The organism is Helicobacter suis (assembly GCF_902196125.1).
In the GTDB taxonomy this organism is placed as follows: domain Bacteria; phylum Campylobacterota; class Campylobacteria; order Campylobacterales; family Helicobacteraceae; genus Helicobacter; species Helicobacter suis_B.
Genome location: NZ_CABIKG010000004.1, coordinates 57,672 through 101,421 on the forward strand (window position 1 = coordinate 57,672; position 43,750 = coordinate 101,421).

At 39.3% G+C, this 43,750-nt stretch carries 39 protein-coding genes (1 of these 39 running past the window's edge); 16 read left to right on the forward strand and 23 right to left on the reverse strand.

Features of this window, described 5'->3' with window-relative positions; all coding sequences use genetic code 11:
* The 3 genes in view from dnaK to G6Q00_RS02225 are tightly spaced (at most 22 nt apart) and all read right to left on the reverse strand, a layout consistent with a single transcriptional unit that may run on beyond the window.
* Positions 1–1,158: the 5' portion of a molecular chaperone DnaK gene (gene dnaK, locus G6Q00_RS02215; protein WP_163531817.1), read on the reverse strand. It extends 708 nt beyond the left edge of the window; only the first 1,158 of its 1,866 coding nucleotides appear in the window; its start codon is at positions 1,156–1,158; its stop codon lies off the left edge, out of view.
* A 22-nt stretch (positions 1,159–1,180) separates the two neighbouring features.
* Entirely contained in the window at positions 1,181–1,711 is a 531-nt protein-coding gene (gene grpE / locus G6Q00_RS02220; RefSeq protein WP_163498956.1) for a nucleotide exchange factor GrpE, read from the reverse strand.
* A complete protein-coding gene (locus G6Q00_RS02225; protein WP_163531818.1) occupies positions 1,708–2,493 on the reverse strand; it encodes an HrcA family transcriptional regulator in 786 nt (261 codons plus the stop codon). The genes grpE and G6Q00_RS02225 overlap by 4 nt, the downstream gene beginning before the upstream one ends.
* A 293-nt stretch (positions 2,494–2,786) precedes the next feature.
* Between G6Q00_RS02225 and G6Q00_RS02230 the strand changes: the two genes are divergently transcribed.
* The gene (locus G6Q00_RS02230) at positions 2,787–3,053 is read left to right on the forward strand and encodes a TrbC/VirB2 family protein (RefSeq protein ID WP_163498958.1); all 267 of its coding nucleotides are present in this window, start codon (positions 2,787–2,789) and stop codon (positions 3,051–3,053) included.
* Complete coding sequence (locus G6Q00_RS02235; RefSeq protein ID WP_163498959.1) at positions 3,053–3,322, forward strand: competence protein ComB; 270 nt, start codon at positions 3,053–3,055, stop codon at positions 3,320–3,322. The genes G6Q00_RS02230 and G6Q00_RS02235 overlap by 1 nt, the downstream gene beginning before the upstream one ends.
* Here the strand turns inward: G6Q00_RS02235 and murG are convergent.
* Both murG and fliW read right to left on the reverse strand, forming a co-directional pair.
* Positions 3,305–4,387, reverse strand: a complete 1,083-nt coding sequence (gene murG / locus G6Q00_RS02240; RefSeq protein ID WP_163531819.1) for an undecaprenyldiphospho-muramoylpentapeptide beta-N-acetylglucosaminyltransferase — start codon at positions 4,385–4,387, stop codon at positions 3,305–3,307. The two genes, G6Q00_RS02235 and murG, sit on opposite strands and share 18 nt — an antisense overlap.
* Position 4,388: 1 nt before the next feature.
* Complete coding sequence (fliW, locus tag G6Q00_RS02245) at positions 4,389–4,796, reverse strand: flagellar assembly protein FliW (protein WP_163531820.1); 408 nt, start codon at positions 4,794–4,796, stop codon at positions 4,389–4,391.
* Positions 4,797–4,925: 129 nt separating this feature from the next.
* Between fliW and G6Q00_RS02250 the strand changes: the two genes are divergently transcribed.
* Positions 4,926–7,244: a TonB-dependent receptor family protein gene (locus G6Q00_RS02250; RefSeq protein ID WP_163531821.1), complete on the forward strand. Its 2,319-nt coding sequence runs from the start codon at positions 4,926–4,928 to the stop codon at positions 7,242–7,244.
* Positions 7,245–7,387: 143 nt separating this feature from the next.
* Here G6Q00_RS02250 and G6Q00_RS02255 read toward each other — a convergent pair whose 3' ends face one another.
* Both G6Q00_RS02255 and pgi read right to left on the reverse strand, forming a co-directional pair.
* Positions 7,388–8,440: an SEL1-like repeat protein gene (locus tag G6Q00_RS02255; protein WP_163531822.1), complete on the reverse strand. Its 1,053-nt coding sequence runs from the start codon at positions 8,438–8,440 to the stop codon at positions 7,388–7,390.
* A gap of 39 nt (positions 8,441–8,479) precedes the next feature.
* Positions 8,480–10,132, reverse strand: coding sequence for a glucose-6-phosphate isomerase (gene pgi / locus G6Q00_RS02260; protein WP_163531823.1), 1,653 nt, complete (start codon positions 10,130–10,132; stop codon positions 8,480–8,482).
* A 117-nt stretch (positions 10,133–10,249) separates the two neighbouring features.
* Between pgi and G6Q00_RS02265 the strand changes: the two genes are divergently transcribed.
* Together G6Q00_RS02265 and G6Q00_RS02270 are read left to right on the forward strand one after the other, a co-directional pair.
* Complete coding sequence (locus tag G6Q00_RS02265) at positions 10,250–14,080, forward strand: Eco57I restriction-modification methylase domain-containing protein (protein ID WP_205426458.1); 3,831 nt, start codon at positions 10,250–10,252, stop codon at positions 14,078–14,080.
* Between the two features lie 320 nt (positions 14,081–14,400).
* On the forward strand, positions 14,401–15,522 hold the full coding sequence (locus tag G6Q00_RS02270) for a glycosyltransferase family 10 domain-containing protein (RefSeq protein ID WP_163531824.1): 1,122 nt from the start codon (positions 14,401–14,403) through the stop codon (positions 15,520–15,522).
* Between the two features lie 136 nt (positions 15,523–15,658).
* Here G6Q00_RS02270 and G6Q00_RS02275 read toward each other — a convergent pair whose 3' ends face one another.
* The 5 genes from G6Q00_RS02275 to G6Q00_RS02290 all read right to left on the reverse strand — a co-directional run bounded on the left by G6Q00_RS02275 (position 15,659) and on the right by G6Q00_RS02290 (position 19,131).
* On the reverse strand, positions 15,659–16,798 hold the full coding sequence (locus tag G6Q00_RS02275; protein ID WP_163531825.1) for a potassium channel family protein: 1,140 nt from the start codon (positions 16,796–16,798) through the stop codon (positions 15,659–15,661).
* A 14-nt stretch (positions 16,799–16,812) separates the two neighbouring features.
* Positions 16,813–17,001: a 50S ribosomal protein L28 gene (gene rpmB, locus G6Q00_RS02280; RefSeq protein ID WP_163531826.1), complete on the reverse strand. Its 189-nt coding sequence runs from the start codon at positions 16,999–17,001 to the stop codon at positions 16,813–16,815.
* A gap of 51 nt (positions 17,002–17,052) precedes the next feature.
* A complete protein-coding gene (locus tag G6Q00_RS02285; protein WP_163531827.1) occupies positions 17,053–18,168 on the reverse strand; it encodes a cytochrome-c peroxidase in 1,116 nt (371 codons plus the stop codon).
* Positions 18,169–18,393: 225 nt separating this feature from the next.
* Entirely contained in the window at positions 18,394–18,516 is a 123-nt protein-coding gene (locus G6Q00_RS08710) for a hypothetical protein (protein WP_275896759.1), read from the reverse strand.
* Between the two features lie 69 nt (positions 18,517–18,585).
* Entirely contained in the window at positions 18,586–19,131 is a 546-nt protein-coding gene (locus G6Q00_RS02290; RefSeq protein WP_163531828.1) for a 5'-methylthioadenosine/S-adenosylhomocysteine nucleosidase, read from the reverse strand.
* 83 nt (positions 19,132–19,214) lie between these two features.
* Here G6Q00_RS02290 and rsmA point away from each other — a divergent pair, with 83 nt between their 5' ends.
* Genes rsmA through G6Q00_RS02325 form a run of 7 tightly spaced genes read left to right on the forward strand, consistent with a single transcriptional unit; the run spans position 19,215 to position 26,994 of the window.
* On the forward strand, positions 19,215–20,093 hold the full coding sequence (gene rsmA / locus G6Q00_RS02295; protein WP_163531829.1) for a 16S rRNA (adenine(1518)-N(6)/adenine(1519)-N(6))-dimethyltransferase RsmA: 879 nt from the start codon (positions 19,215–19,217) through the stop codon (positions 20,091–20,093).
* 8 nt (positions 20,094–20,101) lie between these two features.
* A complete protein-coding gene (locus G6Q00_RS02300) occupies positions 20,102–22,069 on the forward strand; it encodes a ribonuclease J (protein ID WP_240330934.1) in 1,968 nt (655 codons plus the stop codon).
* Positions 22,069–23,100: a peptide-methionine (R)-S-oxide reductase MsrB gene (msrB, locus tag G6Q00_RS02305; protein WP_205426459.1), complete on the forward strand. Its 1,032-nt coding sequence runs from the start codon at positions 22,069–22,071 to the stop codon at positions 23,098–23,100. The genes G6Q00_RS02300 and msrB overlap by 1 nt, the downstream gene beginning before the upstream one ends.
* Positions 23,097–24,056 carry a KpsF/GutQ family sugar-phosphate isomerase gene (locus tag G6Q00_RS02310; RefSeq protein WP_163531830.1) on the forward strand — a complete coding sequence of 320 codons (960 nt, stop codon included), beginning with the start codon at positions 23,097–23,099 and terminating at the stop codon, positions 24,054–24,056. Before msrB ends, G6Q00_RS02310 begins: the two co-directional genes overlap by 4 nt.
* A gap of 19 nt (positions 24,057–24,075) precedes the next feature.
* Positions 24,076–24,315, forward strand: a complete 240-nt coding sequence (locus G6Q00_RS02315) for a DUF2443 family protein (RefSeq protein WP_034375922.1) — start codon at positions 24,076–24,078, stop codon at positions 24,313–24,315.
* Positions 24,316–24,326: 11 nt separating this feature from the next.
* Positions 24,327–26,135 carry a glutamine--fructose-6-phosphate transaminase (isomerizing) gene (gene glmS / locus G6Q00_RS02320; RefSeq protein ID WP_163531831.1) on the forward strand — a complete coding sequence of 603 codons (1,809 nt, stop codon included), beginning with the start codon at positions 24,327–24,329 and terminating at the stop codon, positions 26,133–26,135.
* Positions 26,128–26,994: a glycosyltransferase family 25 protein gene (locus tag G6Q00_RS02325; RefSeq protein WP_163531832.1), complete on the forward strand. Its 867-nt coding sequence runs from the start codon at positions 26,128–26,130 to the stop codon at positions 26,992–26,994. Before glmS ends, G6Q00_RS02325 begins: the two co-directional genes overlap by 8 nt.
* A 202-nt stretch (positions 26,995–27,196) precedes the next feature.
* Here G6Q00_RS02325 and G6Q00_RS02330 read toward each other — a convergent pair whose 3' ends face one another.
* The 3 genes from G6Q00_RS02330 to G6Q00_RS02340 all read right to left on the reverse strand — a co-directional run bounded on the left by G6Q00_RS02330 (position 27,197) and on the right by G6Q00_RS02340 (position 29,439).
* Positions 27,197–28,186, reverse strand: coding sequence for an aldo/keto reductase (locus G6Q00_RS02330; RefSeq protein WP_163498972.1), 990 nt, complete (start codon positions 28,184–28,186; stop codon positions 27,197–27,199).
* A 70-nt stretch (positions 28,187–28,256) separates the two neighbouring features.
* Positions 28,257–28,820 carry a sugar O-acetyltransferase gene (locus G6Q00_RS02335; RefSeq protein WP_163498974.1) on the reverse strand — a complete coding sequence of 188 codons (564 nt, stop codon included), beginning with the start codon at positions 28,818–28,820 and terminating at the stop codon, positions 28,257–28,259.
* Between the two features lie 55 nt (positions 28,821–28,875).
* Positions 28,876–29,439, reverse strand: coding sequence for a DapH/DapD/GlmU-related protein (locus G6Q00_RS02340; RefSeq protein WP_163531833.1), 564 nt, complete (start codon positions 29,437–29,439; stop codon positions 28,876–28,878).
* Positions 29,440–29,655: 216 nt separating this feature from the next.
* Between G6Q00_RS02340 and G6Q00_RS02345 the strand changes: the two genes are divergently transcribed.
* From G6Q00_RS02345 to prpD, 4 genes are read left to right on the forward strand one after another with little or no spacing between them, the layout of a single operon-like run.
* The gene (locus tag G6Q00_RS02345; RefSeq protein WP_163531834.1) at positions 29,656–31,563 is read left to right on the forward strand and encodes a propionyl-CoA synthetase; all 1,908 of its coding nucleotides are present in this window, start codon (positions 29,656–29,658) and stop codon (positions 31,561–31,563) included.
* The gene (gene prpB / locus G6Q00_RS02350) at positions 31,563–32,441 is read left to right on the forward strand and encodes a methylisocitrate lyase (protein WP_163531835.1); all 879 of its coding nucleotides are present in this window, start codon (positions 31,563–31,565) and stop codon (positions 32,439–32,441) included. The genes G6Q00_RS02345 and prpB overlap by 1 nt, the downstream gene beginning before the upstream one ends.
* The gene (locus G6Q00_RS02355) at positions 32,434–33,558 is read left to right on the forward strand and encodes a citrate/2-methylcitrate synthase (RefSeq protein WP_163531836.1); all 1,125 of its coding nucleotides are present in this window, start codon (positions 32,434–32,436) and stop codon (positions 33,556–33,558) included. Before prpB ends, G6Q00_RS02355 begins: the two co-directional genes overlap by 8 nt.
* Positions 33,555–35,009 carry a 2-methylcitrate dehydratase gene (prpD, locus tag G6Q00_RS02360; RefSeq protein WP_205426460.1) on the forward strand — a complete coding sequence of 485 codons (1,455 nt, stop codon included), beginning with the start codon at positions 33,555–33,557 and terminating at the stop codon, positions 35,007–35,009. The genes G6Q00_RS02355 and prpD overlap by 4 nt, the downstream gene beginning before the upstream one ends.
* A 56-nt stretch (positions 35,010–35,065) precedes the next feature.
* Here the strand turns inward: prpD and G6Q00_RS02365 are convergent, their stop codons facing one another.
* The 8 genes from G6Q00_RS02365 to G6Q00_RS02400 form a co-directional block, all read right to left on the reverse strand.
* Positions 35,066–36,016 (reverse strand): outer membrane beta-barrel protein, encoded by a 951-nt coding sequence (locus G6Q00_RS02365; protein ID WP_240330935.1) that lies wholly within the window; start codon positions 36,014–36,016, stop codon positions 35,066–35,068.
* A 10-nt stretch (positions 36,017–36,026) separates the two neighbouring features.
* Complete coding sequence (locus G6Q00_RS02370) at positions 36,027–36,881, reverse strand: hypothetical protein (protein ID WP_163531837.1); 855 nt, start codon at positions 36,879–36,881, stop codon at positions 36,027–36,029.
* Positions 36,882–36,988: 107 nt separating this feature from the next.
* Positions 36,989–37,552 carry a DapH/DapD/GlmU-related protein gene (locus tag G6Q00_RS02375; protein ID WP_163531838.1) on the reverse strand — a complete coding sequence of 188 codons (564 nt, stop codon included), beginning with the start codon at positions 37,550–37,552 and terminating at the stop codon, positions 36,989–36,991.
* A 67-nt stretch (positions 37,553–37,619) separates the two neighbouring features.
* Complete coding sequence (locus tag G6Q00_RS02380; protein ID WP_163531839.1) at positions 37,620–38,186, reverse strand: sugar O-acetyltransferase; 567 nt, start codon at positions 38,184–38,186, stop codon at positions 37,620–37,622.
* Positions 38,186–39,244 carry an alpha/beta hydrolase gene (locus G6Q00_RS02385; protein WP_163531840.1) on the reverse strand — a complete coding sequence of 353 codons (1,059 nt, stop codon included), beginning with the start codon at positions 39,242–39,244 and terminating at the stop codon, positions 38,186–38,188. The genes G6Q00_RS02380 and G6Q00_RS02385 overlap by 1 nt, the downstream gene beginning before the upstream one ends.
* A 140-nt stretch (positions 39,245–39,384) precedes the next feature.
* Positions 39,385–39,522 (reverse strand): hypothetical protein, encoded by a 138-nt coding sequence (locus G6Q00_RS02390; RefSeq protein WP_163531841.1) that lies wholly within the window; start codon positions 39,520–39,522, stop codon positions 39,385–39,387.
* A 456-nt stretch (positions 39,523–39,978) separates the two neighbouring features.
* Complete coding sequence (locus G6Q00_RS08520) at positions 39,979–41,634, reverse strand: VWA domain-containing protein (RefSeq protein ID WP_240330936.1); 1,656 nt, start codon at positions 41,632–41,634, stop codon at positions 39,979–39,981.
* A gap of 3 nt (positions 41,635–41,637) precedes the next feature.
* Positions 41,638–43,509, reverse strand: coding sequence for an AAA family ATPase (locus G6Q00_RS02400; RefSeq protein ID WP_163531842.1), 1,872 nt, complete (start codon positions 43,507–43,509; stop codon positions 41,638–41,640).
* Between the last annotated feature and the right edge of the window lie 241 nt (positions 43,510–43,750).

The window sequence follows — 43,750 nt, forward strand, 5'->3', positions numbered from 1 at the left end:
AAGTAAAAGCACATCTTTAACATCGCCTTTAAGTACGCCAGCTTGGATACTTGCCCCCACAGCCACGACCTCATCAGGGTTAACTGATTTATTAAGATCCTTATGGATAAATTCTTTTACCCGTTCTTGCACTTTAGGAATACGCGTTGATCCACCCACCATCACCACCTCAGCAATATCCCCTCTACTTAGCCCGGCATCTTTGATCACCCCATCAATTTTAGAAATGGTTTCCTCAATAAGATCTTCAATGAGATTTTCAAACTTAGCCCGGCTAATTTTTTTAACCAAGTGTTTAGGTCCACTTGCATCAGCTGTAATAAAGGGCAAATTAATCTCACTCTCTTGGGCTGAGCTTAATTCTTTTTTGGCATTTTCAGCTGCTTCTTTAAGCCGTTGTAAGGCCATGATGTCTTTTTTAATATCAATGCCATTTTCGCCTTGAAACTCTTTAGCGATAAAATCAATGATGCGGTTATCAAAGTCATCACCGCCTAAAAACGCATCGCCACCTGTGGCTAGCACTTCTACGACATTATCCCCAGTTTCTAGCACGGTTACATCAAAAGTTCCCCCGCCAAGGTCATAAACCATGATTTTTTCAGACTCTTTTTTATCCAAACCATAGGCCAAAGCCGCAGAGGTAGGCTCGTTAATAATGCGCAAAACATTTAAACCAGCAATGGTGCCGGCCTCTTTAGTGGCCTTGCGTTGGCTATCATTAAAGTAAGCAGGCACGGTGATCACTGCTTCATTTACAGCTTCGCCTAAATAGCTCTCCGCGTCCTCTTTGAGTTTGAGTAAAATTTTGGCTGAAATTTCTTGGGGTGTATAAACTTTGCCCGCAATTTCTACCGCACATGCGCCGTTTCGATCCACGATTTTATAAGGCAAACGCTTTTTAGCCTCTTGTGCCTTATCCTCATTACTCATCAAGCCCATGATGCGCTTAACTGAATAAATGGTTTTTTCCGGGTTAGTTACAGCTTGTCGTTTAGCACTCTCACCTACTAAAATCTCACCTTTATCGGTAAATGCCACTACAGAGGGGGTAGTATTTTTGCCCTCTTTATTAGCGATGATTTTTGCCTCATTGCCTTCATATACAGCCATTGCTGAATTTGTAGTTCCTAAGTCAATACCAATTACTTTTGCCATTTTTCTATCCTTTATGTTGAATTTAACTATTTTTTGCGATGCTCACCATCGCAGGGCGCAACAAGCGCTCTTTATATTTATAGCCTTTCTGGAAGACCTCCACAATCTGCCCCTCCTCTTTGTGCTCAGCTTGGACATGCATAATGGCATTGTGCAGATGTGGATCAAAATCCGCGCCACACTCTATACATTCAATGCCATGCTTACTCAGCACTTCATGCATTTTTTGCAAAGTGAGCTCTAGCCCGTCAGAAATGGCCTTGTTTTCCTCCTTTCTAGCACTCTCTAGGGCTGCATGCAAAGTGTCTATTACGGGGAGTAGATCGCTAGCGATCTTTTCATAGGCGTACTCTAGTGCTACAGCCTTATCCTTCTCCAAGCGCTTTTTGACATTCTCAAAATCTGCATGCGTGCGCAAATAGAGGTCTTGTACCTCTTTAAATTTAGCCTGATAATCTATCTGGGGCTCTTGCTCTTGTGCCTCTTGTACTTGTTCTTCAGGCATAATCTCAGCGCTTATCTGATCTTGTAACTCTGCTTGCTCTTCATTCATGACACTCTCCTAATGGATCCATAAAATCCTTCAAAATCTTGCTCAATTTCCCCCACACAGAACATGTTAATGTCCTCCCCTTGAGCTTTAGCAGGGCTAAGCACCCCTAAAAAACCCAAGGGCAAGACCTTTTCAAAATGCAATCCATGCTCTAAATGCCGCAATAACTCCCCCTTAAAAATTTGTAAAAATAACGACTGGCGCAAAGATTTAGCTAACACGCATAGCCCAAAGTAAAGCCGTTTTTGAAAATAAATTTCTATTTGTTTAGCTAAGCTAGCCATGCACACCGAAGAGGCAATTTTATGAATATCTTGGCATTCTAAACCCACCAAACCTTTTAAAAATCTCTCTAATTTTTTGTTATAGCTTAATAAAACCTGATCGTCTCCAAAATCTAAGATTAAAAAGCGCTGGCTATGATCATACACCGCTAATAAAACCGCCCTTTGATAGCGCTCAACCATGCTAAAAATCTGGTAATGCTCGCTAGCATTTTGCAACTTTTCTAAATCCACTTCAAAGGGCACATGGGGGTTAAGCTTAGCACGCCAGTAAGCTTTAAGCGCCTCTAGTGTTGGGATACGCCCGCTACTGCTATGACTCTGGCTAAGCGCCCCCTCATCTGTTAAACGCTTAAAGTAGTTGCGGATAGTAGCAGAGGAAATCTGCACGGCTTGATCTTGAAGCACCAAACGCAAACTTTCAGAGCCCACAGGTACATGGCTATGTAAATAGGTTTTAATGAAGGTTTGTAAAAGCCACTCTTTTTTTGAACCCATGGGTCTCCTTACTTTGAAATTTTTAAAGCTGTGTGCAGTATAGCATAAATTTTAGAAAAATTAGCATTCTTTTTTAAATATTGCTAAAATTTATCTCTTTTTACCCCTATTCAAGCGTAAACTTTATACGGCTTGTATCAATTTATATTACTTACTTTATTAATAATTCTTTCTATAAGTAGCAAGTATTAAATAACACATGCCACACTCTTTTAGCATGCATAAAATCCTTAGCTTGTGTTAAATGAAAATCAGTTAAAATCAAACTTTTAGCCTAATTATTTGGGGGTCTTGTGCGGATTTTATGGATTTTTTGCGCTGTTTTTGCGCTTTTACGGGCTGAGGGGAGTGATAGTTTTTTCCAAGCCATTGAAGAACAACTCCAAAGCAATACGGCTAAGGGTATTTTAATGGTGATTTTTATTGGCATTGCCTTTTATGTGTGGCGCAATTTAGATCGCTGGCGAGATATTTTATTCACGGTCTTAGGCGTGGTGCTAGGTATTATGCTTTTTTTTAAAGCCCCTGCTTTAGCCTCGTGGTTTATGGGACTTTTTTAATGAACTATCCCTTATTAGTGGTTTCTGTCCCTAATCTTAAAGAGATTTCTACTAAAGAAAAGTTTCTCTGGCTAAATGCTAAATCTTGGATCGTCTCTATTTTTATCCCCTTTATCTGTTGGCCATGGCTTGGCACTTTGGCAACGCTATTTTTTTATGCGGGTTTTTTATTACTCTTTAGTGTACTAGAATTTTTTGATGAAGACATCGCTGATATTTTAATTGCCCGCTCTAGGCTTAAAACAAAAGCTTTAAGCTTTTACGCCTGAGGTTTTTAATTGATCTAAAATTTGATCCACAATCAGAGCCGTTCCGTTATTAGCCACCTTTTTAAATAATTTCCTACTCACTTCAGAAATATAAAGCCCCTCTTTTGCAGGGGCTTTTAAAAAACGCATAAATTCAAATAAATGGCTAGGATGGAGATCTTTTTGCGCGACAATCTTAGCTAATCCTTCTTGTTCAAATTCTAAAGCATTGTAATACTGGTGATTCTTGGCTGCAAAAGGATAGGGGACAAAAAGGGTGGGCAAATTATTCGCACAAAGTTCCCATACACTGCTAGCCCCCGCACGGCTCACACAAATATCTGCTTGTTGCATTTTTTTAACTAACTCAATATCAAAGGCAAACAAATCAATTGCATCTAAAATCCCCAAACCCCTATAAAGCGTGGCCATGCGCTCATATTCTGATGTCCCACATTGGTGGATAATCTTCATTCCCTTTTTAAGTAGTTTGCGCGCACATAAAAGCGCAAATTCATTAATGGCTTTAGCGCCTTGAGAGCCTCCTAAAAATAATATCGTTTGGATATTAGTACGGATACGGGCATGCTCAAAAAAAACCTGTTGGATAGGATAGGGGGTATAAATGTATTTAGAATTTTGATTAGAATGTTTAAAACTACTAAAAACACACCTAGCATAGGGGGCGATGATCTTATTAAGCGTGCCTTGAATGGCATTTTGCTCGTGGATATAAAGAGGAATTTTAGATAAGATACTTGCAAAGCTTGCAGGACCAGCACTAAATCCACCCACACTAATGAGTGCTTGAATCTGGTGTTCTTGTAAAATCTTTTTGGCCATTCTTGTGCCACAAAACTGTTTATATAGAGCCTGTATTTTTTTAAAAGCTTTTTTATCAACCACCCCCATCGTGTCTAAAAAAAAGCATTGCTTAAACAAATCACTAGAATCAAACCATGCTTTATCTTGCCCAGAAAGGCTACCAATATAAATTAAATCCTCCCCTCTGCTTTGTAATTCCTGAGCTAATGAGCGAGCAATGCATAAATGCCCACCCGTTCCTCCTCCTGTAATGGCTAGCATATTAAGAGCTTAAACGCGATTGGTTCTGAGTTTGTACAAAAGATTTAAGCGTATCTCTAAAACCAAAATCTGGATAGTCCATAATAGAAAGAGCAATTTGAGCGCCATAGCCATTTTCAGGATTAAAGATTAAGGGAGCTAAAAAATTAACCATAGAGTCTTCTAAATTCTTTTGAATCACCACCACACAATACACCTCTACTTGTGATTGCGCGTTGAGTTCTAAAAGTAATTCAATGTATTTAGGGATACTAAAGCTATACTCGCGCAGTTTATAAGGATTGACTAAAACCATGCTAATAGTGCTATCTAAACTACTCACACGGCTAAAGAGATCATCAATTTTTGTAAGTTTTACCTCCGTGATCCTTTCAAATCCTAAAATGGGCGCTTTTAGTGTGTAGAGCATAGACTTCCTTTACAAAATATGAGACTTTTAAAGCAAAACTCATTCCATTTTAGCCCCTAGATTTTTAATATAATTCTTATAATTGTTTTTATATAATCCGCCCTTGTATTTCAATGAAGGATTATAAGAATGAAAAAGAGTATCGTTTTTTTTGCGGGGGGTTGCTTGGCTATGAGTAGTTTACAGGCTATTAAAACCCACAGCTTGCAAAAAGTACAAACCACAGGGGCGGCTGTGAATGAAGAAGCCCCTAAAAGCTGGCGTAGCGAGGAAGTGAAAAACTATTTAGGTAGCCAAACGGTGATCTCACACAAACAACTCACCCAGCAAGCTAACCAAAGTTTTGAGGAGGCTTTACAAAATGTACCCGGGGTGCATATTAGAAACACCACAGGTATTGGGGCCATACCTAGGTTTTCTGTTAGAGGTTTTGGAGCTGGAGGGAGTGGAACAAGCAATACTGGACTTGTTTTGGTTAATGGCATTCCGGTTTATGCTGCGCCCTATGCAAGTATTGCTATGGAGATTTTCCCCGTTTCCTTCCAAGCAATTGATCGTGTCAGTGTTACCAAAGGAGGGGAGAGCGTGCAATATGGCCCCAATCCTGTTGGGGGCGTGATTAACATCATCACCAAACCCATTCCCTACAAATGGGAAAATCAGGCGGCTGAAAGAATGACTATCTGGGGCCGTCCTAAGAATGGAGGAATTGCAGGACCTACGAATAAAAATACGCCTTTGGATAAGACACTTGGCAATAATCTCTTGTATGACACCTATGTTAGAAGTGGGGGCATGATTAATAAATACATTGGCGTGCAAGCTCAGGCTAACTGGACCAATGGACAAGGCTTTAGATACAATACCCCCACTAAAATCCAAAACTATTTGCTAGATTTGCTCTACCAAATCAATGACAACAATAAAATCACAGCCTACTACCAATACTATAAGTTTTTCATAACCCAACCGGGCTCTTTAAGCGAGCAAGCTTACAATCAAAACCGCTTCCAAAATGATCGCCCCAATACCAATAGAGGTGGTAGAGTTATGCGCTGGGGTGCAGTCTATCAAACATTTTTTGGCGACACTTCCAAAGTAGGCGGGGATTTTACACTCACCTACTACGGGCAAGATCTTAGCCGGGATATGCAGATAGATTCTAACTATCTGAGTGTCAACGAACCTAGTATCAATCCTAATCTACCGGTTTATACTGATCAAAACTACAATGGGTTTTTCATTGCTAATCACATTAGGCGTTATGTGATCAATGGCATCGAGCCTAATGTCAATGTGGTGGTTAACACAGGACATGTCAAACAAACTTTTAAAGTGGGTATGCGCTTTATGACTAGCAATATGTGGTTTAAGGCCATGCAGTCTAATTGTGAGTGGCAGAATAATACATGTAGCATGTCGCCCTTTGCTTTGGTAACCAAGCCAAGCCAAAACCTGCAAATGGATAACAACTACACGGCTGGTTATCTTAGCGATAAAATGGAATTTTTTAAGGGCAAGTTGATTTTCACACCCGGGTTGCGTTACACCTTTTTAAATTACAAAAGAATGAGACCTGAAAGTGGAGATTTTGCTGTATGGAACACCACTAAGCAATATCAAAATGAATGGAGTCCGGCCTTGAATGTGGGGTATAAACCCCTTAATGGTTGGTTATTATATTTTAACTACCGCAGAAGTTTTATCCCGCCACAATTCAACACAATAGGGCTTTTTTCTATTAATTACAACCAAATTTTTAACGAGGTTGAGGTGGGTTCGCGCTATGCTTACAAGGATCTACTTAGCTTTAATGCCGACTATTTTGTTACTTTTGCGCAACGCTACTATGCAGGCGGGTATAGCAATGATGCAGTCAATGCTAGAAGTCAGGGCGTGGAGTTAGAGTTGTATTATGCCCCTATTAGAGGGTTGCAATTCCATGTTGCCTACACCTACATTGATGCGGTGATCACCTCTAGCGTAGGTGATGTGTTAGCTGACTTTAAAGGCATTGTTAATCAATCCTTTAACATCAAAGGCAAAAGACTCCCCTATGTAAGCCCTAATCAATTTATTTTTGGCGCGACATACACCTACAAAAAGACCACCATTGGGATTAGCAGTTACTTTTATAGCCGGGCATACTCCTCGGTACTCAATCAGGCTAGATCAGAAACCGTCTGTTTTCAGTTTGACAACCCTGCTAAAAGTGGTGGTCTGAAGTATGGCTGTAACAGTGTGGGCTTATTGCCTTGGTATTGGGTATGGAATATCCAAGTGAGCCAAACGCTTTGGCAAAGCGGGCGGCATCAAATTGTGGGTAGTTTACAGGTCAACAATATCTTTAACATGAAATATTATTTTAGGGGTCTTGGCACAGGCCCTGCAGGTAGAGAACCTGGTCCTGGGCGCTCAGTTACGGTATATCTGAGTTATCAATTTTAAAATTAAAATAGTGAGGGGATAAAAAAGGCGCTATTGCCACTAAAAAATCATTAAAGCAATTAAATTAAATTTTTTAGAGCAAAGTAGCCGGAGGGGTGGCTTTTATTTAGCCAAACAAATTTTAAATCACAACTTAGCATGCCCTATTTTGTTTTATTGCATGCATCTTTAAATCCTAGCTTACAGGCTTTCTTATAATATTCTAAAGCTTTCTGTAAATCTTTTGGCACGCCCTCACCATTCTTATACAAGTTTCCTAAATTATTATAGCTGGCCGCATCTCCCATGCTTGCTGCTTTCTTGAAACACTCTAGGGCTTTGTAATAGTCCTTTGCTACACCCCAACCAATAAAATACATGCTCCCTAAGTTATTATAGCCCCGCGCATCTCCCATACTTGCTGCTTTTTTGTAATATTCTACGGCTTTGTGGTAATTTCTTGCTACACCCTTTCCATTCTCATACAAGTTTCCTAAGTTATTATAAGCATCCGCATCTCCCATGTCTGCTGCTTTCCTGAAATATTCTAAAGCTTTCTGATAATCTTTTGCTACACCTTCTCCATTATCATACATAACCCCCAAGTTAAAATAGGCCTTCGTATCTCCCGTGCTTGCTGCTTTCTTGAAATATCCTAGAGCTTTCCGGTAATCTCTTGCTACGCCTTCTCCATCATTATACATAACCCCCAAGTTGAAATAAGCTTTTACATCTCCCATACTTGCTGCCTTTTTATAATACTCTATGGCTTTGTGATAGTCTTTTACTACACCCTCCCCATTAGCATACATAACCCCTAAGCTGTTATAAGCATTTACATCTCCCATGTCTGCTGCCTTTTTGTAATATTCTAAAGCTTTCTGATAATCTTTTGCTACACCATCCCCATCATTGTACACAACCCCCAAGTTGAAATAAGCCTCCGCACTTCCCATGCTTGCTGCCTTTTTATAATATTCTAGAGCCTTCTGTGGATTTTTTGCTACACCTTCCCCATTAGCATACATAACCCCTAAACTGTTATAAGCATTTACATCTCCTGCGCTTGCTGCTTTTGTAAAATACTCTAGGGCTTTCTTATAACCTTTACTTTGATAAGCTTTTTCAGCAATTGAAAAATACGCATCGCCCTCTTTTTCAGCCTGCACACTGCAAAGTACACCCACCAATGCCACACACCAAATACTTTTTAGCATTTTTTCTCCTTTGTAGAATTTGGTAGAAACTAAGCATTTTTACTTTTTATCTTGATTAAACTTAACATATAAACTAATAAGATGTTCTGTAGAACTATCTTGTTGCTTTTGAGAGGGTTCATGGCGCAATCTTGCTAAAATATCCTTTGTGAGTTCTTTACCTAGTTCTACACCCCATTGATCAAAACTATTAATATTCCAAATCACCCCCTGTATAAAGATTTTATGTTCATAAAGCGCAATTAAAGCCCCCACACTCTTAGGACAAATGGTTTCTAATAAAATCACATTACTAGGGCGATTCCCCGAAAAAATGCGGTGGTGGGCAAGTTTGCTAGCCCTTTCTTTAGAATAACCCATTTGTAAAAGTTCTTCAAAGGCTTGTTTATACTCCTTACCCTCCATGAAAGCCTGCGCTTGGGCAAACATATTACTCACTAAAATATCATGGTGTTCTGGTAAATGCCCCTCTTTGCTTAAAGAAACAATAAAATCAATCGGGCTAATATGCGTGCCTTGATGGAGTAATTGGAAAAATGCGTGCTGGGCATTAGTACCCACATCGCCCCAGATAATAGGCCCGGTATCATAATCTACCATTTGCCCCTCTAAAGTGGTGCTTTTGCCATTACTTTCCATATCTAGTTGCTGGATAAAACGGGGGAAATAGCGCAAATACTGATCATAAGGGGCTATTAAATGGCTACCCGCATCAAAAAGATTAATATACCAAATGCCTAGCAGGGCTAAAATAACCGGCATATTCTGCTCAAAGGGGGCGTTTTTAAAATGCTCATCCATTTCATAAGCCCCTTGTAATAAACTCTTAAAATTTTGCTTACCTAGATAAATCATAATAGAAAGCCCAACCGCTGACCATAAACTATAACGGCCCCCTACCCAGTTCCAAAAAGAAAACATGTTTTCTGTATCAATCCCAAAGTCTTGTACCGCCTCTTTATTGGTAGAAACAGCCACAAAATGCTTAGCAATATGGCATTCATCTAAGGCATGATCTAAAAACCATTGGCGCGCGCTTAGCGCATTAGTTAAAGTTTCTTGGGTAGAAAAAGTCTTAGAGGCAATGATAAAAAGCGTGGTTTCTGGATAAATCTTATCTAACACCCCTTGTATTTGCGTACCATCTACATTAGAAACAAAATGCACATTTAAACGAGGACTACCGTAGTGTTTAAGCGCCTTACACACCATTAAAGCCCCCAAATCCGATCCACCTATGCCAATATTAACTATATCCGTGATCACTTGATTAGTATAGCCAAGCCACTCCCCACAACGCAGCGCATCGCTAAAGGCTTCCATGCGCTTAAGTACGGCGCGTACTTGTGGGAGAACATTTTGCCCCTCCTCCATAATGGGTTCTTTTCCTTGATAACGCAAAGCCGTATGCAAAACAGCGCGCTCCTCTGTGGTGTTGATTTTTGCACCCGAAAACATCGCCTCTATTTTAGCTTGTAATCCACATTCTTGGGCTAAAGCTCTTAAAAGTTTTAAAGTGGTGTTATTGATACGATTTTTAGAATAGTCTAAATAAATAGAGCCAGTTTTAAGAAAATAGCGTGTGGCACGGCTTGGATCTGCTTTAAACATGTCTTTCATATGGATAGTTTTAATGCTGTTAAAATGCTCTAATAAATCCTTAAAGCTCTGTAATTGTGTTAAAGTTTTCATACACTCCTCTAAAACTTTTAAAACAAAAATTCCCCCATTATAACCACAAAGTTAAACCTCTCAACCCACATTAACCCCTCTTTTGTTACAATGCCTTTATTTTTAAGAAAGACCCCCATGCGTTTTATTACAAATAATCTTTTCACTCCCTACACTTTAAATAAAGAATTTCCTGATCTTTATCATTTTGATCAAAGCCGAGCACAGGCTAAACAAGCTTTAGATCGTATAAGCGCGCTTAATGTAAATACACAAAGCAACGAACACCAGTTTGAAGATGCCTTTATTGCTCCCGTACTTGAAATTTTAGGTTGGCAATTTTTACGCCAAGAGGAAAAGATCATTCAGGGCAAATTAGAAAAACCGGACTTTTTACTTTTTGCTACTAAAGAGTGTTTATCCAAGTACACAGCATTAGAAAAAGATTTAAGACGGGCGAGTAATGAATATTTTGCTGTGATTTTAGAGAGTAAGGCCTGCTCTGTGATCTTAGATAATGGCAAGGTAGAAAACAACCCCCACTACCAGATTTTACACTACTGCAACGCCTTAAGGCATGATTATGGCTTTTTAACTAATGGGCGTTTCTGGCGCTTTTATAACACCAGTACCCTTTCTACTCATAAAGTCTTTTTTGAGGTGCATTTAGAGGGGATTTTACAAAATCAGGATTTAGATAGCTTTTTGTACTTTTATCATCTTTTTAGCGCACAAAACTTTGCCCCCAAAGATAGCCCTATAGAAAAGACTTTAGAGTGCAATGCAAAAAATATTGTACAAATTGAGCAGGATTTATCTAGTTTAATTTATGGGACAAATGGGCAGGATTCTCTTTTTGAGGACATCGGCGCAGCGCTTTATGCTGTTTATGCCAAGCAAACTAAAGAGGAAGAAGTAGAGATTCTTTTAAAAAACATCTATGAAAACACCCTGTATTTTTTATTCCGCTTACTTTTTATTGCCTACTTTGAAGATCGATTTTTAGACAGCCTTAAAGATCACCCCGCCCTATCCCATTATCTGAGTCTATACACTTTGTTAGAAGATGAAAAATGGGGGGAAAATAGCGCTAGTTTTGTAGGAATGGCGCGTTTAGAGGAAATTTTTAGGGTTTATAACGCGGGCAATGCTAATTATTCCATGCCGCTTTTTAATGGCGGGCTTTTTGAAGAATCAAAAAACACACTTTTTACAAGAGGTCAAATCATTAATGACACCCTACTAAAGCGCATTCTAACTAAACTTTTTTATTATGATCGCTATAAGCGGGGTTATTCTATGCTTAGTATTTCACATCTAGGTAGCATGTATGAGGGGCTACTTTCTTACCAATTTGCCCTAGCTAGTGAGGAGCTTTATTATTGCGTGTATACTAGTAATGAGGGCTATTTTGATAGCTACGATCTTAAAGATATTAAAGAAAAGCCCAAGAGAACCCAACGCTACACACAAGGCCAGCTTTATTTAAAAAATAGCGCCAATTCGCGTAAAGCAAGCGGGAGTTTTTATACCCCAGAGAAGATCACTAAAGAACTTGTATCTGTTGCTTTAAGCGGACTTAATGATACAAACATCTTAAATTTTAAAATCCTAGATAATGCCTGTGGATCGGGGGCTTTTTTAATTGAGGCTTTACACCAAGTGAGCCAAAGGGCATTAAGCGGGGAATTTCCCTCTATTAAGCCCCTTTTAGAACAAGAAAAACAAATTGTAGAAGAGCAGATTAAAAAATGTTCTGTACCAAATTTTGCGCTTGATGAAAGCGCTTTGATTAAGCGACTCGTGCTTAAAAACTTAATTTATGGCATAGATAAAAACCCCTTTGCAATTGAACTTGCCAAACTCGCGCTTTGGATAGATAGTTTTGTTTTTGGCACGCCGCTAAGCTTTTTAGAACCCCATCTTAAATGTGGCGATGCATTGCTAGGCTGTACTTTAGAGGAATTTAAAGAATTTTTGAAAAAAACAGGTCAGATTAAAAAATCTATCGCCTATCAAGGAAGTGTGTTTGCGCCAAACTTTTTTGAGGAGTTTAAAAAGCTACAGGAGGATTTTAAAGCCCTAACTAGTATCAAAGACACCACACAAGAGCAAATAGAGCATTCTAAAGAACTTTTCAAAAAGGCCAAACCCACTTTAGATAAACTTAATCTCTACTTAAATTTTTATAACACAGATAAACTCATGCAAGGTTTGCCTAAAAACCATAAAGATAGGCAATGGTGGGAAGAACATAAAAATTTTAAAGATAAAGGACTAGATAAGCTTTTAGAGGAGGAGGAGGTGAAGGGCTTTATTCAGCGCTATGCTTTAGAATTTAGATTTTTTAATTATGAAATTGCCTTTCCTGAAGTGGTAGAAGATAATCAAATTTGTTTTAATGCCATTGTGGGCAACCCCCCTTGGGAGAAAACAAAATTTGATGAAAGCGAGTTTTTTGCAAGTTTGCGCAGTAATTACCGCAGGCTCAGCCTTAAAGAGCAAGAGGAGTTGCGCCTTAATCTTTTATATAAGCGCCCCATTAAAACCCAATTTGAACAAGAAAAAGAACACATTCAAACCCTAAATGCCTATTACAAAGCTTATTATCCCTTAAGTAGAGGTAGTGGCGATGGCAATCTCTTTAGATTTTTTATTGAGCGCCAATTAGGCTTACTTGCAAAGGGGGCTAGGCTTTGTGTTCTTATTCCTAGTGCTTTGATGTTAGAGGAGGGCAGTATAGGGCTTAGATCGCATATTTTAGAAAAATTTAGCCCAGAGTTTTTCTACAGCTTTGAGAATCGCAAAAAGATTTTTGAAGATGTGCATAGTTGTTATAAATTTGCCCTATTTGGATTATCTAATGCGCGTCCTAAAGCTAATGCCACTATCAAAGCCCTTTTTTATTGTGAACATATAGAGCAAATTAAAGAATTAAAACCCCTTTTAATCCCTGTTAAAGAACTCTTAAATACAAAGAAAAGAGCGCTTAAAGAGGTTAGAAATGCATTAGATTTAGAAATTGCCAAACACTGTGAGGCGCAATTTAATAAACTGAGTACGGCGTGGCTTAACTTCAGGCAAGAACTTAACATGACAAGCGATAAAGATTTATTTATTGAGCAAGAGAGCGTAAAACAAATAAAAACTAATACAAAGGGCGCAAATATACAAGAGGAAAACGCGAAGCGTTTTCTTGGGCAAGCTACGCTTCCCCTCTTAGAGGGCAAATATATCCACCAGTTTAACGCGCGCTTTAACACGCCACGCTACAAAGTAGAGCGCACAAGACTAGAACAAAGGCTAAAGAGTAAAGAGAGTTTTAGGGCTAAAAAAGCAGGCTACATGGGGGCAATTACCTTTGAACACCAGTATTTTAGGCTAGGCTATAGAGAGGTGGCTAGAGATACAGATGAGCGTAGTTTAATTGTGAGTTTAATTGCTAAGAATTGCACCGCTGGGCATAGCATGTTTTTAAGTATCCCCTATGTTTACACTAAAGAGGGCATAGTAGAAATAAAGCCTTTGCAATTACTCTTTGCACTAGGGCTTTTAAATTCTTTGGTACTAGATTTTATAATACGCTTGCGTGCACAAATTAATATCACTAAAACCTGTTTGCTTGAACTCCCCCTACCCCAGCCTAGCCTAACAGAAATAAAAAACAACCCCACTTTTTTACAGATTGCTTTAAGCGCGCTAGAATGCCAGCTTTTTAACGACAAAGCAGCCGAATTTGAGGCGCTCAAAGGGGTATTTGAAGGGCGATCTTTAGATGTGCCCAAAACCTCTAAACTTTATGATCTCAAACGCGCACAGCTTGATATTTTAATCGCCCGTGAAGTGTATGGCCTAAGCCAAGAGCAGTTTTTCCACCTCTTAGACTCTTTTAAAGTACTAGCCAAAAAACAACCGGGCTTTGTAGCGCTTTTAAAAAGTTTGTGGGGAGAAAGCGAAGCTTTCTCTTAATTTTCTCTTAGCCTTCTCTTGGAGGGGAATTTTGCTTTAGGGGGGTTTCTTTGGGAGGGTTTCTTGAGGTAGGGCTTTTTCTTGAGGCTTTCTCTTAGGTGGGTTTACTCTTAGGGGGTTTTCTTGGGCGTAGCATTATCTTGAGTGTAGTTCCTCTTTGGGCGTGGCTTTCTCTTAGAAAATCCCAACTAGGCGGGGGTTTCTCTTTGGTAAACTCCCCTTTTATGCTACAATGCAGGCTTTTAATTCATGGCTATTAAACCTCCGCTCTGTTGGTTAATTTGCCCCATGTCGGTTTAAATTTAAAAAAAGGTCTTTAAATGTTTCAACCTCTCTTAGATGCCTACCTTGATTCAATGTGGCTACCACAAACAGAATCAAAAACACCCCTTAATTTGGCTATCTGCTATTTTTGGAGTGAGGATCACCTACAGGGTTTTAAAGAAAGTTTTTTTTATTATATTTTAGACTCTGCCTATGATATTAATCTTTCTAGTACTCTGCCTTGTGATATTGTTTTTGAGACTATCCCTAACTTTGATGGCAAGCAAGGGCTTATTTTAAATTTCCCTCAAAAGCGTATCGGCTTTACAGGGGAACACATGCGGATTAACTTTGATATTTATGATTTTGGCATGGGTTTTGATGATCTAACTTTTGGTGATCGGTATTTGCGCGTGCCTTTATATTATATGAATTTGTGGTGGCTTGCTCATATTGCAATAAAAACTTTTGATTCTCCTTTTGATTCTCCTTTTGTACGACTACCACACCAAGAGAATATCCCCTCCAGCTGTTCTTTTAAAGACTCATACCCCACCCTAGATGCACTCATTAGAGAACAAACAGATCCGCTCAAAAGAGATTTTGCTAGTTTTGTAGCTTCTAACCCTAATGCCCCCATGCGCAATGCTTGTTATCAAGAGCTTAACGCCTATGCCCCTGTTGCTTCTGGTGGGCAAGTGTTTAATACTATTGGTAAGCCTGTTAGCAATAAACATGATTTTTTAAGCCAATATAAATTCAATCTTTGTTTTGAAAACACTAAAGGTTTTGGCTACACTACAGAAAAAATCATAGACGCTTATTTTGCCCATACCATTCCCATTTATTGGGGTAATCCTGCAGTTGCTAAAGATTTTAACCCCAAAAGTTTTATCAATGTGCATGATTTTAAAGATTTTACAGAAGCTTTAGATTTTATCCGCTATTTGGATACCCATGACAACGCCTATTTAGACATGCTACATGCTAACCCACTTAATAGTGTAGATGGCAAGCCCCAATTCTACCAAGACTTAAGCTTTGCTAAAATTCTAGCTTTTTTACAAAGGGCAATAGATTGTAAGGAGGTTTATCACACACAAATTTACCCCCCCCCCCCCCCCTCACTCCTCCACCGCCTCCTATTCCTTTTCACCGGAAAGTTATTCATAAATTAAAACGCATGGCTAGCTCTTTTTTAAAAGGTTAGGGCTAGATAGCCACTATTTTACACCCACCACCTCCAAGAGAACAAGACGATGGGCATTTAAAAACATCTTTGCCTTAAAAACGCGTAGGGTTTTTGCCAACAAATCATAGAGTGATGTAATCCATCTCCATAGGCCGTTGGTGCTGCAGAATAAAGGTTTTAGATTTTTCTACCCCCTCAGAAGTACCAATCATTAAAAGCTTAGATTCGCTTGCAATAATGACCTCGCCATCAGGCATAGGGATATAACGCCCATCTTTTTGGATAATCCCGATGATAAAAACCTTTGTGATCTCTCTAAAATGTGCTTCTTTAAGTTTGCGCTGTACTAACCAGCTTTCTTTAGGCACAATCACCTCTTCTAAATCTAAAAGCGTGTCTTTTTTATAAATAAATTTTTCTAAAATATTTTCCATATCAGGGCGAATTGCCATCGCGCTTACCCTTTGTGCCATTAACTTTGTCGGCGAGACCACACTATCTGCCCCTAATTTTTTGAGCTTTTCTAAACCCTCATCGCTGTGTGCGCTAGCAATGATATAATAAGGCTTGCGTTTTAATTCTTTTTCAAAGAGTCTGACCCCCACAATTAAGGCAATATTAACAGGTAGAGTATCTGAAAAAGCCACAACCCCCTTAGCACTACTTAGATGGGTTTTAAGCATGGCTAAATTGGTGTGGGGGTCGCCTGCAATGTAGTAGGGGTATTTATACTTAATGGCCTCTTCCTCAAAATTAGGTTTATTATCCACCACCACAAAGGGAATTTGTGCGCTTCTAAATTGCTTGCTTAGTTCAATTGTGTATTCGTTGTGATAGCAAATAACATAGTGGTTTTTTAATCGTGCAATTTTATAAATCATTCTCTTTTCCCTAATAAGTCGGGCTAATACGCCCTTATTAATTACATTAATGAGTACAGCTACACTAAAGGTTACCACCCCCGTCCCACAAAACATAACAATTGAGGTAAAAAAGACGCTAACAGTGCCAAAATGGCTTTCATTAAGCGCCCCAAACCCTGTAGAGGTAAAAGTGTAGGTGGTCTGGAAAAAGGCCTGAATGAGGCTATAATCCTCTAGGGCTAAATAGCCCAAAGTCCCCACCAACACAAAGCACTGTATGAGTACTAAAGGGAGGCGGAAGACCTCAAACTGTTCGTAAATCTCAGCGTTAAGATTATAGTCGGCTTTAACTTTCTTCTTTTTAACAGAGGAGAGAAATGCCTTGAGTTTTTGTAGCACTTCTCTATCCTAATCTAGTAGCTCTTGCGCATAGTCCTTAAAGTAGAGGTGGCAACTTTAATTTTTTGCTTAGTGCCATCCTCTAGGGTAATGTGAATGGTGTGCAAATTAGGTAATAAGCGCCTTTTTGTCTTGTTATTAGCATGGCTTACGCGGTTACCCACCATAGGACCCTTATGGCTTAAATCACATCTTCTTGCCATTTACTCTCCTTATTTGAAAATAAACGGCGATTATACCCTTTTTGTCTTAAACTAGTGCGTGATCGCTTTTTTAGCCGCCATATCTCCTTCTGGAACACCTTTGGGTTTAGGCGTACTTGCACTCATAACCGGTAGGTTAGGATAAATAATAGTGGGTTTTTTACCAGTAAGCGATCCAAAAAAGGTGGCGATTTTTTCTGCTTCTACATCACTAATTGTAATTCCAAGTTGGATCTTACCCATAGCTTTAATCGCATCTTTAATATCCCAGTATTGCCCATTATGAAAATAGGGCATGGTTTCTAGGATATTACGCAAAGTAGGGACTTTGACCTTACCATTTTTATCGCCTTTAAAATCCCCGATATTAGCAAATTTATAAGGCCCAACCACTTGGAAGGGTTGCATCGTGCCTCCTAAATTAATCCCATTATGACACCCTACACAACCCTTATCTATAAAGATTTTCAAGCCCTCTTTTTCTTGGTGGCTTAAAGCTTTGACATTGCCCCGTAAAAAATCATCATAACGGCTAGGGGTGTTTAAAGTCGCCTCAAACATGGCAATTGTGCGTACAATCAAATTAAGATCAATTTTAACATGGTTGCCATAGGCGCGTCTAAAGGCCTTGACATAGCCGGGCATAGAATTAATCTTGGCTTCTACAACTTTATAATCAGCATTCATTTCTACCGGGTTAGCAATAGGGCCTTTAGCTTGTTGATCTAAATGAGCAACGCGCCCGTCCCAAAACTGCACGGAGTTAAAGACAGAATTATACACAGTGGGTGAGTTTAAAAAATGAGGGTTAGGTCTCCAGCCCTCACCTACAGCCCTAGAGACACTATCCACCCCTGCTAAGCCTAAATTATGGCAAGTGTTACAAGAAACAAGATAAGAGGTGGAGATTCTAGGGTCTAGGTAAAGCTTTTTGCCTAGCTCAATTTGTCCCTTAGTCAAAACAGGCCCCTTATAGCTTGGATCTAATTCTCTTACCTTTTGTGTTAAATATTTATCAAGTTCTTTACCCATTGGCATAGGCACTAAATTAGCTTCTAGGGCTTTTTTAATCAAATCTAAATCATTATTCTTTTGGGCATGGGCATGCACTACACCACTTAAAGCCAAAATAACACACACAGAACGCAGACCAAAAAAGTTTTTCATAACAATCCTTGAGTTTTTGATAAAGAGTATTCTAGTTTAAGCCGTGTTAATCTAGCATTAATTGATAAAAACTCTAATCTGAAAAAACACAACTCGCGTTAAAAATTGGTAGAGGATTTTTAAATAAATTTAATTAAATGAATTTAATAAATTTAGAGATCTGGAGGATTATTTATTCTTTAAAATTTGCTTTAGCTGTGGCGGAACAATCCGCCACCACATAGCCTAGTCTTGGTTATTGTTGCGGCTATTGTTATTTTGGTTATTGCTATTGTTGTTGCGGTTGCTATTTTGTTGGTTATTATTTTGGCTGTTGCAACAACCGCCGTTGTTTTGATTCATATTCATAGCATTCTCCTTCCATAGATTTAGAAATCCTTAGGATTTCCGGGCGCATAGTAGCATAAATTGCTATGCCTAGAGTAAATGAGTTTGTACCCATTCTTGCAGACGGGTTTTAGCTTGACTATGGTTTTTTAAAAACTCTTGGTGCGCATTCTTTTGTGTGTAGTTTGTGGTGCAAAAAATACCTAAGCTAGGGATAGCATAAGATCGCGCCACACTTAAAACGCTAAAAAATTCCATGTTTTCTAGGGCAATACCGGCAGCATGCATGTGTTTTGAAAAAATAGGATTAGTGTGGATATAATTACTTGAATTAACTACCACGCTAGGCAAATCCCATGTATCAAACTCCCATTCTTGGATTTCTAAATAATTTTCTAGCGGGGTGTAGCTATCTTGGAGGGTAAAACTTTGCTCAATCTGAGTAGAGCGCACGCTTTTATACAAACTAAGTAGAGGCATATTTAAATCATAAGATCCAGCCGTACCAATGAAAATTAAAATATTAGGTTTTTCAAGTAGACAAAGACGACTCAAATTTAAAGCACTCTCTACTAAACCAACCCCAATACTTTTTGCAAAATCAAAACTTTCATCTCTTCCGGCACACACTAACAAAACATATCCTTTATATAAAATTGCATGCTAGCACTTTTAAGTTAGCCTATGCTACAATGGGGCAGAAATTTTAAAGCAAAGAAATGGCGGTTTTAGGCCAGCATTTTTTACACGATGCCCATTATCTGGGGCAGATCTTACAATCCATTCCCTATGAGCATTTTAAGGATTGGATACAGCTAGTAGAAATAGGGGTTGGCTTGGGAGATCTGACGACCCGGCTATTAAATAAGTTAGAGTCGCCTAAAAGCTTGTTAGCCTACGAAGTGGATCCCGGTTTGGCCCAGAGGTTATATCATAAGCTAGGGCCTTTGTCTGAGCGTTTAGAGCTGGTTGTGGGTGATGTGATGCAATGTAAGGGGATTAATGGAGCAAATAGGCAAGTGTGCATACAAACAGCAAAAGCAGAGATTAGACTTGATCTTTCTGAAACCGCCTTTTTATGCCAAAAGCCCTATTTTTTGGTCTCCAATTTACCCTATTACATTGCCACACCCATCATCACAAGAGCCCTTAGAGACGCCTTATGTATGGGTATGGCAGTTATGGTGCAGTTAGAAGTAGCGGATAAGTTTTGTGCACTTACACACAGTAGCAGTTACGGGGCTTTAAGCGTGCTAGCAGATAGCCTATGTTGGCAACGCCATTTACTCTTTGAGATCAATAAAGAGGCTTTTAATCCCCCGCCTAAGGTCCAATCAGCCTTTATGCGTTTACTTAAAAAACCCTTAGTAGAAAGAGAAACGAAGGGGTGGGATTTAAAAAGTTTGGAGCATTTGCTTAAAATCTGTTTTAAAGCTAACCGCAAAACTTTATACAACAATCTAAAAGGGAGCTATCCAATAGAGCGTATCCAAGCTTTCTACACAGCGCACAATTTAGAATTTACATTGCGCCCTCACCAGCTAGATCCAGCCCACTACGCTAGTCTACTTGCTTTTCTCCACAATCCAACACAATAGGAAATACTATGGATAATCCGTTTAACGATTCAAACAACCCGCCTCAAGATAGCAACTCTAAAGTAGAAAACACTTCTCAACCCAAAAAGATAAATCCTGCAAAACCGGCGCGCTTTAACCGCATTAGACAAGGGAGGGGGGAATTTTATAACAAAAATCCACAAGCACACACAAGCCAAGAACAGGTCGGCGTAAAAAGCGTTACTAAGGCTAATGAGCGGGGTAATTTAGGTTTTCATAAGGAACTCAAACAAGGTGTAGAAACCAATCATAAAATCCACATTAACCACCTCAACCCACACTATAAACTAGATTTAAGTGTTAAAGCACGGGTAAAAATCACCCCTTTAGGAGGGTTAGGCGAAATTGGGGGAAATATGATGGTAATTGAAACCCTTAATCAAGCCATTATTATAGATGTGGGCATGAGTTTTCCAAGTGAGGATATGCATGGAGTGGATATTTTAATCCCTGATTTTAGCTATCTACACAGCATTAAAGAGAAGATCGTAGGCGTGATCATCACCCATGCCCATGAAGATCATATTGGGGCTGTACCTTATTTGTTTAAAGAATTACAATTCCCCCTTTATGGTACACCGCTTAGTTTGGGCATGATTGGTAATAAATTTGATGAACATGGCCTTAAAAAGTTTAAAAACTATTTTAAAATCGTGCAAAAACGCCAACCTATCCAGATTGGCGAATTTACCATTGAGTGGATTCACATCACCCACTCTATCATTGATGCAAGCGCATTAGCCATTCAAACTAAAGTAGGCACGATTATTCATACAGGCGATTTTAAAATTGATCACACACCCGTGGATAATATCCCCACCGATCTTTACCGCCTAGCTTATTACGGTGAACAGGGAGTTATGCTACTTTTAAGTGATAGTACTAACTCTTATAAACCCGGTATCACCCCTTCAGAAAGTAGCATTGGTCCGGTATTTGATAATCTTTTTAAAAACGCAACTGGAAGAGTGATCATGAGTACTTTTTCCTCTAATATCCACCGGGTTTATCAGGCGATTCAATATGCAATTAACTACGGGCGCAAAGTAGCCGTCATTGGGCGCTCTATGGAGAAAAACTTAGACATTGCCCGCGAATTAGGCTATATCCATCTGCCCTCTAAAGCCTTTATAGAAGCCCATGAAGTTGAAAAACACCCCGATCATGAAGTCTTTATTGTTACAACCGGTTCACAAGGTGAAACCATGAGTGCGCTTTATCGCATGGCCACTGATGAACACCGCCACATTAGCATTAAACCTAGCGATCTTATTATTCTTTCAGCTAAAGCCATTCCGGGTAATGAAGCCAGTGTTTCTAGTATTTTAAATTTACTCATGAAAAAAGAAGCCCAAGTGGTTTATCAATCCTTTGATATTCATGTTAGCGGGCATGCCGCCCAAGAGGAACAAAAACTCATGTTACGCCTTATTAAACCTAAATTTTTCCTACCCGTGCATGGGGAGTATAACCATGTAGCCCGCCATAAAGAAACAGCTATTGCTTGTGGAGTCCCTGAGAAAAATATCTATCTCATGGAAGATGGCGATCAAGTGGAGGTTAACCCTAACTTTATGCGCAAAACTAAAAGTGTAAAAAGCGGAAAAAGTTATGTAGACAACACCAATAATATTAGCATTGAGGAAAGAATTGTACAAGATCGCCAAGAAATTGCCAGTGCGGGGCTTTTAAGCGCGGTGTTATTTATCTCTAAAGCAGGAGAACTCATGCCCACCTCTCAGATCACCACTTTAGGGATTGTCAATTTTAAAGAGGAGCGCTCTTTATTAGAGGAATTGCAGGGTTCTTTGAGTTTGCACATTAAAGCCTTGCGTTTTGATGTGATTTCTAATACCAAGCATTTGGAGGATAATGTGCGCAATTTTCTAAGAAAGGCTCTTTTTAAGCACACTAAAAAATATCCGGCCATTGTAAGCCATGTGTTTCTTAGCTAATGAAAGCGTGGGTATTTGGGCTATTAATAGCAGGGATATTACAAGGGAGTGCTCAGGATAAAGGCATGGAACATACAATCTATTTAGCCGGGGGGTGTTTTTGGGGATTAGAGGCTTATATGGAACGCATTTATGGAGTTAAAAAAGCTATAGTGGGCTATGCTAATGGTAAAAGCGATCAGACAAATTACCATGAATTACATAACACAGATCATGCAGAAACGGTAAAAGTAGAATTTGATCCACACCAAATTAGCCTAGATAAACTCTTACTTTATTATTTTAAGGTCATTGATCCAACCAGTTTAAACCAACAGGGTAATGACCGTGGCCGCCAGTATCGCACGGGTATTTACTATGTAGACTCTAAAGATGAACCCATTATTGCTAAAGCTTTAGCGCGTTTACAAAGCCATTATCAACAAAAAATACGAATCGAACTAGAACCTTTAAAAAACTTTGTTGTAGCTGAGGAGTACCATCAAGATTATCTTAAGAAAAATCCGGGGGGGTATTGTCATATTGATTTAAAAAAGGCCGATGAGGTGATCATTGATGCTAAAGATTATCATAAACTCAGCGATGCGCAGCTTAAGGCAAAACTAACTAATCTACAATACCAAGTTACCCAGAAAGGACAAACTGAAGCCGCATTTGATAATGCCTATTTTGATCAAGACAAACCGGGTATTTATGTGGATATTACTACAGGTGAACCCCTCTTTTTATCCACCGATAAATTTAACTCAGGTTGTGGGTGGCCTAGTTTTAGTAAACCCATTGATCAAAAGGTGGTGAACTATTTTAAAGACACCAGCCATAACATGATTCGCACAGAAGTTAAAAGCCGTGTAGGGCATGCACACTTAGGGCATGTTTTTGAAGATGGGCCTAAGCAACTAGGAGGGTTGCGCTACTGTATTAATAGTGCGGCGCTTAAATTTATCCCCTTAGAGGACATGGAAAAAGAAGGTTATGGGGCTTTAATCCCGATGCTTAAAAAAGCCATGCTTAAAGAGATTAAAAAGTGAAATCTGATTTTGGTAAGTTAGCAAAGCAAATTTTAAATGCAGAAGCAGAGGCGCTTTTAAGAGTCAGTTTAAATCACACAACCCTAGAGCCCATTATCACATGCCTAGCACATGCCCCTTTAGTGGTGATAATGGGAGTGGGCAAAAGCGCACACATTGGGCGTAAAATTACAGCTACTCTGACAAGTACCGGCACTAAGGCGATCTTTTTACACCCCACCGAAAGTTTACATGGCGACATGGGTATTGTAGGGCCTAGAGATGTGATTTTAGCTATTAGCTATGGAGGCGAGAGCATGGAGCTTTTAGAGGCTTTGGGGTCTTTAAAACCTAAAACCCTGATTGCTATGACTAAAGATTGCAATAATTCTTTAAGCAAATTAGCCACTTATTTAATCCCTTTAAAACTCACTCAAGAGGCTATCTCTTTTGGTGTTCCTAGCACTTCAACTACTCTAAGCCTCGCATTAGGTGATGTGCTAGCAGCATGCTTAATGGAGGTTAAAAATTTTAGTAGAGAGGATTTTGCTAAATTACACCCGGGAGGGCTACTAGGTAAAAAATTGCGCCTAAGAGTTAAAGATATTTTATTGACTAAAAACTTGCCCCTAGTAGATCAAGAGGCTTGTTTACATGCTGCTTTAGTTGAGGCTAATGATAAATGTTTGGGCAATGCTTTATTAGTTGATGATCAACAAAGACTAATCGGGATTTTAAGCGATGGGGATATTAGACGCGCTTTGCTCCAATCTGAGTTTGATTCTACTGCCCCAGCTAAAAACTTTGCAACCCTCAATCCTAAAACAATTAGTAATTTAGACATGTTAGTTGTAGAGGCTTTAGAATTAATAGAGACTTATAAAATTTCGCTTTTAGTGGTTTGTGATGATCAAAAGAAAGTTTTAGGCGTTTTACACTTGCATACTTTACTAGCCTTAGGGCTAGGGAATAACTAACAGCTTAAAAGAGAAGACGATGTTTGAAAGATTAGATTTAATCATTAAGGATATTGAAAATACCAAAGAAGAGATAGAGCTACTCTTAAAAATAGCGCATTTAAGTTTGAGTGATTTTATTTTGATGAAACGGGGGAGTATGGATATTCCAGAAACTTTAAATATGGCCTTTTATACGCAAATAGGAGAACGGGTAGAGGAACTAAAAGAACATATCAATGCTTTAAATAAATACAAGCGAGAGATGTTAGTTTTTTAGAAAGGATTTTTATGTGCGGGATTATGGGCTATATTGGAATAGCAGATAAAAAAACTCTCTTGCTTGAAGGGTTAAAAGAATTAGATTATCGGGGGTATGATAGCGCAGGGCTAGCAACAATTGGGGCTGCTGATTTTAAATTAGAAGTCTTTAAAACAAGTGGCAAAATTACAGCCCTAGAATCATTAACGCAAAATTTTAGCGCATCTGGACTTGGAGTAGGCATTGCCCACACGCGTTGGGCTACACATGGCAAACCCACTACAGCCAACGCCCACCCCCATGTTTATCAAAATAGCGCCCTTGTGCACAATGGAATTATTGAAAATTATGCCGCGCTTAAAGCAGATTTAAAAATAAAAGGGCATGTTTTTAGTAGCCAAACAGATAGCGAGGTAATTGTCCATGTCTTTGAAGAAGAATTAGCAAATTTATCTAACTCTAATAGTATTTCTCAAGGCTTGGCTCTGCAGGCTTTTAAAAACACCATTGCTAAATTAGAGGGGGCGTATGCGATTTTGCTTATCCATGCCAAATTACCCACTTGTATTTTTTATGCCAAAAACCGCTCGCCCTTACTTCTTGCTAAGACTCAAGATAGCGTTTATTTTGCTAGTGCTGAAAGCGGGCTTATTGGTAGAGCTAAGCAAATGGTGCGTTTAGAAGAGGGGGCACTTGGGTGCATGGATTATCACACGCCTTTGCATTTTAAAACCACTCCCATTTCAAAAGATATACAAGAGAGCAATAAAGAAGGTTTTGCTACCTTTATGGAAAAAGAAATTTATGAGCAGGATAAAGTCTTAACCCTACTAGATAGATGGACACCCACCCATGCGCATTTAGAACTTCCTAAGGATTTTTTAGATCAGATTTCTACTGTAACAATTAGTGCTTGTGGATCAAGTTATCACGCCGCTTTAGTGGCAAAATATCTCATAGAAAGCCTAGCCCATGTTAAAGTGCAAGTAGAGCTAGCCAGTGAATACCGCTATGGGCATTTTGCAACTAGACAAGATGAGCTTTTTATCGCGATTTCTCAAAGTGGCGAGAGTGCAGACACTTTAGAGGCGTTAAAATTAGCCAAGAACTTAGGATTAAAAACTCTAGGGATTTGTAATACGCAAAACTCTACAATGGGAGCGCTAGCAGATACCACCCTTTTAACCCGTGCGGGATTAGAAAAAAGTGTGGCCTCTACTAAAGCTTTTTCTAGTCAAGTTTTACTTCTATGGCTTTTAGCACTTGTACTAGCCAAACAAAATAGATTAGATACTAAAGTACAACACGATCAAATGCAAGCTTTAAAAACTAGCATGCAAGCCATCACCGATACACTCAAATTACATGAGAACATTAAAGAAATTAGCAAACAGATTTTAGATCAAAACCCACAGGGCTATTTTTTCATGGGGCGGGGTGTGTTTTATCCTTTGGCTTTAGAAGGGGCGCTTAAGTTAAAAGAAATTGCCTATGTGTATGCGCAAGGTTATGCCAGTGCAGAGATGAAACATGGCCCCATTGCCCTAGCTGATTGCAATTTATTATGCACCGCCCTTTTACCCGCTCATTTGCTTTTTGCTAAAAATTGTAGCAGTGTTGAGGAATTACAAGCCCGCGATGCGCGTATTTTTGCCCTAAGTCCTGAAAAGATTGCCAATGCCCATTTTCAGATCAATACCCCCCACTACCCCCACTACATGCCCGAGTTTTTTAGCATGCTGGTTGTTTTGCAACTCTTTGCCCTTGAAATGGCACAATTAAAAGGCTTAAATGTAGACAAGCCCCGTAATTTAGCTAAAAGTGTAACTGTTGAGTAATTTATCTTCTGAATCTTTACCCATTCCTGTTTGTATTATCCACCTTAAAACCTCCCAAGAAAGAGACATCACTCCCTTACTTTGGCATTTAAACTACCTTTTAAAGCGTTTTAGCCAAAGAGATATTTTTTCTATTGCCATTTTTAAGGCTATCCATGGACACCAAGATTTTTTACAACAAGGAATCACCTTTGAACACACCCACCCGGTTTTAAACGATTTTAGCCCCCATTTGCCTAGCTTTAAAGAAGGTTTGCAATTAGCCTCTTTAGCGCTTAAAACGCCTTTAGATTTTTTAAGTTTTAAACAACTGGGGCGTTTTGCAAGCCATTATTTACTGTGGCAAGAATGTGTGCGGCTCAAACGCCCTATGATTATTTTAGAAGATGATGTATTACCCACCAACGACTTTTTTGAAAAATGCCATTTGAGTTTAGAAGCCTTGCATGCGGATAAAGCCCAGATAATACGCCTGCTTGTCCATTCTAAGGGGCATTGTGCAAAAACCTCTATTAACTACAACTTTGATCACCTTTTTAGCCCGCAAGGATTAGGTACACATGGCTACATGTTAAACCCTAATGGAGCGTGCAAACTTCTAAAAGCCTGCCCTCCTCTTTGGACATTAAAAGTAGACACCTATATCGATTCTTATTACAACCACCACGCACTCACCTTTACCCTTAAGTCGGCTATCTTGCTGATTAACCCACTAGATTCAGAAAGCCCCCCCACTAGTACGGATTATTTCAAGGGTAAATTAAAATGCTTATTTTATCTTCTGCGTACCTGTAATTACATTCTTAAGATTAAGTTATTTGCCAAGCACTATCTATCCTTATTTTTAAGACCTTCTTAAATGGTAACAATATAATTGTATTTGTCTGAAGTAAAGCTGTGTTTAAAGGCAGTTAAACGCGCGTTAAAAGCACATTAAACTCCAAACTCTAAAAACGCCACCCTATGGTGGCAGTATAAATAAGCTTTTTTAAAACAAGCCCAAAGTTTTTTAACACTTGGGCGTTTTATCTAAAGTAACAACACAAAAAGGCGTTAATCTATCACTTACCCACCAATTTATTTAGTTTTTCAGGATAGCGCGAACCTTCTACTTTAATGCCAGCTAGGGCTTTATTAAACGCTTCTAATTCCTCTTTACTCCAAGAAACTTGCAAAGCCCCTAAATTTTCTAAAAGACGGGATTCTTTGGTGGTGCCAAAGAGAGGGACGACAATTTTTTGGGTGTGTAAAATCCATGAGAGGGCTAACTGGGCGGGGGTGATGCCTTTTTTGCTAGCGTGATCTTTGATAAATTCTACTAAAGGGTAATTCTTAGCCATATTTTCAGGATTAAATTTAGGTACGATGCTTCTAAAATCCCCGCTTGCAAAAGTGGCGTTTTTCTCAAACTTTGCGCCTAAAAATCCCTTGCCCAAAGGTGAAAACGCCACAAAACCAATGTTATTTTTTTCTAAAAACCCTAAAATCTCTTTTTCAGGTTCGCGCCACCACAGCGAATATTCACTTTGTAAAGCACTTAGAGGGCAAACAGCATGTGCTTTTTGGATACTAGAGAGCCCGGCCTCACTCATTCCCCAAGCTTTAATTTTGCCCTCTTTAATGAGGGTTTGCATTGTTTCAGCAACTTCTTCTATAGGTGTGTTTGTATCCACGCGGTGTTGGTAATATAAATCAATGCATTCTACCCCCAGCCGTTTTAAACTCCCCTCAATGGCGCTTTTAATGCGACTAGGGCTAGAATCTAAAAACATGGTCATGTGTTTATTGTTAGGGTCTTTATGATAAATCCCAAACTTACTAGCAACCACCACTTTATCTCTAAATGGTTTGATCGCCTCGCCTAAAAGTTCCTCATTATCAGCCCCATAAGTTTCTGCTGTATCAAAGAAGTTAATACCGTGTTCAAAGGCTTTATGAATGAGTTTGATCATTTCTTGTTTGTCATGGACTTCACCATAGCCAAAAGTCATGCCCATAATGCCTAAAGCTAGAGGGCTTACTTTTAAAGAACCTAGTTGTTTTTGTTGCATGTAAACTCCTTATAAAAAATAAAAAAGCCCGCTATTTTAAATTAGTTTGACACATTTGTCAACACCTCGCTTAAAATTCTAAAGGTCTAATGATTTTAGCCGGATTGCCGCCCACAATCACATTAGGCGGTACATCTTTAGTTACCACTGATCCAGCTGCCACAACGGAATTTTCCCCGATAGTAACACCCGGGCACACAACTGCATTAATGCCAATCCAAACGCGATTTTTAATCACAATCTTTTTATTAAGAGTAATCCGGCGTTTATGAGGATTTAAATCAAAGTTAGTAGTGGTTAAACACACTCTAGGGGCAAACCAAACTTCGTTTGCTATACTAATTCCTCCCCTATCCATAAAAGTACAATTCTGATGGATAAAACAACTTTTCCCAAAGCTAATATTGCGCCCAAAATCTGTATAAAAGGGGGGCATAATCCAATTACTCGCATCAAAGGGTTTACCTATTAACTCGCTCATCAACTCGCCTATTTGTTCGTTGCTTAGAAATTCTGTATTGAGTCTGTGGATAAGTCTTTGGGCGTTCATAACCACCCTAAGAAGTTTGGGAAATTCAGGATCGGCCATATCTACCGGTTCACCGGCTAAGTCTCTTTCAAAAATATCAGGCATTTTCACCTCCAAAAGGTTTATAAGTTAATTTGATATATTTATCAACACACCTCGCTTAAAATTCTAAAGGTTTAATGATTTTAGCCGGATTGCCCCCCACGATAACATTAGGCGGTACATTTTCAGTTACCACCGATCCGGCTTCTATAATAGAATTTTCCCCGATTGTAACACCCGGGCACACAACTGCATTAATGCCAATTAAAACGCGATCTTTAATCACAATGCTTTTAGAAAAAGTAATGTGCCGCTTATAAGGGTTAAAGTCAAAACTAGTAGTGTCTAAACGCACACTAGGGCGAATTCGAGCCCCGTCTGCTATACTAATTCCTCCGCGATCCATAAAAATACAATACGGACCAATAAGGCAGCCTTTCCCAAAGCTAATATTACGCCCAAAATTTGTATAAAAGGGAGGCATAATCCAATTACTTGCATCAAAGGGTTTACCTGTTATTTCACTCATCAATTCCCCTATTTGCTTATCGTTTAAAGATTCCGTATTAAGCCTATGGACAAGTCTTTGGGTGTTCACCATCACCTTAAGAAGCTTGGGAAATTCAGGATCGGCCACACTTACCGGTTCACCGGCTAACTCTCTAGCAAAAATATCAGGCATTTTTATCTCCAAATAAAAAATAAAAAACCCGCAACTCTAGCTTAATTTGATATGTTTGTCAATACTAACCCGCTAGTTCTATTAATAAAGGGTTATAATGGCGATTATGGTTTTGTACACAGCAAAAAATCTTACAAAATAGTGTAAGTTATTAAAGGTAATTAGTGTTGTTTTTAAAGCCCTAAATGTACCTAAATTTATAAAAAAGGACACATGGTGAGTGGAGTTTATGATCAAATCTATCAAGAGTCTATTAAAAATCCAGAGGCCTTTTGGGCTGAGGCTGCAAAAAATGTACATTGGTATAATGAATGGGATAGGGTGCTTGATGATAGCGATGGGCATTATAAGTGGTTTGTCGGTGGGTGTATGAATACTTGTTATAACGCCCTTGATTTGCATGTGCATAATGGTAGAGGTGATCAACTAGCCTTGATCTATGATTCTCCAGTAACTGATACTAAGAAAAAGTACACCTATCTCCAATTAAGAGATCGCGTTGCTAAGGTAGCTGGTATCTTGGCAAATAAAGGTGTGATAAAGGGGGATAGAGTGCTTATTTACATGCCTATGATACCTGAGGCACTCATTGCAATGCTAGCTTGTGCAAGGCTTGGGGCTGTTCATAGCGTGGTCTTTGGTGGTTTTGCCGCACATGAATTAGCTATTAGAATAGATGATGCTAAACCTAGAGTGGTTATAAGCGCTAGTTGTGGTATAGAAGTTAGTAGCATCATAGAATACAAACCTGTTTTAGATGAGGCTATTAAAAAATGCTCTGCTAAGCCAACTACTTGTTTAATTTATCAGCGCCCACAATCAAGAGCTAACATGCTCCCTTGGCGGGATATAGATTGGGAGGTTGAAGAGGAAAAAACAAGGGGCGTAGAACCCGTACCTGTTTTAGCCACAGATCCGCTTTATATCCTTTATACCTCCGGTACCACAGGCCAACCAAAGGGTGTTATCCGATCAAATGGCGGGCATTCAGTAGCCATGAAATGGTCTATGGATAATATTTACAATGTAAAGGCTGGAGATGTGTTTTTTACAGCCTCTGATGTGGGCTGGGTTGTTGGGCATTCTTATATCGTTTATGCCCCACTCATGAGTGCTTGTACAACTATTATCTATGAAGGAAAACCCGTAAGAACCCCCAATCCTTCATCTTTTTGGCGCATTATAGAGGAATATAAAGTAAATGTGCTTTTCTCAGCCCCAACAGCCTTTAGAGCTATTAAAAGAGAAGATCCAAAAGGGGAGTGGATCAAGAAGTTTAAGCTAGATAGTTTAAGAGCTATTTTTGTAGCCGGCGAGAGATGTGATAGCTCTACGCTTGAATGGATAGCAAAGCTAACAAATAAACCGGTTATTGATCACTGGTGGCAAACAGAAACAGGTTGGGCTATCGCTGCAAATCCTCTTGGACTTGGGCTAATTAAAATTAAGCCCGGAAGCCCTACAAAGCCAATGCCCGGCTTTAATTTAAAGGTACTTGATGAAAATGGCCAAGAACTACAAGCGGGTCAAAAAGGTATTTTATGCCTTAAGTTACCCCTGCCTCCTGCTTGCTTAATGGGGATTTGGGAAAATGATGAGGCTTACCACAGAGGCTATTTAGATAGATTCCCGGGATATTATTTAACAGGAGATACGGGCTACATAGATGAAGATGGTTATGTGTATGTGCTAGGTAGAATGGATGGAATTATTAATGTAGCCGGGCATAGATTATCCACAGGGGAAATGGAAGAAATCATTGCAAAACACCCAGATGTTGCAGAATGTGCGGTCATCGGTGTTAATGATATGCTAAAGGGTGAGTTGCCAATGGGCTTTATTGTGCTAAAAGAGGGGATTCAAAGAGATCATGCTGGGGTGGTTGAGGGGGTTTGTGCCCTTGTACGCCAAGAAATAGGCGCTATAGCTTCTTTTGAGATAGCTACTATAGTGAGTGCTTTACCCAAAACAAGAAGTGGTAAGATACTGCGCAAAAACCTAAGAGAGCTAGCAGACGGTCTTACTCTTAATATCCCAGCAACAATAGAAGATGAAAGCGTTTTAAAACTTTGTGAAAAGGCCATTAATGATCTAGGTTATCCAAAAGAGAAAAAGGCAAAATAATGAGTGCAGGAAAGAGATTTAAAAACCTAGTAAAAGAAAATAAACCCCTAGTAATAGTGGGGGCTATTAATGCTTATAGCGCCCTACAAGCTAGCAAAATAGGCCATAAGGCTCTTTATTTATCTGGTAGCGGCGTGGCAAGCGCTAGTTATGGCCTAGCCGATCTTGGCATTATAGGCCTTGAGGAAATTTGCATAGATGTTAGGCGCATTAGCTCAAGGGTAGATACACCTTTATTAGTGGATGCAGATACAGGCTTTGGGGGGGCTTTTAACATCGCTAGAACTGTTAAAGAGTTAAGTAGGGCCGGAGCTGCAGCTATGCACATAGAAGATCAGGTATCTCAAAAAAGATGTGGACACCGCCCTAATAAAGAGCTTGTTAGTGTGCAAGAGATGTGTGATCGCATCAAAGCAGCCCTAGATGCTAAATTAGATCCTGATTTTGTGATCATGGCAAGAACAGATGCTTATAGTATAGAAGGGCTTGATCGCGCTATTGATAGGTCTTTAGCCTATGTTGAGGCTGGGGCTGAAATGCTATTTGCTGAGGCTGTTAGTAAGTTAGAGGATTATAAGACTTTTACAAAGAGTGTTAAAGTGCCTGTTTTGGCTAATATCACTGAATTTGGAAAAACGCCTTATTTTAGCCAAGAGGAACTCAAACAGGCAGGTATTGCTATGGTGCTTTATCCGCTTAGTGCTAACCGCGCTATGAACAAGGCAGCTCTTGAGGTGTATAAAAGCATATTAAAACATGGCCACCAAAGAGAAGTTTTAGAACTCATGGAAACAAGAGAGGAGCTTTATGAAATGCTAGATTATTATGCTTATGAGCAAAAATTAGATGCTTTATTTAAAAAGGGTAAAAATGAGTGAGAAAAAACAAGGCGGTTTAGCCGGTGTGATAGCTGGAGAGAGTGCAATTTGTACATGTGGGCTTGGCAATGGCCTTAATTACTATGGCTATGCTATTGAAGATCTAGCTAGATATGCTACATTTGAAGAGGTGGCTTATTTGTTACAATTTGGTGTTTTGCCAACAGAGGAGCAACTGCAAGCATTTAAGCAAAAAATCATCGCTCAAAGAGCTCTAAGTGAGCCACTAAAGGCTATTTTAAAGGCTATGCCTAAAAACGCACACCCCATGAATGTCATGCAAACCGCAGTTGCAGCTCTGGGTGCTTTAGAAAGTGAAAGAGAGGATTTTACAGATCAAGATGAAAAGATCATTAGACTTTTAGCCATTTTGCCAAGTGTGCTTTGTTATTATCACCACTACACACACTCTAAAAAAGAGATAGATTTTAATTCAAAGCAAGATAGCATCGCTGGGTACTTTTTGGAAAAACTAAAGCTTAAAGAACCCAAGCAAGATTTTATTAAAACCATGCAGTGCTCTTTGATCCTGTATGCAGAACATGAATTTAACGCTTCCACTTTTACAGCTAGAGTTTGTGCCTCTACTAAGAGTGATATTTTTAGCGCTGTTTGTGCTGCTATAGGGTCTTTAAGGGGGCCATTACATGGCGGAGCAAATGAGGCGACTATGTATTTGATTTCTAGTTTTAAAAGTGTAGATGAGGCGATTGAAGGCGTTTTAGAAAAATTAGCCAATAAAGAACTTTTAATGGGCTTTGGGCATCGTATTTATGGGCTTGGTGGGGATCCGCGCAGTGCTTTAATTAAAGAACATAGCCGGTATTTAGGGGGGGATAGCCTGCTTTTTAAAATCAGTGAGGCCATAGAGGACTTAATGAAGCAAAAGCGCCCAACCCTCCCGCCTAATGCAGATTTTTATAGCGCTTCTGCTTATCATTTTATGGGCATACCCACACCTTATTTTACGCCTATTTTTATTATGAGTAGGGTTAGTGGCTGGTGTGCGCATATTAAAGAACAAAGAGCCAATAACAAACTCATACGGCCAAGTAGCAAATACATAGGCGTAGAGCCAAGAGCCTTTGTTAAAATTCAAGACAGGAAAAACATGTGAGTGATATGGGTATATTAGACGCTAAGCGTCCAGAATTTGATGAACTAATTATCAAGATAGCAAAATATGTAGATGAGTATGAGATAACAAGCGAACTTGCTATGCAAACAGCGAGGTATTGTTTAATGGATACTTTGGGTTGTGGGCTTTTGGCCTTAAAATATCCTGCTTGTACTAAGCTTTTAGGGCCTAGTGTTGAGGGAGCTGAGTTTAGACCACTGGGGGCCAAAATTCCGGGTACTTCTTACCAACTAGAGCCAATAAGGGCTGCTTTTAACATAGGCGCTATGATCAGATGGCTTGATTTTAACGATACTTGGTTAGCAGCCGAGTGGGGGCATCCTAGCGATAATCTAGGCGCCATCTTTGCTTTAGCCGATTATTTGAGCCGTAAAAATCTAGCGAGTAACAAAGAGCCTTTAAAAGTTTCTTGTGTTCTAAAAGCCATGATAAAGGCCCATGAGATACAAGGCATTTTAGCCCTTAATAATTGTTTTAATAAGGTTGGTTTAGATCATGTTTTATTAGTCAGGGTAGCAAGTACTGCTGTATCTGCTAAGCTTTTGGAATGTAATTTTGACGAGATTTTAAGCGCTATTTCGCATGCCTTCATAGACGGAGGCGCTCTAAGGACTTATCGCCATGCGCCAAATACAGGTAGTAGAAAAAGCTGGGCAGCTGGAGATGCCTCTAGCCGTGGTGTGGATTTAGCCCTAAAGGCTAAGAGTGGTGAAATGGGCTATCCTTCTGTGCTTAGCGCTAAGTTTTGGGGTTATGAGGCTGTAAAAATGAGGGGTAAAAAACTCACCTTGCAGCAAGATTTTAAAAGCTATGTTATGGAAAATGTGCTTTTTAAAATTTCTTTTCCGGCTGAATTTCATGCCCAAACGGCCGTTGAGGCTGCTTTGATCTTGCATGACGAGATAAAACATCGCCTAAATGAAATTGAAAAAATCATCATTTCAACCCAAGAATCAGCCCACCGTATCATTAATAAAACAGGTCCTCTATCCAATCCAGCAGATAGAGATCACTGCATACAATACATGGTTGCTATAGCTTTGATCTTTGGGCGTTTAGTGGCTGATGATTATGAGGATAGAGTGGCTAAAGATGAGCGCATTGATGCACTTAGAGCTAAGATGATCATAGAGGTAGATGAAAGATACAATAAAGACTATTTAGATAGGGATAAAAGAAGTATAGCTAATGCCCTGCAGGTCTTTTTTAAAGATGGTACGCATAGTAAAAAGATAGAGGTGGAATATCCAATAGGCCATAAAAGAAGAAGAGATGAGGGCATACCCTTATTAATTTCAAAGTTTAAAGCCAATCTAGCCACGCGTTTAGATTCAAAAAAATGTCAGATCATCTTAAAACTTTTTGAAGACAAAGAAGCCTTAGAAGAGATGTATTTTAATGAATTTAGCGACCTTTTTTGGCTTGGGTAAGCCTAGCACAAATAATATTTTTTGTTAGCCTAAAAATCTCTGTTGGTTTTACCTTGTTATTGGACGGGGCGGCATGTATGTGGACTGCTCTTATATATGTAAATTCGTTTAACCTTGATACGCGGGAGTTTATGGTATCTATGGGGTTTATGGCGCACAATGTACCAGTAACCTAAAGCGCGGTGCATGAATAATTTTTCATAGGTCATGAAAAACCCGATGTCTTTGGCATTTATATCAAGCCCAAGATCAAGGTAGCCGGATTGCCAATTAATCTCATGTGGTACTACAGGAATATCAACCCCCCATTTGATGATATTAGTATTAAACTGCAAACGCAAACCCAAATCTATATCTACATTATAAGAAGCGCGCCAACTCTCTTGGGGACCGGTTAAAACCCAGTTAGTACTGCCCCCTTGCACACCTGCAAAAATGCCATAAAATACGGGGTTGGAGTTGTTTTTGGGTACGTTGAAATCAAAAATTAGATTGGCGCCTAAGTTTATTTGGACATCTTGCAACGATTTAAAAACACTCAAGTCATTTTTAAAAAGCGGGCTATTCACATAGCCATAACCTAAATCTGAATAGGTGGAGTAACCAAAATGGTTACTAAAAAAATACTGCCAGCCCAATAAAATACCGGCGTTATAACTCATATTCTGAAAAAATCTTTGGGCAGAGTAAATACTTAAAATCACGGACTCTAAACTCACGGTTTGTAAACTAGTAATTTGTGGGCTAAAATTTTGGTAGTTAAACTTCAAATTAGGAGGTGAAGGCTTAGCAGGTGGGTTGCCAAATACTTCTTTTGCGGTAGGGATAGACCCCGCACTCGCCATATTAATATCACTAAAAGCGGTTTGGTATACCGCCAATAAGTCAGACTCGTATTGGGGGCACTGCTCTTGAATCTCTTTAGCCATTTGTGCAAACCAGTTTGCCACCGCGATGAGTTGATCAAAATTTGTATTGGGTAAATTAGAATCAATGGCCTCTAGCAAATCGCCAAGATTAAGTTTGTCCTCCTGTTTGCAATCCTTGCTTTAACTCACCGGCCACAGCAAGCGCGTTATTGGTACCCTCATTGCTATATTGGTTATATTGGTTAGTCAGACTCTGATCAAGACTAGTCATAGTCTTTAAATCACTGATAATGCTTTGTACACTTGTTGCAACGCTGCTTGCACTAGAAGCGCTATTAATGTTTGGGACTAGAGAATCTCTGTCGTTAGTGTAGTTTTTAATATTTGCGTTGTAGTTGTTAAGTGTATTCTGGTAGTCTGCTTTGTCCTGATTATAGGTGGCTTTAGAGTTTTTAAGCTGGTTATTGTAGCTATGCACCTCTGAGGTGAGCTGTTTGTCTAAATTCTTAATTTGGCTTAGTAGCTGGTTATAAGTAGAAAGGACTTCTTGGTTTTGTTTGTTTTTAGGATAGAGGTCTAAATCACTCGCAAGACGCGTAATATCATTACTAATTTCTTGTTCTAGCGCGCCTAGATCACTAATACTAGAAGGATTTAAGGGAGTTAAATCACTGATATTTTGGGATTTATCCTTAGTTGCATTGATAAGATTTTGTAAGTTTTGTAGTTGGCTAAGAGCTTCTTTAATATCCTCATTAATCCCTTTAGTTAAATCTGTAATTAAGGAAGAATAACCGCTTGGTTCTCCATTACTCAGCCCACAATTTGGGCATGCTAGAAAGCTAGTGGATTGTAAAGCTTGGCTTTGTACCCCAAACTCAGCGCCAAAGAAAAACCCGTTGCGAATATCTGCCGCACCTAATTCACCCCCCCCCCCCCCCCCCCCCCCCCCGATTAGAAGCAGGCAAAAAACCAGAATCGTTTTAACATGAGAAACCCCCATGCTATCTAAATCTGCTAGGTTAACAAGAGATATTATAAAACAGAAAAAACTTAACGCTAATCTATGCGCCCTGTTAGCTTTACGGCTTTAAATACATAACACTAAGCTTAAAACTCTAAAGGTCTAATAATCTTAGCCGGATTACCCCCTACAATCACATTAGGCGGTACATCTTTAGTTACCACCGATCCAGCTGCTACAATGGAATTTTCCCCGATAGTAACACCCGGACACACCGTTACATTAATGCCAATCCAAACGCGTTCTTTAATCACAATGCTTTTAGAAGAAACAATCTGTCGTTTATAAGGGTTAAAGTTAAGGTTAGTGGTGTTTAGACACACTCTAGGGTAAATCCAAACTCCGTTTGCTATACTAATCCCTCCTCTATCCAGAAAAGTACAATTCTGATGGATAAAGCAACCTTTCCCAAAGCTAATATTGCGCCCAAAATCTGTATAAAAGGGGGGCAAAATCCAATTACTCGCATCAAAGGGTTTACCTGTTAGTTCGCTCATCAACTCGGCTATTTGCTTATCGTTTAAAAATTCCGTATTAAGCCTGTGGATAAGTCTTTGGGTGTTCATGATTACTTTAAGAATCTTGGGATATTCAGGATCGGCCATATCCACCGGTTCACCGGCTAAATCTCTAGCAAAAATATCAGGCATCTTTATCTCCAAATAAAAAATAAAAAACCCGCCACTCTAGCTTAATTTGATATGTTTGTCAACACCCTTACTTAAACTCTAAGGGTTTAATAATCTTGGCTGGAACGCCCCCTACAATAACATTAGGCGGGACATCTTTAGTTACCACCGATCCAGCTGCTACAATGGAATTTTCCCCGATAGTAACACCCGGACACACCGTTACATTAATGCCAATCCAAACGCGCTCTTTAATCACAATGCTTTTAGAAAAGGTAACCCGGCGTTTATAGGGGTTAAAGTCGTGGTTAGTGGTGGTTAAACACACCTTAGGCGCGATAAATGTCCCATCCCCAATGCTAATGCCTCCACGATCCATAAAAGTACAGCAATTATTGATAAAACAATTTTTGCCAAAGCTAATATTGCGCCCAAAATCTGTATAAAAGGGGGGTAAAATCCAATTACTTACATCAAAGGGTTTACCTGTTAGCTCGCTCATCAATTCAGCTATTTGTTCTTTGTTTAGAAATTGCGTATTGAGTTTATAGGTAAGTCTCTGCGCATTCATGATCACTTCAAAAATCTTACCAAACTCAGGATCGTCCATATCTATATATTCACCGGCTAAATCTCTTTCAAAAATATCTTTCATTATTTTCCTTTCACTAAATTATGTTTGAAAAAGAAGGCTATTTTATCAAAAGCAATCTTATCTACCCTGTCATATAAATCCACATGCCCGGCTCCCTTGACATAATAAAGCTCTTTGGGCTCTCTTGCCTTTTTGTAGGCTAATTCGCTAAATTCTTTAGAATGGGCATGATCGCCTGTGATAAAAAGCAAAGGACGAGGGGAAATCCAATCTAAATTTTCAAAGGGATAGAAGTTTAAGAATTTAACAATCCCTGTTAAAGTGGGCATGGTTGTTTTGTCTCTAGGTGCACCTTTTGGTGTGTACTCGCCCCTTTGTGTGCGGTAAAAATCATAGAATTCTTTTTCTGCTGGCGTGGAATTTTTAGTGATTTTCAAGGGAGTACCTAACACATACTCTTTAGTTTTTCCGCTTAAAAATTCCTCTGTGCGCTCTTTGCTAGCCTTTTTTAAAAGAGCCTGCCTTTGCTGCTTAGTGGTGGAGTGCCTAATTCCATAGCGCGCTGCCTCTCCCATGTTATACATGCTTACAGTGGCTATTGCTTTAATGCGCAAATCAATTTTAGCTGCAGCTAGTGCAAACCCCCCGCTAGCACAGATCCCCAAAGCCCCAATTTCGTCTGGATTAACAAAGGACCTGGTCCCTAAATAATCCACCGCTGCGCTAAAGTCTTCAACAAACATGTCAGGCAATACACCATTGCGCGGAAGCCCTCCACTCTCTCCCCAAAAACTTAAATCAAAGGCCAAAGCCACAAAACCCTTTTCTGCCATTTTTGTTGCATAAAGACTTGCAGATTGCTCTTTAACAGCGCCCATAGGATGCCCAACCACAAGAGCAGGGTATTTTTTGCCCTCTTGCATGTTTTTTGGAGTAAAGAGTTTTCCGACTACTTCTAATCCATATTGGTTTTTAAAAGACACTTCTTGGACTTTAACCCGCGTACTCACATAAAAATTATTGCCCTTAATCAGGCTTTTTTCTGTACCCGTTGTTTTAAAATCTTGGGCCTGCAGAGTGAGGCATAGCATGGTAAAAAAGACTAAAAATAGACGCATCACTTAACCCTTTTTATATTTATTAAGGCGCGCGCATTATAAGCCTAACATAAAGGTTTGTCAAGAAAAGCCCTTGTAAAGCACCCTGCAGTATACGGCTTTTAGTGGGTGGTTGTTTGGGGTAATTGCCCCCCACCCCTTCAGCAATCTAAATAATCCCCCAAAGCCTCCTCAAAAATCTCTAAGTTCTTGTTGATATTAGGTAAAAACACATCCAGATTTTCTAATAATTTTAAAATAGCATCCGCGCGTAAATAATCATAAGTATCCTTAAACATCGCCTCTCTGATATTTTGCTTTTAAGACTTAATTTGGGGTCTTGTTCATCCCAGTCTAAGCGTGTATTCATTTTATGCTGTAGTTTTATGCCTTTTTTTAATTTTTTCTAAACATTTTGTTAGATGTTCTTCTTGAAACTCTTTAAAGTTATCTTCTGTCCCACAGCAATAGCCATGTTTTTTGCAGCATATTTTCTGTAATAGTGGAATATTCTTTTATCACTTCTATACAATCTTTTAAGGTTTTAAGGGCTTGAAAAGAAAGTATAAGCAATTTAATAATTAGCATGATAAAGTCCCTCACTTTTATAATCAGATTGAGACCCTAGAGGTTTGTGTTCTGATTTGGGTATTCGCTCTAGGGGAAATAGGATAAGACAGCTAAGTATAGAGTAACCTTTTAGGAAAATCAAAACTTAATCTTAAAAAGGCTACCAACCTTTCACTTTAAAACCCCTACAAACTCTCTTGTAACTGGCAAAGTACTCTAGTGTTTTTGTTGTGGCTATCATACACCCAATGCTTATCAAAAGCGCGTTTAGCCCCTGAGTTGCCATCTATATCTAGCAGGTAAAAATGGTTTTCATCTCTGCGTTTTTGTTGCATCTGCTGGGTAATGTTATTATCTAGTTCTCCAAAATAACCATCAGAAATAACCAATAAATCTGCTTTTTTATAGTTTTCTCTTTGCATCATCTGCAAACCCTCATGTAAAGCCGGCTGTACATCTGTACCACCCCCAAAGCTCATGGTTAAAAATTGATTAAGGCGCGCCATTCCTCCGGCTTTACTTAAATCCATCGCGCTAGTTTGGGTGCTAAAATTAATCAAATAACACCCCCGCTTCTCTCTTTTAGCCCGTGAGGCTAAAGCAAGCGTGATAGCCTTAGCTGTGATCTCAGGCGCGCCATGCATAGAGCCACTGGTATCTACACAAATAATAATAGGCCCTCTTTGATCCTCTTGTTTTTCTATCTCTTTTTGCACCTCCACCTCCACCTCCTCTATCCCCTCTAACTGCTTTTGTACAAACCCTTGTTTTTCAAAGCAAAAAAGCTGTTTAGTGATGTATTTAAGATCAAAGAGCAATTCAAGATCAGGATCGTTAAGCAAGGTCAATTCTTGAGGGATCACATTTTCTAGATCGTTATCTAGGTGGATGCCACAGATCTCCTCTTTGTAGTCTCTAGTGGGGTGAGTCTGTGTATAAGAATAGCTACGCGTGGTTTTGATAATCTCTTTGATCATCTCCTTTTGTATCTCTTTCATGCGCCCTAACATGTTACAAATCTCTATCAAAGCCTTATTGTTTTTAATCTGCTCAAATAAAGCCAGAATATGGGCAAGATTTAAACGCGTGGGGTTAGTACCCTTTAGGCTATATTGCCTACGCATGTTTTTTGGTAAATCTGTCCTATCTGTCCTAAAAGGGTTAGTACCCTCTCTATGTTGCTCACCGCCCATATCTTCCTGCATATCTCCCCCCATATCTTCCGGCAAATCTCCCCCTAAATCTCCCATATCTCCCCCCAAATCTAGCCCCTTAATTTCATCTAAAACCTGTTTACGCGTCTTTTCATCTCCTAGCTTCTCTAAATTAAGAGATTCTAATGCAAGCCCCTTAGCATCCATAAACATCCCCTCTTTGCCAAAGAGTTCGGGGGATTTTTTAGCTAACTCTCTAGCCTGCAAAAGCGCTTTAAACCACGCTAGCATTCTTTCTAAAAAATCTGCCTCTATACTCTCTATTGTCTGCTGTTCATAGCGTTTTATCTTACTCTCTAAAATCCCTCCCCACTCCTGCAAAATAAATTGGTGCAACGCCTTATTCTGCTCCTCACTAGAAGAGAGGCTTAACTGCCTTTGTTGCTTCTTTATAAAGCTTAAATCCTCCTTAGGGTTAAACTTGCTAAAGGCCTTTGTAGTTTTTTCTACTAGCTCAGCCTCTTGCTTAGCATAACTGCGCTCTATATAAGCCCCCCTCTCTGCTCTAAAGGGGTGATCTTTAAGCGCTTGCTTCATTTGCTCCTCTTTTTCTAGCTTTGCTTGCTCAAATGCGTTAGCGATCTCTTTATCTTTTAATAGATCGTTATAGGTTTCTTCTAAATTCATTTTTTAACTCTTCTTGTTTGCCGCGTTAACTATACCCTGCCAGAGTTGGTATGCAGCATCTGTAATACCCCTAATATTGGCATTTAAATAACGAGGCAAAATACCAGTCTCTATCGCTTTCTGCAAATAGAAGGTGCAATACTGGCTTGTGTTATCCATCTTGTTGTTGCCGGTTAACTTGAATGACTCTGTTACCAAAAACTTGACAAAATTCTGGCTAATCTGCTCTGGCGTTTGATTTGGCGTTTTTAGCGGCGTTGGCATTTTTAGCGACATTCCCCCCAAAGCCAAGACAACCCCTCCTAAAGACCCCGTTTTAGCTTGCAAGGTATTCAAGGCTTGTACGAGAGGCTCAAGTAATTTTTTAGAGCTAAGCAGATCCACACAAGCCTCTTGTAAATCCTTCTCTACTTCCTTTTTACTTCGTAATGCCTGTGCAAGTTCAGCTAAACTTACACTTGCTTTATCTACAAATGCCTTTGTCGGTTCTTTTCTCTCATCTTTAAGAACTCGGGGTATCATTGCCTCCAAATCCTGTTTAAGTTTATTACGCAAATCCTGTCTAATACGCAAATCCTGTTTAAGTTTCCCTTGCCCCCTTTTAGCAAACACCGCCTCTGGATCATGCAACATTTCCTCAAGCTTTAATTGTAAAACCCGTGTCTGTTCTAGCGCTTCTTGCACTCCTAAAAAGGCGATTTTGTGATCATTAGCCGATAAAAACACATTGGCTTTTTCTGCCCTCTCTTGGATTTGTTTTTCTAAAGCGCTGATTTGATCGTGCACTTTAGTATTTAACCTTTGCCAGCCATTTTTAAACTCTGCGGGCTTTTCCTTATGCAAATATTCTAAATAGTTAAACTCCTCCTCTATTTTTTCTAGCTCTTTTAAACCTGTATGCGCCCCCTGTTTTAAACATTGGCGCAAAATCGCATCAATTAAAGGGATTTGCTGATCGTGATCCCATAAACAATGCCTTAAAAGCACTAAATCCTCCACCTCCACCTCTTTTGAATCACTAAGTAAAGCGCTAACTCTTAAAAGCTCGCCACATTGCTTAAAACGCCTATCAGAAACATAGGGGATCAAATCTTGATCTTGCTCTTGTTCCTTTGTTTCTGTATTCTCTGTAGCTCCTAAATAAGAGGCGATGAGTTGGGGATTATCTTTAAGTTTTTCTAAAGTGTTTTTGATTTCTAAAAGGGTATCTAGGGCTTTTTGAGAAAAACGAATTGTTTTAGCCTCTTTTTGGATCTTTTCTAAATCCTCTTGTGAAAATCCATCTTCTTCTTTTCCAATAAGAGGGCTTATCTCCTTCTCTTGAATCAAATTGCTAAAATTTTGCGCAGATTGTAAAGGCTTTACAAAATAGCGCACCAAACACCTATCATAAAGGGCTTCTAAACCTTGATTTTTGGGAGGAAATTCATTACTCGCACACACCACGCCCTTAAGCGGGACATGCTCATCTTTACCCCCATTTCTAAAAAGCCTCTCATTTAAAATTGTTAAAAGGGTGTTTAGAATAGCCGGCGAACTTTTCCAGATTTCATCTAAAAAGGCAAAATGAGCTTTAGGCAAGTAGCCCTCTGTATTTCTCACTAAATTATTTTTCTTTAGCTCGCCTATATCTATGGGCCCAAAAATATCCTCAGGCGTACTAAAACGATGCATTAAAGCTGCAAAGAAATTAGTAGATCCAAAGGCGGTACTCACTTTGCGCGCTAATAAAGATTTAGCCGTACCCGGAGGTCCATAAAGAAAGATCGTTTTGCCTGAAAACATCGTTAAAAGCATAAGAGAAGCGCATTCTTCTCGTTCAAATAAACCTCTTTGTACATCTGCTAATAAACCCCGTACTTTTTGCTTGTACATAAAAACAAACTCCTTATCTAAAATAGAATGGATACTATAGGGAAAATTAGAGAGTTTAAAGAGGATTTAATCCTCCCTTATAAAAAATCCCACTTTGTAAGCAAAATGAATCCTACTTTTGTGCCATACCTGCATACAATTAGCTTAGATCAAATTAGAGTCATTTAAAAACTGGTGTAGTTGCTTGTATTCTTTAGGGTTTAAATAACGCGCTTTGCCCACAGGTAAAGCGTTGAGTGAG

Coding starts and splice junctions, on each gene's coding strand:
- grpE (WP_163498956.1), bottom strand. CDS start 1,711: ATGAATGAAGAGCAAGCAGAGTTACAAGATCAGATAAGCGCTGAGATT.
- G6Q00_RS02225 (WP_163531818.1), bottom strand. CDS start 2,493: ATGGGTTCAAAAAAAGAGTGGCTTTTACAAACCTTCATTAAAACCTAT.
- G6Q00_RS02235 (WP_163498959.1), top strand. CDS start 3,053: ATGAACTATCCCTTATTAGTGGTTTCTGTCCCTAATCTTAAAGAGATT.
- murG (WP_163531819.1), bottom strand. CDS start 4,387: ATGCTAGCCATTACAGGAGGAGGAACGGGTGGGCATTTATGCATTGCT.
- fliW (WP_163531820.1), bottom strand. CDS start 4,796: ATGCTCTACACACTAAAAGCGCCCATTTTAGGATTTGAAAGGATCACG.
- G6Q00_RS02250 (WP_163531821.1), top strand. CDS start 4,926: ATGAAAAAGAGTATCGTTTTTTTTGCGGGGGGTTGCTTGGCTATGAGT.
- G6Q00_RS02255 (WP_163531822.1), bottom strand. CDS start 8,440: ATGCTAAAAAGTATTTGGTGTGTGGCATTGGTGGGTGTACTTTGCAGT.
- pgi (WP_163531823.1), bottom strand. CDS start 10,132: ATGAAAACTTTAACACAATTACAGAGCTTTAAGGATTTATTAGAGCAT.
- G6Q00_RS02265 (WP_205426458.1), top strand. CDS start 10,250: ATGCGTTTTATTACAAATAATCTTTTCACTCCCTACACTTTAAATAAA.
- G6Q00_RS02270 (WP_163531824.1), top strand. CDS start 14,401: ATGTTTCAACCTCTCTTAGATGCCTACCTTGATTCAATGTGGCTACCA.
- rpmB (WP_163531826.1), bottom strand. CDS start 17,001: ATGGCAAGAAGATGTGATTTAAGCCATAAGGGTCCTATGGTGGGTAAC.
- G6Q00_RS02285 (WP_163531827.1), bottom strand. CDS start 18,168: ATGAAAAACTTTTTTGGTCTGCGTTCTGTGTGTGTTATTTTGGCTTTA.
- G6Q00_RS08710 (WP_275896759.1), bottom strand. CDS start 18,516: ATGAATATGAATCAAAACAACGGCGGTTGTTGCAACAGCCAAAATAAT.
- rsmA (WP_163531829.1), top strand. CDS start 19,215: ATGGCGGTTTTAGGCCAGCATTTTTTACACGATGCCCATTATCTGGGG.
- G6Q00_RS02300 (WP_240330934.1), top strand. CDS start 20,102: ATGGATAATCCGTTTAACGATTCAAACAACCCGCCTCAAGATAGCAAC.
- msrB (WP_205426459.1), top strand. CDS start 22,069: ATGAAAGCGTGGGTATTTGGGCTATTAATAGCAGGGATATTACAAGGG.
- G6Q00_RS02315 (WP_034375922.1), top strand. CDS start 24,076: ATGTTTGAAAGATTAGATTTAATCATTAAGGATATTGAAAATACCAAA.
- glmS (WP_163531831.1), top strand. CDS start 24,327: ATGTGCGGGATTATGGGCTATATTGGAATAGCAGATAAAAAAACTCTC.
- G6Q00_RS02330 (WP_163498972.1), bottom strand. CDS start 28,186: ATGCAACAAAAACAACTAGGTTCTTTAAAAGTAAGCCCTCTAGCTTTA.
- G6Q00_RS02335 (WP_163498974.1), bottom strand. CDS start 28,820: ATGCCTGATATTTTTGAAAGAGACTTAGCCGGTGAACCGGTAGATATG.
- G6Q00_RS02340 (WP_163531833.1), bottom strand. CDS start 29,439: ATGCCTGATATTTTTGCTAGAGAGTTAGCCGGTGAACCGGTAAGTGTG.
- prpB (WP_163531835.1), top strand. CDS start 31,563: ATGAGTGCAGGAAAGAGATTTAAAAACCTAGTAAAAGAAAATAAACCC.
- G6Q00_RS02355 (WP_163531836.1), top strand. CDS start 32,434: ATGAGTGAGAAAAAACAAGGCGGTTTAGCCGGTGTGATAGCTGGAGAG.
- G6Q00_RS02370 (WP_163531837.1), bottom strand. CDS start 36,881: ATGGGGGTTTCTCATGTTAAAACGATTCTGGTTTTTTGCCTGCTTCTA.
- G6Q00_RS02375 (WP_163531838.1), bottom strand. CDS start 37,552: ATGCCTGATATTTTTGCTAGAGATTTAGCCGGTGAACCGGTGGATATG.
- G6Q00_RS02380 (WP_163531839.1), bottom strand. CDS start 38,186: ATGAAAGATATTTTTGAAAGAGATTTAGCCGGTGAATATATAGATATG.
- G6Q00_RS02385 (WP_163531840.1), bottom strand. CDS start 39,244: ATGCGTCTATTTTTAGTCTTTTTTACCATGCTATGCCTCACTCTGCAG.
- G6Q00_RS02390 (WP_163531841.1), bottom strand. CDS start 39,522: ATGTTTAAGGATACTTATGATTATTTACGCGCGGATGCTATTTTAAAA.
- G6Q00_RS08520 (WP_240330936.1), bottom strand. CDS start 41,634: ATGAATTTAGAAGAAACCTATAACGATCTATTAAAAGATAAAGAGATC.
- G6Q00_RS02400 (WP_163531842.1), bottom strand. CDS start 43,509: ATGTACAAGCAAAAAGTACGGGGTTTATTAGCAGATGTACAAAGAGGT.